This is a genomic window from Microbacterium sp. (genome assembly GCF_040394595.1).
Taxonomy (GTDB): Bacteria; Actinomycetota; Actinomycetes; order Actinomycetales; family Microbacteriaceae; genus Microbacterium.
On sequence record NZ_JBEBSA010000012.1, the window covers coordinates 1 to 57,671 of the forward strand.

At 70.6% G+C, this 57,671-nt stretch carries 45 protein-coding genes and 1 pseudogene (1 of these 46 running past the window's edge); 31 read left to right on the forward strand and 15 right to left on the reverse strand.

Translation table 11 applies throughout. From position 1 onward, the window contains the following. A partial coding sequence (locus ABWO84_RS11750) for an acyl-CoA dehydrogenase (RefSeq protein ID WP_353114765.1) occupies positions 1 to 978 on the forward strand: 978 nt, incomplete at its 5' end. 111 nt (positions 979 to 1,089) lie between these two features. Here the strand turns inward: ABWO84_RS11750 and ABWO84_RS11755 are convergent. Next, a complete protein-coding gene (locus tag ABWO84_RS11755; protein ID WP_353114766.1) occupies positions 1,090 to 3,210 on the reverse strand; it encodes an acyltransferase family protein in 2,121 nt (706 codons plus the stop codon). Positions 3,211 to 3,225: 15 nt separating this feature from the next. On the opposite strand from ABWO84_RS11755, the pseudogene ABWO84_RS15830 reads away from it, so the two are divergent. The 21 genes and pseudogenes from ABWO84_RS15830 to ABWO84_RS11855 all read left to right on the forward strand — a co-directional run. Further along, positions 3,226 to 3,405 (forward strand): annotated as a pseudogene (locus tag ABWO84_RS15830) (NucA/NucB deoxyribonuclease domain-containing protein); the annotation flags it as partial. A gap of 220 nt (positions 3,406 to 3,625) precedes the next feature. After that, a complete protein-coding gene (locus tag ABWO84_RS11760; protein ID WP_353114767.1) occupies positions 3,626 to 4,090 on the forward strand; it encodes a hypothetical protein in 465 nt (154 codons plus the stop codon). Between the two features lie 112 nt (positions 4,091 to 4,202). Beyond that, positions 4,203 to 4,391 (forward strand): hypothetical protein, encoded by a 189-nt coding sequence (locus tag ABWO84_RS11765; protein WP_353114768.1) that lies wholly within the window; start codon positions 4,203 to 4,205, stop codon positions 4,389 to 4,391. A gap of 947 nt (positions 4,392 to 5,338) precedes the next feature. Continuing rightward, positions 5,339 to 5,692: a hypothetical protein gene (locus tag ABWO84_RS11770; RefSeq protein ID WP_353114769.1), complete on the forward strand. Its 354-nt coding sequence runs from the start codon at positions 5,339 to 5,341 to the stop codon at positions 5,690 to 5,692. Between the two features lie 143 nt (positions 5,693 to 5,835). Further along, positions 5,836 to 6,408, forward strand: coding sequence for a DNA-3-methyladenine glycosylase I (locus tag ABWO84_RS11775; RefSeq protein WP_353114770.1), 573 nt, complete (start codon positions 5,836 to 5,838; stop codon positions 6,406 to 6,408). A gap of 24 nt (positions 6,409 to 6,432) precedes the next feature. Then, positions 6,433 to 7,479: an NAD(P)-dependent alcohol dehydrogenase gene (locus tag ABWO84_RS11780; RefSeq protein WP_353114771.1), complete on the forward strand. Its 1,047-nt coding sequence runs from the start codon at positions 6,433 to 6,435 to the stop codon at positions 7,477 to 7,479. 169 nt (positions 7,480 to 7,648) lie between these two features. Next, positions 7,649 to 13,711: an Ig-like domain-containing protein gene (locus tag ABWO84_RS11785; protein WP_353114772.1), complete on the forward strand. Its 6,063-nt coding sequence runs from the start codon at positions 7,649 to 7,651 to the stop codon at positions 13,709 to 13,711. Between the two features lie 58 nt (positions 13,712 to 13,769). Beyond that, the gene (locus tag ABWO84_RS11790) at positions 13,770 to 14,741 is read left to right on the forward strand and encodes an AAA family ATPase (RefSeq protein ID WP_353114773.1); all 972 of its coding nucleotides are present in this window, start codon (positions 13,770 to 13,772) and stop codon (positions 14,739 to 14,741) included. After that, positions 14,741 to 16,003, forward strand: a complete 1,263-nt coding sequence (locus ABWO84_RS11795; protein ID WP_353114774.1) for a DUF58 domain-containing protein — start codon at positions 14,741 to 14,743, stop codon at positions 16,001 to 16,003. The genes ABWO84_RS11790 and ABWO84_RS11795 overlap by 1 nt, the downstream gene beginning before the upstream one ends. Continuing rightward, entirely contained in the window at positions 16,000 to 18,375 is a 2,376-nt protein-coding gene (locus ABWO84_RS11800; protein ID WP_353114775.1) for a transglutaminase TgpA family protein, read from the forward strand. The genes ABWO84_RS11795 and ABWO84_RS11800 overlap by 4 nt, the downstream gene beginning before the upstream one ends. After that, entirely contained in the window at positions 18,372 to 19,544 is a 1,173-nt protein-coding gene (locus ABWO84_RS11805; protein WP_353114776.1) for an RDD family protein, read from the forward strand. The genes ABWO84_RS11800 and ABWO84_RS11805 overlap by 4 nt, the downstream gene beginning before the upstream one ends. Beyond that, positions 19,541 to 20,356 carry a PP2C family protein-serine/threonine phosphatase gene (locus tag ABWO84_RS11810; protein WP_353114777.1) on the forward strand — a complete coding sequence of 272 codons (816 nt, stop codon included), beginning with the start codon at positions 19,541 to 19,543 and terminating at the stop codon, positions 20,354 to 20,356. Before ABWO84_RS11805 ends, ABWO84_RS11810 begins: the two co-directional genes overlap by 4 nt. Further along, positions 20,356 to 21,816 carry an FHA domain-containing protein gene (locus ABWO84_RS11815; RefSeq protein ID WP_353114778.1) on the forward strand — a complete coding sequence of 487 codons (1,461 nt, stop codon included), beginning with the start codon at positions 20,356 to 20,358 and terminating at the stop codon, positions 21,814 to 21,816. Before ABWO84_RS11810 ends, ABWO84_RS11815 begins: the two co-directional genes overlap by 1 nt. Continuing rightward, positions 21,813 to 23,489 carry a serine/threonine-protein kinase gene (locus ABWO84_RS11820; RefSeq protein ID WP_353114779.1) on the forward strand — a complete coding sequence of 559 codons (1,677 nt, stop codon included), beginning with the start codon at positions 21,813 to 21,815 and terminating at the stop codon, positions 23,487 to 23,489. Before ABWO84_RS11815 ends, ABWO84_RS11820 begins: the two co-directional genes overlap by 4 nt. After that, complete coding sequence (locus ABWO84_RS11825) at positions 23,486 to 24,208, forward strand: FHA domain-containing protein (protein WP_502915414.1); 723 nt, start codon at positions 23,486 to 23,488, stop codon at positions 24,206 to 24,208. Before ABWO84_RS11820 ends, ABWO84_RS11825 begins: the two co-directional genes overlap by 4 nt. After that, entirely contained in the window at positions 24,205 to 28,680 is a 4,476-nt protein-coding gene (locus ABWO84_RS11830; protein ID WP_353114781.1) for a type VII secretion EssC family protein, read from the forward strand. Before ABWO84_RS11825 ends, ABWO84_RS11830 begins: the two co-directional genes overlap by 4 nt. 106 nt (positions 28,681 to 28,786) lie before the next feature. Beyond that, positions 28,787 to 29,083 carry a WXG100 family type VII secretion target gene (locus ABWO84_RS11835; RefSeq protein ID WP_353114782.1) on the forward strand — a complete coding sequence of 99 codons (297 nt, stop codon included), beginning with the start codon at positions 28,787 to 28,789 and terminating at the stop codon, positions 29,081 to 29,083. A gap of 85 nt (positions 29,084 to 29,168) precedes the next feature. Beyond that, positions 29,169 to 30,179: a WXG100 family type VII secretion target gene (locus ABWO84_RS11840; RefSeq protein ID WP_353114783.1), complete on the forward strand. Its 1,011-nt coding sequence runs from the start codon at positions 29,169 to 29,171 to the stop codon at positions 30,177 to 30,179. Between the two features lie 2 nt (positions 30,180 to 30,181). Next, positions 30,182 to 31,939, forward strand: a complete 1,758-nt coding sequence (locus ABWO84_RS11845) for a hypothetical protein (protein ID WP_353114784.1) — start codon at positions 30,182 to 30,184, stop codon at positions 31,937 to 31,939. A 62-nt stretch (positions 31,940 to 32,001) separates the two neighbouring features. Further along, positions 32,002 to 32,430, forward strand: a complete 429-nt coding sequence (locus ABWO84_RS11850) for a hypothetical protein (protein WP_353114785.1) — start codon at positions 32,002 to 32,004, stop codon at positions 32,428 to 32,430. Further along, on the forward strand, positions 32,423 to 33,136 hold the full coding sequence (locus ABWO84_RS11855) for a hypothetical protein (RefSeq protein ID WP_353114786.1): 714 nt from the start codon (positions 32,423 to 32,425) through the stop codon (positions 33,134 to 33,136). The genes ABWO84_RS11850 and ABWO84_RS11855 overlap by 8 nt, the downstream gene beginning before the upstream one ends. Before the next feature lie 21 nt (positions 33,137 to 33,157). On the opposite strand, the gene ABWO84_RS11860 is transcribed toward ABWO84_RS11855, so the two are convergent. The 5 genes from ABWO84_RS11860 to ABWO84_RS11880 form a co-directional block, all read right to left on the reverse strand. Beyond that, the gene (locus ABWO84_RS11860; RefSeq protein ID WP_353114787.1) at positions 33,158 to 33,628 is read right to left on the reverse strand and encodes a recombinase family protein; all 471 of its coding nucleotides are present in this window, start codon (positions 33,626 to 33,628) and stop codon (positions 33,158 to 33,160) included. Between the two features lie 47 nt (positions 33,629 to 33,675). Next, the gene (locus tag ABWO84_RS11865) at positions 33,676 to 33,951 is read right to left on the reverse strand and encodes a hypothetical protein (RefSeq protein WP_353114788.1); all 276 of its coding nucleotides are present in this window, start codon (positions 33,949 to 33,951) and stop codon (positions 33,676 to 33,678) included. Then, on the reverse strand, positions 33,951 to 34,550 hold the full coding sequence (locus tag ABWO84_RS11870) for a hypothetical protein (protein ID WP_353114789.1): 600 nt from the start codon (positions 34,548 to 34,550) through the stop codon (positions 33,951 to 33,953). Before ABWO84_RS11870 ends, ABWO84_RS11865 begins: the two co-directional genes overlap by 1 nt. An 11-nt stretch (positions 34,551 to 34,561) precedes the next feature. Next, the gene (locus tag ABWO84_RS11875) at positions 34,562 to 36,871 is read right to left on the reverse strand and encodes a hypothetical protein (RefSeq protein WP_353114790.1); all 2,310 of its coding nucleotides are present in this window, start codon (positions 36,869 to 36,871) and stop codon (positions 34,562 to 34,564) included. Between the two features lie 100 nt (positions 36,872 to 36,971). Then, positions 36,972 to 37,961: a malate dehydrogenase gene (locus tag ABWO84_RS11880; RefSeq protein WP_353114791.1), complete on the reverse strand. Its 990-nt coding sequence runs from the start codon at positions 37,959 to 37,961 to the stop codon at positions 36,972 to 36,974. A gap of 55 nt (positions 37,962 to 38,016) precedes the next feature. Here ABWO84_RS11880 and ypfJ point away from each other — a divergent pair, with 55 nt between their 5' ends. Continuing rightward, entirely contained in the window at positions 38,017 to 38,895 is an 879-nt protein-coding gene (gene ypfJ / locus ABWO84_RS11885) for a KPN_02809 family neutral zinc metallopeptidase (RefSeq protein ID WP_353114792.1), read from the forward strand. A 55-nt stretch (positions 38,896 to 38,950) separates the two neighbouring features. Further along, complete coding sequence (gene pip / locus ABWO84_RS11890; protein WP_353114793.1) at positions 38,951 to 39,916, forward strand: prolyl aminopeptidase; 966 nt, start codon at positions 38,951 to 38,953, stop codon at positions 39,914 to 39,916. 20 nt (positions 39,917 to 39,936) lie between these two features. Here the strand turns inward: pip and ABWO84_RS11895 are convergent, their stop codons facing one another. After that, a complete protein-coding gene (locus tag ABWO84_RS11895) occupies positions 39,937 to 41,712 on the reverse strand; it encodes an aldehyde dehydrogenase family protein (protein ID WP_353114794.1) in 1,776 nt (591 codons plus the stop codon). A gap of 48 nt (positions 41,713 to 41,760) precedes the next feature. After that, entirely contained in the window at positions 41,761 to 42,024 is a 264-nt protein-coding gene (locus tag ABWO84_RS11900; RefSeq protein WP_353114795.1) for a glutaredoxin family protein, read from the reverse strand. A gap of 162 nt (positions 42,025 to 42,186) precedes the next feature. Between ABWO84_RS11900 and ABWO84_RS11905 the strand changes: the two genes are divergently transcribed. From ABWO84_RS11905 to ABWO84_RS11915, 3 genes are all read left to right on the forward strand, one after another. Beyond that, on the forward strand, positions 42,187 to 43,641 hold the full coding sequence (locus ABWO84_RS11905; protein WP_353114796.1) for a glycosyltransferase family 39 protein: 1,455 nt from the start codon (positions 42,187 to 42,189) through the stop codon (positions 43,639 to 43,641). 80 nt (positions 43,642 to 43,721) lie between these two features. Then, complete coding sequence (locus ABWO84_RS11910) at positions 43,722 to 44,903, forward strand: glycosyltransferase (protein ID WP_353114797.1); 1,182 nt, start codon at positions 43,722 to 43,724, stop codon at positions 44,901 to 44,903. A 45-nt stretch (positions 44,904 to 44,948) separates the two neighbouring features. Continuing rightward, entirely contained in the window at positions 44,949 to 46,124 is a 1,176-nt protein-coding gene (locus ABWO84_RS11915; RefSeq protein WP_353114798.1) for a low temperature requirement protein A, read from the forward strand. Positions 46,125 to 46,130: 6 nt separating this feature from the next. Here the strand turns inward: ABWO84_RS11915 and ABWO84_RS11920 are convergent, their stop codons facing one another. Next, positions 46,131 to 46,580 (reverse strand): MarR family winged helix-turn-helix transcriptional regulator, encoded by a 450-nt coding sequence (locus ABWO84_RS11920; protein ID WP_353114799.1) that lies wholly within the window; start codon positions 46,578 to 46,580, stop codon positions 46,131 to 46,133. 103 nt (positions 46,581 to 46,683) lie between these two features. Here ABWO84_RS11920 and ABWO84_RS11925 point away from each other — a divergent pair, with 103 nt between their 5' ends. Further along, positions 46,684 to 47,892 (forward strand): MFS transporter, encoded by a 1,209-nt coding sequence (locus ABWO84_RS11925; protein ID WP_353114800.1) that lies wholly within the window; start codon positions 46,684 to 46,686, stop codon positions 47,890 to 47,892. 97 nt (positions 47,893 to 47,989) lie between these two features. Then, positions 47,990 to 48,823 carry an aldo/keto reductase gene (locus ABWO84_RS11930; protein ID WP_353114801.1) on the forward strand — a complete coding sequence of 278 codons (834 nt, stop codon included), beginning with the start codon at positions 47,990 to 47,992 and terminating at the stop codon, positions 48,821 to 48,823. Positions 48,824 to 48,873: 50 nt separating this feature from the next. Here the strand turns inward: ABWO84_RS11930 and ABWO84_RS11935 are convergent, their stop codons facing one another. Beyond that, a complete protein-coding gene (locus tag ABWO84_RS11935) occupies positions 48,874 to 49,695 on the reverse strand; it encodes a hypothetical protein (RefSeq protein ID WP_353114802.1) in 822 nt (273 codons plus the stop codon). A gap of 117 nt (positions 49,696 to 49,812) precedes the next feature. On the opposite strand from ABWO84_RS11935, the gene ABWO84_RS11940 reads away from it, so the two are divergent. Then, positions 49,813 to 50,991: a MalY/PatB family protein gene (locus ABWO84_RS11940; protein WP_353114803.1), complete on the forward strand. Its 1,179-nt coding sequence runs from the start codon at positions 49,813 to 49,815 to the stop codon at positions 50,989 to 50,991. A gap of 266 nt (positions 50,992 to 51,257) precedes the next feature. Further along, positions 51,258 to 51,704 (forward strand): VOC family protein, encoded by a 447-nt coding sequence (locus ABWO84_RS11945; protein ID WP_353114804.1) that lies wholly within the window; start codon positions 51,258 to 51,260, stop codon positions 51,702 to 51,704. Positions 51,705 to 51,980: 276 nt separating this feature from the next. On the opposite strand, the gene ABWO84_RS11950 is transcribed toward ABWO84_RS11945, so the two are convergent. The 5 genes in view from ABWO84_RS11950 to ABWO84_RS11970 are tightly spaced (at most 1 nt apart) and all read right to left on the reverse strand, a layout consistent with a single transcriptional unit that may run on beyond the window. Continuing rightward, positions 51,981 to 52,721 carry a FadR/GntR family transcriptional regulator gene (locus ABWO84_RS11950; RefSeq protein WP_353114805.1) on the reverse strand — a complete coding sequence of 247 codons (741 nt, stop codon included), beginning with the start codon at positions 52,719 to 52,721 and terminating at the stop codon, positions 51,981 to 51,983. Position 52,722: 1 nt separating this feature from the next. Beyond that, entirely contained in the window at positions 52,723 to 53,505 is a 783-nt protein-coding gene (locus tag ABWO84_RS11955; protein WP_353114806.1) for an SDR family NAD(P)-dependent oxidoreductase, read from the reverse strand. Further along, positions 53,495 to 54,712 (reverse strand): D-mannonate dehydratase ManD, encoded by a 1,218-nt coding sequence (gene manD / locus ABWO84_RS11960; RefSeq protein WP_353114807.1) that lies wholly within the window; start codon positions 54,710 to 54,712, stop codon positions 53,495 to 53,497. The genes ABWO84_RS11955 and manD overlap by 11 nt, the downstream gene beginning before the upstream one ends. After that, positions 54,709 to 55,638 (reverse strand): acetylxylan esterase, encoded by a 930-nt coding sequence (locus ABWO84_RS11965; protein ID WP_353114808.1) that lies wholly within the window; start codon positions 55,636 to 55,638, stop codon positions 54,709 to 54,711. The genes manD and ABWO84_RS11965 overlap by 4 nt, the downstream gene beginning before the upstream one ends. After that, positions 55,635 to 57,671 carry the 3' portion of an alpha-amylase family glycosyl hydrolase gene (locus ABWO84_RS11970; RefSeq protein WP_353114809.1) on the reverse strand. It continues 204 nt past the right edge of the window, so 2,037 of the gene's 2,241 nt are visible here — the last part of the coding sequence; its start codon lies off the right edge, out of view; the stop codon is at positions 55,635 to 55,637. Before ABWO84_RS11970 ends, ABWO84_RS11965 begins: the two co-directional genes overlap by 4 nt.

Sequence of the window (57,671 nt, forward strand, 5' to 3'; positions counted from 1 at the left end):
GACGAGTTCCTGCAGAAGTTCGACGGCGTGTTCTCCGGCCGCACCGACACCCCGGACGACCGCGAGGACCTCGAGACCCTCGCCGCCGCGCTCAAGCCGCTCTCCACCTGGCATGCGCTCGACACGCTGCAGGAGGCGCGCGAGGCGTGCGGCGGCGCCGGGTTCATGTTCGAGAACCGGCTGGTCGGCCTCCGGCAGGACCTCGACATCTACGTCACCTTCGAGGGCGACAACAACGTGCTGCTGCAGCTGGTCGGCAAGCGTCTGCTGACCGACTTCGCGAAGCAGTTCAAGGGCAAGGACGCGAAGGCGCTCGCCGCCTACGCCGTGGGTCAGACCGCGGGCAAGGTTTTCCACGGTGCCGGCCTGCGGGCCTTCGGGCAGGCGGTGGCAGACCTGGGCTCGACCGCCCGCGCCGTGGAGAACGGCCTGCGCGAGGACCAGCAGCACGCGCTGCTGACCGAGCGCGTGCAGCAGATGGTCGCCGACATCGCCGGACGCCTGCGTCCGGCGGGCAAGGACAAGGTGCTCGCCGAGAAGCTGTTCAACGAGAACCAGGCGGAGCTGATCGAGGCTGCGCGTGCTCACGGCGAGCTGCTGCAGTGGGAGGCGTTCACCGACGCCGTGCACCGCATCGACGACGAGGGGACCCGCCAGGTGCTGACTTGGTTGCGCGACCTGTTCGGCCTGCAGCTCATCGAGAAGCACCTCGCCTGGCACCTCATCAACGGCCGTCTGTCGACGCAGCGCGCGGCCGCGGTCTCGAGCTACATCGACCGCCTGTGCGCCCGCCTGCGTCCGCACGCCCTCGAGCTGGTCGACGCGTTCGGCTACGAGCCCGAGCACGTCCGCGCGCCGATCGCCTCCGGCGCCGAGCAGCAGCGTCAGGACGAGGCCCGTGCGCACTACGCGGAGCTCGCCGCCTCGGGGCGCGCCCCGATCTCGGAGAAGGCGCTGAAGAAGCAGCAGAAGCGCTGAGGACGGACCCGGCCGGCTCCTTCGTCGACGGCGACGGAGCCGATGTCCCCGACGACCGCTAGGCCGTGCCGCCCGTACGTTTCGATGCCGTGGAGCGCTTTGACCACACCGCTACTTCAAGGCGTCGATGAGCTCGCCCAGCGCCGGCCCGATCTTCGCCGCGTAGTCCTGGGTGAGGTGAGTGACGTCCGCACGGATGACGACTCCATCTGCCATCGCAGGGCACCTGCCGGAGACGCAGAACAGCTGATCCGTGTCCACCAGCTCGGCGAGCTTCGTACGTTCGACGTCCTCGATGAGTGAGCTCCGCGTCTTGATGTGCTCAGCGCTGACGTCGGCCGCGCAGGCTGCCGGCCCCGAGGTCGCCGAGTAGCAGTCCGCAAGGTTCTTGCCGGGTGGCGGCGGGGGAAGGACGATGACCCGACCGGAAACGTCGGCCGTTGCCTTCAGCGCGGCATCCATGCCTTCGCGCATCGTGGTGGAGCCGGACACCCGAGCCTCACTGTTCACCGCCTGCGACATGATCGTCAATTCCGGCTTGAGCTTTGCCAGCCGGTCAGCGACAGCGGCATGAAACGGATCGCAAGCACTGAACGCGGAACCGTCGCGCTTCTTGACGGTCACCGTGGCGAAGGGGCACTCAGCCATCGTCATGACGTGGATCTCAGCCTTCGGGTAAGCGACCTGAATCGCGGGAAGATAGCTGATCGCGATCGAGTCTCCGACGAGCGCTATCGGTGTGCCACCCTTGGGGCCGTAGACGCAACGATCGAGCGTCCCCAGGGGGTCCGTGCCTGCCTTGCCGTGGAGAGCGAGGCATCCGTCTTTGACCCAAGCATCCACCCATGAGTCGGGACCGAAGTCGTCGATGCTCGGTGTGAGCTCAGGCCAGGTGGTCAGCGAGAGAGACGTGCGCAGCGCCGCATCGATCTCCGCTACGGCGGGCATCGCCACAGCGCTGGGCGACGCCGATGGTTCGGGCGTCTCCGGCGCTGCTGAGATGGACGTGTCGACGGGCTGAGGCGATGGAACGAACGCGACGCCCACGACTGCCACGGACAGTGCGGCGAGCCCGCCCACGAGGCCGTACTGAATCGTGTGCGCCTGCTCGCTCCGCCAGGTCTTCCAGGCGCCGGGGCGGGCGTTCGTGCCGAGCGGTGACTTCCACAGGGGACGTTCGAGGGCGTAGTACTGGGCGGTGGCGAGAGCGAAGCCCGCGGCGAGGATGCCGAAGTACGCGAGCGAGCCGGCGTCGGGGTACAGGGCGTGGCCGAAGATGATCGCCGGGAAGTGCCACAGGTACAGGCTGTACGAGATGTCACCGATGTACACCGAGACGGGGTTCGTGAGCGGTTGGATGAACCTGGCCTCTTCGCCAACGCCGGACGCAATCACCACGCCGGTCGCGAGAACGGGCAGGAGAGCCCACGGAGCGGGCCAGGCGGCGGTCGTCGGGATCAGAATGCAGGACGCGATGATACCGACGAGACCGATGTAGGCGAGCACCGTGCGGAGCACACGAGGGATGTTGACCAGTAGCGGCGAAGCGACCGCGATAAGCGCGCCCACACCGAGCTCCCATGCCCGGGTGAATGTCGAGAAGTAGGCAACGGTCGGGTTCGCGGCGGCATCGTAGAACGCCCACGCGAACGATGCGATCGAGATGAGGCCGATCGTGCTCCCTGCGATCGTGCGCGCCAGGCGGTCATTCATTGGCATGAACCGCGCGAAGATGACCAGGAGGCCGAGCAGCAGCCATGGCCACACGAAGTAGAACTGTTCCTCGACGGACAGTGACCAATAGTGCTGAAGTGGTGAAACTGCGGAGTCTGCCTGGAAGTAGTCGGTGCCGGCAGCAGCGAAGTTCCAGTTGGCGCCGAACAGCAATGCCCACAGCGCATCCCACGTCACCGCGACTGCGCGGTTCTTGGTGAACAATGCCCAGGAGAAAGCGATGACGAACAGGAGGACGAGCGTCGCTGAGGGCACGATGCGCTTTAGGCGTCCGAGGTAGAACTTCCTCGCGGAGATGTGACCGGTGCGATCGTACTCACGCAGCAGAAGCCCGGTGATCAGGAACCCTGAAATAACAAAGAACACGTCGACGCCGGCGAAACCACCTGCTGGCCAGCCGACCATGTGGTTTGCGAAGACGAGGAGCACAGCAAGGGCGCGAAGACCCTGAACATCTCGACGGATTGTCTTCGTCTTCTGACGGCGGCTTCTTTGCACGCTACCCTCCGGTGTGTGGTTGCTTTCGCGATCCTATCGGCACGGCCGACCCGCCCGAGAAGGCGCGGTATCTTCCTGGGACACCTGCCGGGCAGAGCAGATCAACGGTCGTGTGCCGCACCCAAGGCGCAGACGGGTTACTCGTGCGACGAGTACCCGTTCGCTTCGACACAGCAAGGGGTAGCATCCACGGGGCGTGCTCGTGTCCTTCCCGGGTGTATCTATGCTCAGATCCGAGGCGCGGGCCCAAGGGCTTCAGCCGTTGCCAGGTCTCTACCACCCAGAACTCTAAGCAGGGCAGCGATCTGGGTGCCTTCTACAAGCAGAATCGGGTTCTCCCGAACGACAAATTCAGGTTGTTCTAATGAGCGAATCTATAACCGAAACCGTTCAGGTCAGCGTCCTTCAGCGTCTGGTGAAGATCTCCGGCGAGGGGGAAACGTCCACGGAAGAGTGGGCGCCAGCACTTGGTGGGCTGATCCTCCCGGTCACCGACCGACGCATGCTCTTCATCCTCACCGCCATCGACACGGCATCGGTCCACGTGACCTGCATTCAAGCGGACGAGGAGCCTCCTATCAACCTCGAGGACTGGGACGACGTCGCAGTCACCACCCTGCGCGCCGAGTTCGATAACACGCTCTACGTCGCCGGGCTCTTCGGAGGCGACGCCTCTGAAAGCCTGATCAGCGACACCGGCGACTATCGCATCCGCGTGTCCGGCGCGCGACGCGACGGTCAGCTCGACGACATCATCGAGGAAGAAGCCTCCGAGTATTACCTCGTCGAGATCTGGCCCGTCACAGACGGCACGATCTTCGACGAGGTCGTGAAGATGACCTCGAAGTCAGCGGCCTACCTCCAGGAGAACTTCGGCTAGGGCAGCGATCATGACGTAGGCACAGGCAACATCATGGGTTGATCGGAAGGTCGTCGTCCCCGTCGTCGTTCTGGCGGCTGGCGTTATCGCATCATTCGTGGTCGGGTGGGGTGTGCTGGCGCTCGTGGCCGCGATCGTCTTCGGTCTGTTCTGCATCAGGCGCGTGTCAGGGCGTGCACGGGCCGTTCTCGTCACGGTGCTGGTCATCGCTGCCATCGTTCTTGTGTGGAACCTGGCCGCGTCCGCGACCACCGCTCTCATGACGGACTCGTTTGCCCGTCGATCAACGGTGACGTTCTGACTCGCAGTGACCGTATCCATCCGACTGGATGCAGTCATGGCGACCTGGGGCCGACCGAGCCCTGTTCCTGATATCGAAGGCTGTGGAGGCGGATCCGTTGCGTGCGTTGTACGGCGTCGCGGTCATCTCACGTCGCAGTCTGCGTTCTTCACTCTCGCGCGGTGTACGAGGAGGGTGGTCGAGTTGACGTCGATAGCGGGCTGGCTGAGGCCCAGAAGACGATCGGATGGGCTGTTGCGCTCGCGTTCATCGGCGTGAGTCTCCTTAGCGGGCTCGTCGTCGATGGGAACAATTTCGACCGAAATGGGGCGGGTTTGCCTGTCCTTTCGAAAGAGAACAGCAATCAGCGACCCCTCCTGATATCCTTCTGAAAATTGCCTGAAGATTGGGATCAACTTGTCCTCAATTACGTGCTCGTCACATCGACGTAAAGCACTGTTGTTCACGATCTGTGTACTTTGCATTGGTGTCTTTACGATCGGTGCCGCCGAGGCTGCAAGCGCCGCGTCCTATCGATATGTCGTCATTAATAAGTCCTCCCGATCCAACTTAACAGGTAGTGTATTCGCGAGCTGCAAGATTACTTCCAGCGGAGGAACCTGCACGATCACGACGGGCAAATCTGTTACGAGAACCGTCCAGGTCAGCCTAGGTGCGAGCAGAAGCGACGTGTCCGCCGGCCTCCACATCAGTTCCGCGGAAAGCGTGACAACAACAGTGGCATGCGCATCTCCCGCACTGAAGGCGGGTCAGACTTGGAAGGCGCGGGCACTTGGAACCAAGTACACGTACAATGTTCGGGAACAGAAGCGTTCTCAACCTCGGATCGGAGGTCCCGCATCGTGGACTACAGTCCGAACCAGCGGACAACTTACTGCCTTCAACCCGTATAGCTCGTCGATTTCGTGCGGACTCTGAGTCGAGCTGTCCCCGGGGGCACTGTAGCCGTGGCTCTCTTGATCACCGCCGCAGGATGCTCGAGCAGACCATCGCTCCCGACCAGCGACGCCGTAGGCCAGACCCTTGGCGCAGTGTTCAGTAGTGCTCCTGAGGAAACCTCGTTTCTGATTCAAGACTCGTCCCCTCGCGTGGGCCAGGTTGCCTCGTTCGCGCTCTCAACTTCAGATCCGAAAGACTGGACGGTCGTGGCGATCTGCGCAGATGATGTGCAGTTGAACGACGCGAGCGCTGTGGAGATCTCTGTCGTGCCGACGGCGTCGTATTCGTCACAAGTGAAATCCGAGGTCAAAGAGGGCAAATTTCTTGATGCGGTGAACTGCGAAGATCTTCGTTTCCGTTGAAGCCCTCCGACAATATAGTGAGCTACTTCGCCACGCTGCGGCGCGCCGCTCATGCGGTCGTCGAGCAAGGCGCAGACGATCTCCGGGAGAGCAGAGCCGCCCGAGAATCCCGTTGGAAGAGCGACGTGCCGTAGCGTTGACCCATGCCATCGCTCACCACCGGTCCGGACGGGCGCGCACGCTGCGCCTGGGTCGGCGACGACGACGAGTACCGCCGTTATCACGACGAGGAGTGGGGCACGCCGTTGCACGGCGATCGCGCGCTGTTCGAGAAGATGTCGCTCGAGGGCTTCCAGGCGGGGTTGAGCTGGATCACGATCCTGCGCAAACGGCCGCGTTTCCGCGAGGTGTTCGCCGGTTTCGAGCCGGCTGCTGTCGCGCGCTTCGACGAGGCCGACGTCGAGCGGCTGCTCGGCGACGCGGGCATCGTCCGCAACCGTCAGAAGATCGTCGCGACGATCGAGAACGCCCGGCTGGTCGAGGCGATGCCGGAGGGCGGGCTCGACGAGCTGATGTGGTCGTTCGCCCCCGCCCCCGGCGCGCGGCCGCAGGAGTTCGCCGACGTGCCCGCGGTGACGCCGGAGTCCACCGCGCTGAGCAAGGCGCTGCGCAAGAGGGGCTTCCGCTTCGTCGGGCCCACCACGATGTACGCGCTCATGCAGTCCGCGGGGATGGTCGACGACCACCTCGCCGGATGCTGGCGCATCGCCGACTGAGTCGTCCGGACCGAGAGGAGAGCCATGTCGCTCGTCACCGCCTACGCCGCCCCCGCCGAGGGCGCCCCGCTGGAGAAGATCGAGATCGCGCGTCGCGAGCTCGGTCCGCACGATGTGCTGATCGACATCGCCTTCGCGGGCATCTGCCACTCCGACATCCACACCGTCCGCGGTGACTGGGGTCCGCAGCGCTACCCCCTCGCGCCGGGACACGAGATCGCCGGCACGGTCGCCGCCGTAGGCGCCGAGGTGACCCGTCACGCCGTCGGCGACCGCGTGGGGGTCGGCTGCCTGGTGGACTCGTGCGGCGAGTGCCGGGCCTGCGCGCGCGGCGCGCAGCAGTACTGCGAGCGGGGAGCGATCGGCACCTACGGTGCGATCGACCGCGACGGCACGGTCACCCAGGGCGGATACTCGCAGCAGGTGGTCGTCACCGAGGGCTTCGTGGTGCGGATCCCCGAGGCGCTGCCCCTCGACGCGGCCGCTCCGCTGCTGTGTGCGGGCATCACCACGTTCTCGCCGCTGCGGCACTGGAACGTCACCCGGGGCAGCCGGGTCGCCGTGGTCGGCCTCGGCGGCCTCGGGCACATGGCGGTGCAGATCGCGCACGCACTCGGCGCCGAGGTCACCGTGCTGTCCCAGTCGCTGCGGAAGAAGGACGACGGGCTGCGTCTCGGGGCCGACCACTACCTCGCGACCTCCGACCCCGCGACATTCCGCGACAACCGGCGCTCCTTCGATCTCATCCTCAACACCGTCAGCGCTCCCATCCCGCTGAACGACTACCTCTCGCTCCTCGACACCGACGGCACGCTGGTGTGCGTGGGAGCCCCGCCCGAGCCGCTCTCCTTCGACGTCTCGCGGGTGATCTCCGGTCGCCGATCGGTCGCCGGTTCGAACATCGGCGGCATTCCCGAGACGCAGGAGATGCTCGACTTCTGTGCCGAGCACGGGATCGCCGCACAGATCGAGGTGATCCCCGCGTCCGCGATCAACGAGGCCTACGAGCGCGTGCTCGCCGGCGACGTGCGCTTCCGCTTCGTGATCGACATCGCGACGCTCGCCGGCTGATCCGCCGTATCGATGGGGAGTTCTCCCCATCGATACGGAACCCTGGTCCCGCCTATGGTGAGAGAACAGACGATCGCGAGGTCAGGAGGACATTCGCCCGTCACGAGCCGTGACTATCATGGATGCTCGGGTCGGACCCGTCCGGCCTCGGTCAGGGGGGGCATCAGTCATGAAGGCACTGTCGTGGGTTCGGCGACGTCCGAAGGTGTTGGCGTCGACGGCCGGTGTGGTCGTGGGTGCCGTGGTGTTGACCGGGATGGCGTTCGCGTACGACGGATTCCCGACGGCGAAGGTGGATCTGAATGATGCCGGGGTGTGGCTGACGAAGACGTCGAGCCTGCTGGTGGGTCATTTCAACCATGAGTCGACGGTGATCGACGGAGGCACGCGCACGACGGGCGAAGACTACGACGTCCTGCAGGACGCCGGGACCGTGCTCGTCGTCGACAAGGGCAACTCCACGCTGAGCGCCGTCGATCCCGCCCAGGTGTCGCTGTCCGACAGCGCGACGATGCCCGGAGACGCGCAGGTCGCGCTCGGGCGGCTCACCGCCGCGATCCTCGACAAGTCCACCGGACAGCTGTGGGTCCACTCGGCGAAGGCCCTCTCCGGATTCGACGTCAAGTCGGCGGAGCCCACGGCGAAGCTGGGCAAGAACGCGGCGGTCACCGTCGCGCGCGACGGCACCGTCTACGCCGTCTCGGGCGAGCGCAGCGAGGTGGTCACGGTGGCCACGAGCCCGGAGGGCGTTCCCACCGGCACCTCGACGGCCTCGCTCGACGGGCTCGACAAGTCCGCGCGTCCCTCGATCACCGCGGTCGGGAAGACCCCGGTCGTGCTCGACGCCGCGTCCGGCGTGGTGACGACGCCCGGCGGGTTCCGCACCAAGATCGACGGCGCGGACACCGCCGTGCTGCAGCAGGCCTCCGACGCCGCTGCGGACGTGGCGCTGGCCACGACGTCGCAGCTGGTGCGCGTGCCGCTCGACGGCGGTGCCCCGGTCGAGATCTCCTCGAAGGGTCAGGGCCGCCCGGCGACGCCTGTGTCGCTGCGCGGCTGCACCTACGGTGCGTGGGCCGGGTCGGCGCGTTTCGTGCGCGACTGCGCCGGCGATTCCGCCGACCTCAATCAGCGCATCCCCGGTGCGGAGTCGTCGACGCAGCTCGCCTTCCGCGTGAACCGCGACGTGATCGTGCTGAACGACGTGATCTCCGGCTCGGCCTGGCTGGCGAACGAGAGCCTGCAGCAGGTGGACGACTGGAGCGTGCTCACGCCGCCGGAGGGCGAGTCGGAGGATCCGGACGACACCACGCAGGAGACCGTCGAGACCACGGTCCCCGACCGCAAGGAGGAGAACACCCCGCCGACGGCCGAGGACGACTCCTTCGGCGTGCGGCCCGGCGGGACGACCCTCCTGCCGGTGCTGGACAACGACAACGACCCCGACGGCGACGTCCTGGTCGCGAAGGTCACGTCGAAGCAGCCGTCGGTGGGCACCGTGCAGCCGATCCTCAACGGCGGGGCGCTGCAGATCCTCACCGACGAGAAGGCCTCCGGATCCTCGAGCTTCCAGTACGAGGCCTCGGACGGCAGGGGCGGGAAGGACACCGCGACGGTCACCGTCGAGGTGCACGACTGGAAGCAGAACGCCGCGCCCAAGGCGAAGCGCGTCACCAAGCTCGCGGTCGAGGCGGGCGGCACCGTGTCGTACAACGTCCTCCCGGACTGGATCGACCCGGACGGCGACGACCTCTATCTGCGCAACGTGACCCCGGCGGCGGGAGACGAGGCGACGTTCACCACCGACGGGCAGATCACCTATCGGGCGGTGGCGAGCACGCAGGGGCGTCAGAAGGTCGAGGTGAGCGTCTCGGATGCGCTCGGCGAGGCGACGACCAGCACGATCTACATCGACGTGAAGCCCGCAGGGAGCACGGCTCCGAAGACGAACGCCGACCACGTGGTGACCAGGGCGGGCGAGTCGATCACGATCTCCCCGCTCGCCAACGACACCAGCTCGGGCCGCGAGCAGCTCCGGCTCACCCGCGTCGTGGAGACGCCCGGCGCCGTTCTCGATCCCGACTTCGCGAACAAGCAGTTCTCGTTCCGTGCGGCCACGTCCGGCGTCTATTACGTGCAGTACCTCGCCTCGGCCGGTGGCAAGGACGCCATCGGGCTCGTGCGCGTCGACGTGCTCGACAAGAGGGAGACCGATCTGCCTCCGGTCGCCGTGCGCGATGTCGCCCTGCTCCCCGCGGGCGGCGAGGTGCTCGTCGGGGTGCTGGGCAACGACTCCGATCCGGCCGGCGGCGTGCTCGTGCTGCAGTCGGTCACCGTGCCGCCGCACAGCGGGATCTCCGTGTCGGTGCTCAACCACGAGACCCTCCGCATCGGCGACCAGGGCGGGCTCGCCGAGCCGGTGCGCATCAAGTACCGGATCTCCAACGGCGCCAAGTCCGCCGAGGCCGACGTCATCGTGGTGCCGATCCCGGCGCCTGCGAAGCTCCTTCCCCCCGTGGCCCACGACGATCAGGCCACCGTCCGCGCCGGCGATGTCGTGACGATCCCCGTGCTCGACAACGACTCGCACCCGAACGGGGACACGCTGCACGTCTCCCCGACGCTCGTCGAGCCGCTCCCCGAGCCCGGAGTGGGAGACGCGTTCGTCTCGCAGGACGTGGTGCGCTTCCGCGCCGGCTCCGAGCCGGGCACCGCGCACATCACCTACGAGGCCGTCGACTCGATGAACCAGAAGGCCGCGGGCTATGTGACCGTGCAGATCCTCCCGGTCGATGAGAAGAACAACTCTGCGCCGCGCCCTCGTGACCTGACCGCACGCACGCTCGCCGGCACCTCCGTGCAGATCGCCGTGCCGCTGGACGGCATCGACATCGACGGCGACTCGGTCGAGCTGCTGGGCCTGGCCTCGGCTCCCACGAAGGGGCAGATCTCCGAGGTCGGGCAGAACTTCCTGGTGTACAAGGCCTTCGACCGCTCCAGCGGCGTCGACACGTTCACCTACCGGGTGCGCGACCGCCTCGGCAAGGAGGGCACCGCCACGATCCGGGTGGGCATCGCGCCCCCCGAGGGCATCAACCAGGCGCCGTACGCGGTGAAGGACTCGGTGGTCGTGCGTCCCGGTCGCTCCGTCGCGGTCCCGGTGCTCGCGAACGACTCCGATCCCGACGGCGACAAGATCGCCCTGGTCTCGAAGGGCCTGACCCTGCCGAAGATCGACGGGCTGTCGGCCCGGGTGTCCGGCGACCGCGTCGTCATCGACGTCCCCGACCGCGAGCTGTCCACCGCGATCCAGTACACCGTCCGCGACGCGCGCGGGGCGGAGGCGACCGCGCCCGTGGCGATCACGGTCGACAAGAACGTGCCGCTGGCGCGCCCGATCGCGCGAGACGACCGCGTGCTCGTCTCCGACGTGAAGGACGGCCTGAGCGTCGACCTCGACATCCTCGCCAACGACGAGGACCCCGACGGCACCACCGAGGGGCTCAAGGTCTCCGTCGAGAAGGGCGGCACGCTGCTCGACAACCGCAAGGTGCGCGTGACGGTCGGCGAGGAGCGCCAGCTCGTGCGCTACACCGTGACCGATGCCGACGACCTCTCCGCCTCGGCCTTCATCTTCGTGCCGGCGCGCTCCGAGCTGCGTCCGACGACGATCGCCACGAAGCCCGTCGAGGTCAAGAGCGGCGAGACGAAGCAGCTGCCGCTCAGCGAGTACGTCGCCGTCGCCGGCGGCGGGACCGTGCGCATCACCGAGGCGGCGAAGGTCAGCGCGGTCAACGCCGACGGCTCCTCGCTCATCAAGGACGAGCACACGCTGGTCTACACCTCGAAGAAGGGGTTCTTCGGCGAGGACGCGATCACCTTCGAGGTGACGGACGGCACGTCGACCGAGGACCCGAAGGGGCGGAAGTCCACCCTGACGATCCCGATCCTCGTCCTTCCCCCCGACAACCAGCAGCCGGAGTTCGTCGACTCGGAGATCTCGGTGGCGCCGGGGGAGGACGCGACGTCGCTCGACCTCGCCTCCCTCTCGAGCGACCCCGACCCCGCCGACGCCGGGAAGCTGCGGTTCTCGATCGCCCAGCAGCCGGACGGCGGCGTGAGTGCCCGCATGGACGGCACCAAGCTCCTCGTCGAGGCGAGCAGCTCGGCGAAGAAGGGCACCGCGACCACCGTGCGCCTGAACGTCACCGACGGCACCACCGAACCGGTCGAGGGCACCGTGCGGGTGAAGGTCACCGCGTCGACGCGAGACCTGCCGGTGGCGAACACCGACACCGTCGAAGAGGCGGATCAGGGCAAGACCATCCGCATCCCGGTGCTCGACAACGACATCAACCCGTTCCCGGACAAGCCGTTGAAGGTGGTCTCGGCCGCGGGCGAGAGCGGTCAGGGCTCCGTGAAGCTGGTCGGCGACGAGGTCGAGATCTCGCTGGGGTCGAGCTTCGTGGGCGTGTTCGTCGCGCGCTACCGCATCCAGGACGCGACCAAGGACCCCGACCGCGAGGTCGACGGCAAGATCACCGTGAAGGTGCAGGGCGTGCCGGACGCGCCGGGGATGCCGTCGGTCTCGAACGTGCAGGACCGCACGGTGGTGCTGTCCTGGGGCGCTCCGCCGAACAACGGCGCGGAGATCACCGAGTACGTGGTGAAGTCGGCGCAGGGCGCGCCCTACACGAAGAGCTGCACGACGACCACCTGCACGCTCACGGGGCTGACCAACAACGTCGACTACACGTTCCAGGTGACGGCGAAGAACCGCGTGGGCGAGGGGCCGGCGTCGCCGGTGTCCGGCCCCGCGAGGCCCGACGCCCGCCCGGACACCCCGAACCCGCCGACGCTGAAGTTCGGCGACAAGAAGCTCTCCGTCGCCTGGCAGACGCCGTCGACCCCGGGGTCCCCGGTGGAGTCGTACACGCTGCGGATCGAGCCCGCGCCGCCGAGCGGTCCGGCCGAGCGCAGCGCGACCGGAAACTCCCTGGTCTGGGAGGGGCTCGAGAACGGCGCGAACTATCGTGTGCAGGTCCAGGCGCACAACCGCGCCCCCGAGCCTTCCAGCTGGAGCGCCTGGTCGGTGCCCGAGGTGCCCGCCGGGCCACCGAAGGCGGCCGCCGCGCCGACGACCAAGGAGCTGGCGCCGGTCGGCAGCGAGGCGCAGATGGAGGTCGCGTGGACGCCGCCGGACAACAACGGCGACGCGATCAGCGAGTACCGGCTCGAGGTGATGCAGGGATCGTCCGTCGTGCGCACCGTTCCGGTGTCCGCCGGAGCGACCAGCCAGGCGGTCCTGGTCACCCCGTCCGAGACCGGGTACACGTTCCGCATCACGGCGAAGAACAAGGCGGGCTGGGGGCAGCCGAGCCCGTCCTCGGCGGAGCGCCGGGGCGTGCTCCTGCCCGGTGCGCCCGGCGCCGTGACCGCGACGGCCAAGGACCGCGCGATCGTGATGAAGTTCACGCACGGCGCCCGTAACGGCGCCCGCGCGGACGAGATCGTCACGCAGTACCGGCTGAACGGCGGCGGCTGGCAGAGCAACTGGGACGGGACGACCATCACCGGGCTCACCAACGGCACCACCTACCAGGTGACGCTGCGCGAGGTCGCGAAGGTCGGCGGCGGCACGTACGCGGGGCCGTCGTCCGGGGCCGCCAGCGCGATCCCCTTCGGCAGCCCGCACGCCCCCGCGGCCTCGGCGGTGAACCTGGGCACCCAGGTGCAGCTGAGCTGGAACGCCGAGGGCTCGGCCAACGGGCGGAGCATCCAGACGGTGCAGGTCAGCATCGACGGCGGTGGGTGGCAGAACGTCGCGATCAAGGGCACGGTCAATGTCGGCAACGGGTATCAGCAGAACCACTCGATCTCGGTGAAGGCGGTCGACGCCGCGAACCAGACCACCCCGACCGCGAGCGCGTCGGCCCGGACGAACGACCCGCCGAAGCCGCGGGCCTGGACGAGCCAGGGGCCGGATTCTGGTAAATGCGGCACCACGGACACCTGCTATCTCCTGCGACTGAACACGAGCAACTTCCCGGTGGGGAAGTACACCCTCTACTGCCTGGAGAACGGCGTGCGGTTCGGCGGCGGGTATGCCTTCAACGTGCCGGAGAACGGGTACGTGGACACCGGATGCTGGCACGGCGGCTTCCACAACCAGTACTCGCTCAGCGTGGAGATCGTCGGCTGGGGCAACGCCGAGCCGACCACGTGGGACTAGGAGGCCCCGTACGGGGCGCTCCCGACGACGAATCACCGCAAGGACAGGACACAACGAGATGACAATGACCCCTGAGCAGGCCGCCTGGTTCCAGGGCACCTTCCAGCGCCTGGTGGAGAACATCGACAAGGCGGTGCAGGGCAAGAGCGACGTCGTCGGCCTGGTGCTCTCGGCCATGCTCGCCGAGGGACACGTGCTGCTGGAGGACGCCCCCGGCACCGGCAAGACGAGCCTGGCGAAGGCGCTGGCCGCGACCGTGCAGGGCACGAGCGCGCGCATCCAGTTCACCCCCGACCTGCTGCCCTCCGACGTCACCGGCGTGACGATCTACGACCAGCAGTCGCACAAGTTCGAGTTCCACCGCGGACCGATCTTCGCGTCGATCGTGCTCGCCGACGAGATCAACCGCGCCTCGCCGAAGACCCAGTCGGCTCTGCTCGAGGTCATGGAGGAGTCCCGGGTCACCGTCGACGGCGTCACCCACGAGACGGGCCGTCCGTTCCTCGTGATCGCGACCCAGAACCCCGTCGAGCAGGCGGGCACGTACAAGCTCCCCGAGGCGCAGCTCGACCGGTTCCTCATCAAGACGTCGATCGGCTATCCCGACCTCGCCGTCACCGAGAGCATCCTCGCGGGCGCGGCCGACCGCAACCCCGCGGCGCGCCTCGCCGCGATCATCACCACCGGCGCGGTGGCCGACATGGCCGATCTCGCCGCCACCGTGCACGTCGAGCCCGCCGTGCTGCGGTACGTCGCCGAACTCGCGGAGGCGACCCGCAGCGACGCCGCGACGAAGCTCGGCGTGTCGGTGCGCGGCGCACTGGCGATGATCCGCATCGCGAAGGTGCGCGCCGCCGCCCACGGCCGCCACTACGTGCTGCCGGACGACGTCAAGGCCCTCGTCCGGCCCGTCTGGCAGCACCGCATCATGCTCGACGCCGAGGCGGAGTTCGCCGGCACCACCGCCGAGACCGTCATCGCGCGGGTGCTCGACGCGGTCGCCGCGCCGCAGGCGCGAACGGCGGCGTGATGACGTCGGACACGCTCGCGCCCGCGCGCACGACGACGCCCGCCGAGGCGGGGTGGCGCGACGTCGCCGCCCTCATCGGCGCGCGCATCGCCGGTCGTCTGCGCGTCGTCGCGAGCGTCGTCCGACCTCTCGGCTGGATTCTCATCGCCCTCGCCGTCGGACTCTGGATCGCCGGCCAGCTGATGGGGTGGATCGAGTTCACGGTCACCGCGCTGGTGCTCGTGCTGGTGATCGTGCTGTGCGCGCTGTTCCTGATCGGCCGCACCCAGTACGACGTCGCCCTGGATCTCGCGCGCACCCGTGTGGTGGTGGGCGAGCGCGCCGTGGGCGCCCTCACGCTCTCGAACACCGGCCCGCGGGCCATCCTCCCGTCCCGCGTCGTTCTCCCCGTCGGATCGGGCCGCGGCGAGTTCGGCATCCAGCGCCTCTCGCCCGGTCAGCAGTCGGAGGAGCTCTTCGCCATCCCGACGCAGCGTCGTGGCGTGGTGAAGGTCGGCCCCGTGAGCGTCGTCCGCGGCGATCCGCTCGGGCTCTTCGAGCGCGCCCACCGCCGCGACGACCCGGTCGACCTCTACGTGCACCCCCGGACCACCCTGTTCGGCGGGCAGTCGCTCGGCTTCCTGCGCGACCTCGAGGGGATGCCGGCCGCCGACCTCTCCCGGGACGACGTGTCGTTCCACGCCCTACTCGAGTACCAGCCCGGCGACGATCTGCGGCACGTGCACTGGCGGTCCACGGCGCGCACCGGGGTGATGATGGTGCGGCAGTTCGAGGAGACCCGGCGCTCGCACTTCGTGATCGGGCTGTCCCGTTCGTCGGCCGACTACTCCGCCGACGCCGACTTCGAGCTCGGCATCTCCGTCGCCGGCTCGATCGGCCTGCGGGCGCTGCGGGACTCCCAGCGCGTCGACGTGCGCGTGCAGGGTCGTGAGCTCGCCTCCGGGACGGGCAAGCAGCTGCTCGACTCGCTGTCGACGGTCGAGCAGAGCCGTCCGCGCGAGGGCGGTCTGCCCGAACTCGCCGGGGTGCTCTCGGCGACGATGCCGCTCGCCAGCGTGGTCGTGCTCGTGTGCGGTGCCGGGGTGTCGAACGAGGACCTGCGGCTGGCCTGCTCCCGCCTCCCCTTCGGCGCCCGTGCGATCGCGGTCGTGGTGGACGAGCGCATCGAGCGTCCTCGCCTGCGCCGCATCGGCGAGGCCGACGTCATGAGCATCGGCGCGCTCGACCAGCTGCCGCTCGCCCTGCAGAAGGTGCTGTCATGAACGAACGGGCGCCGCTCCGCCGCTGGGTGATCGACCTCGTCGCGATGGCGCTCCTCGTCGCCGTCGCCGCGGCCGGGTTCTGGCCCACCTTCGGCGGTCCGTCGTACCTCGGTGCCGCGATCGGCGGCATCCTCCTCGGCCTCGCGATCGCCGCGGTGTGCGCGTGGCGGCGCTGGGGCATCCTGCTCGTCGCCGGTCTCACGGTCGTCGGCTATTTCCTGTTCGGCGGCGCCCTCGCGCTCCCGGCGACCACCGTCGCGGGGTTCGTGCCGACCATCGACACCCTGACGGGCCTCGCCGTCGGGGTGGTGACGAGCTGGAAGCAGCTGCTCACCACGGTCGCCCCCGTGGCGGTGGCGGACGGGCACGCCCTCGTCCCGTTCCTGGTCACGCTGCTCGCGGCGGTGACGGCCGGATCGCTCGCGCTGCGGCTGCGGCGCCCGGCGTGGGCGCTGATCCCCGCCGGGACCGCGCTGATGCTCGCGATCGTGCTCGGGGTGCCGCAGCCCGCGTTCCCGCTGGTGCAGGGCATCGTCTTCGCGGTGGTCGCCGTCGCCTGGCTCTCGCTGCGCACCTGGTGGGCGCCGGAGGAGTCCGCCGTCGAGGCGGCGGCGGTGGATGCCGGGCGCTCGAGCCAGATGCGCATCCGCCGGCTGGTCGGCGCCGCGGCGGTGCTCGCGATCGCCTCCGGGGCGGGAGTGGCGGCCAGCGCGATCGCCGCCCCCGCACAGCCGCGCCACGTGTTCCGCGACGTGATCATCCCGCCGTTCGACGTGCGGGACTACGCGAGCCCGCTCCAGGCGTTCCGGAAGAACGTGCGCGACGACCGAGAGAAGACCCTGTTCACGGTGACCGGGATGCCCGAGGGGGCGCGCATCCGCATCGGGGCGATGGACCAGTACGACGGCGTCGTGTACAACGTCACCGACGGCGGACCGGGCTCCTCCAGCGCCTTCACGCCGCTGCGCACCGACATGTCGCCCGATGCGCAGGGCGCGCCCACGACCGTGCACGTGGAGATCGGCGACTACCGGGGCGTGTGGGTGCCGGACACCGGCGCGGTGTCGGAGATCCGCTACTCCGGCGGGCGCGCCGAGGATCTGCGCCGCAACACGTACTACAACACGTCGACCGGTACCGCGGTGGCCGTGCCCGGGCTGCGCAAGGGCGACGCCTACACGCTGCAGACGATCATCCAGGGCGACGTCGACGACAAGGAGCTCACCGACGCGAAGTTCGGATCGGTGCGGCTTCCGAAGCAGTCGGACGTGCCGGACGAGATCAGCTCGCTCGCGGCGGACACCGTCGCCGACGCCGAGACCCCGATCGAGCAGGTGCGCGCGCTGGAGAGCTTCCTCGCCGACGGCGGCTACTTCAGCCACGGCCTGGAGAACGAGGCGGTCTCGCGGGCCGGGCACGGCGCCGAGCGGATCTCGACCCTGCTCGGCGGTCAGCAGATGATCGGCGACGACGAGCAGTACGCCGCCGCGATGGCGCTGATGGCCCGCGCCGTCGACATCCCCGCGCGGGTCGTGATGGGCTACTACCCCGACGAGGACCGCGCCAAGAACGCCGTGTTCGCGGCGACCGGCGACGACGTCCACGCGTGGGTCGAGGTCAACTTCGCCGGCTACGGCTGGCTGCCCTTCGACCCGACGCCGCCGAAGGACAAGGTCCCCAACCAGCAGAACACGAAGCCGAAGGTCGACCCGAAGCCGCAGGTGCTGCAGCCGCCGCCCCCGCCGCAGGAGCCGGTCGACCTGCCCCCGACGCTGCCGGACGACCGGGAGCCCGAGGACGACACCCCCAACCTTCTCGGCATCATCGCCACGATCCTCGCGATCGGCGGCGTCGTGCTCGCGGTGCTGGCGATCCTGGCCTCGCCGTTCATCGTGATCGGGGCGTGGAAGGCGGCGCGCCGCCGCGGACGCCGCTCCGCGAAGAGCACCGCCGACCGGATCAGCGGCGGCTGGGACGAGCTGACCGATCGTGCCGTCGACTACGGCGCACGGGTCGCACCCGGTGCGACGCGCGTGGAAGATGCCGCGACGGTCTCCGAGGCGCTGTCCGCACCGGCCGTGACGACGCTCGCCGATCGGGCGGACGCCCAGGTGTTCGGTCCCTCGGAGCCGTCGGCCGAAGAGGTCGACGCGTTCTGGAAGGAGGTCGACGAGATCGTGGGCGGCATGGGCGCGGAGGCCGGCTTCTGGCGACGGATGCGGGCGCGGCTGAGCGTCCGCTCCCTCCTCGGCGGCGGGAGGATCGCCGGAGGCCTCCGCAACCTCAAGGATGCCGCGGCCGCGCGCGTGCGCCGCGAACCTGGCACGATCGACACCAGCACCACACCGGCACCCGAGAGCGAGACGACATGACGATGCTTCCCTTCGGCCAGGTGGCCCCGGTGAAGCGCCGGGCGATCGCCTATCTGATCGACGCCGTGATCAACGGCGTCGTCGCGATCGTCCCTGCGGGCGTGGTCGCGGGCGTGGCGATGGCGGCGGGTCGTGACGGGATGATCCCGGTGCTGCTGTTCGGTGGCATCGCGGTCTGGCTGGTCGTGATGGCCTGGCTCGTCGTCTACACGCTGATGCAGAGCCGTTCCGGGTCGATCGGGATGCGCGCGCAGGGCCTCCGTCTCGTGCGCGCCGATGAGGGCTCCCCGCTCGGCTTCTGGCGCGCGCTGCTGCGCAACGTCGTCTTCGGGCTGCTGTCGGCGATCGTCGTCGGGCTGTTCACACCGCTCTTCGACGGTTCGGGACGCTTCCAGGGCTGGCACGACAAGGCCGCGGGTGCGCTCATGATGGACGCGCGGGTGGCCGCCCCCGAGCCCGAGGTCGTCGAGGCCCCTCCCGCGCCGCCGGCCCCGCCGCTGCTCCCCGCGCCGTCCTTCGACCGCCTCCCCCCGGCGCCGATGCCCGGCTTCGAGCCCGCGCCGCAGGCCGCTCCCACGGCCGATGTCTCCGCCCCGCAGCACGCGGCCCCGGCGGCGCCGCCGCGCCCCGCGGCCCCTCCGCTCCCGGTCGCCGAGGCCGGAGGGATGATCGCGTTCGTGCCCGGCGTCACGCAGGACGCCCCGCCGCAGCGCGCGGCGGCGCCGGCCGCTCCTGCCGCTCCGATCCCGCCCGTGCCGCCGCTCCCGGCGGTCGCACCGGCGCCCGCCGTCCCGGTTCCGGCGACCGAGGACGACGACGTCGAGGACACCCGCATCAGCATCCCGGGGCACCGTCTCGTCTTCACCTGGGACGACGGCACCCGGGTCTCGGTCTCCCGGCGCACGATCTTCGGACGGAACCCCGCGCCGGAGGCCGACGCCGTCGTGGTTCCGGTGCGGGACGAGACCCTCTCGCTCTCGAAGACTCACTTCGAAGCGGCCGCCGAGGCCTCCGGGGGATGGATCCTCGACCGGCATTCGACCAACGGCACCGTGCTGGTGCGCGACGGGCAGCGCTTCGCCTGCCCGCCGGGGGAGCGGATGCGCGTGCGCCTCGGTGACGTCATCGAGATCGGCGACCGCGTCGTGACGATCGGCGGCTACGTGTGAGGCCCGCGCTGATCGTCTCAGCCGGATCTGCGACGCACCCGGGGCGCCGCCGCACGCTGAACGAGGACGCCCACCTGGCCAGCGCACCCGTGTTCCTGGTCGCCGACGGCATGGGCGGGCACGAGGCGGGGGAGCGCGCGAGCGCCACCGTCGTCGCGGAGTTCTCCCGCCTGATCGGGCTCCCCGCGGTGCAGCTCGACGACATCCGCGTCGCCCTGTCCCGCGCCCGCGTCGCGGTGGAGAACCTCTCGACCGCGGGCACCGGGCGGGCGGGGACCACCCTGAGCGGCGTCGCGATCGCCTCGGTCGACGGCACCGGATACTGGCTCGCCCTCAACATCGGCGACTCGCGCACCTACCGTCTCGCCGGTGGCGAGCTGGAGCAGATCAGCGTGGACCACTCCGTGGTGCAGGAGCTGATCGAGTCCGGCGAGCTCTCGCCCGAGCAGGCGGTGCACGACCGGCGGCGCAACATCATCACGCGTGCGATCGGGGCGAGCAGCACCGGCGACGCCGACTACTGGCTGTTCCCGGCGGAGCTCGGAGACCGGATGCTGGTGTGCTCGGACGGGCTGCCGGTCGAGGTGCCCGAGCAGCGGATCTTCGAGGTGCTGATGACCGAGCCCGACCCCCAGACGGCAGCGGACGTGCTGGTCGAGGAGGCCGTGGCCGCCGGCGGCCGGGACAACATCACGGTGGTCGTCGTCGACGCGGTCTCGGTCGCCTCTCGGCCGGGCACGCCGACGACGTCCGATGAGGAGATCGACGCGGACACCCGTCCGCGCGAGGCGGCAGCGGGAGGGATGCGCTGATGCAGACGAACTACCGACCGGGTGACTGGTTCCTGATCGCACGACGGGGTGCGCTGGTCGCGCTCGAGCCGGGCACGTCCGACGACGTCGTCGCGGCGCTCTGGGACCGCCTGGATGCGGACCCCGCGCTGGCCGCCGTCGTCGACGTGCTCACCCGGGCCGGATCGTCCTTCGCGTCGATGCCGTCCTTCGTCGCCGCGGTCGTCGAGGGCGCGGACGCCCGGGTCGCCGTGCGCGGACGCGTCGTCGCCCGGGTGACGGGCGCCGGCGACGCCGCGGAGACGATCTCCGGCGCCGAGGTGACCACCTGGACCGAGCGGTTCATCGCGGGTGCGACGCGCATCGAGCTGACCGTGCAGAGCACCGAGTCGGGCACCGCGCTGCCGGTCGCGGAGGGCATCGTGCTCGCCTCGGCCGCCTCGCGCACGCTGGACGGCGCCGAGGAGCGCGTTCCCGGCGGAACGGCCGCGGCGCCTGCGCCCTCCGTGGCACCCGAGGCCGAGCCGTCTCCGGCGTCCCCGCCCGCTTCCCCGGCCGAGGCCGCGTCGGCGCCGGAGGAGCCCGTGCTGCGGCCCGCGCCGGGGTTCACCGACGCGGACACCGCGTCGGCGTTCATCCCGGTGATCCCTGCGGCGCCCGTCGCGCCGCCCGCGCCGCTCGTCGCCCCGACCCCGCCGGTCGACGCGCCGTCCGCAGGCGCCGCTCCCGGCGCGCCGGACGCGCCGACCGAGGCCATCCCCGAGGTGCCGCAGCCCGAGACCGACCCGGAGCCCGTTCCCGCGGACGCCCCCGCCGGGCCGGCGGATCCGCAGCCGGAGCCCGAGCCGGTCATCGGCGACACGCTGATGCCCACCGAGGGCACGTTCGCCCCGGTGGCGGACGAGTTCGACCACCTCTGGGGCGCCACCGTGCACACCCCGATCGAGGCCGCGGCCGTGCGCCCGGTCGCCGAGGAGGAGGGCGCCTCCGCCGACGTCGCGCCGTCCGCGATCGAGGGCGACCATGACGGTGCGACCATCTCGGCCGGTGAGGCTCGCGCCCTCCGCGGAGCCGGGTCCCCGGTGTCGCCTGACGCGCCCACCGAGGTGCTGTCGGCGGTGGCGCCACCTCCTCCCGCCTTCGCCGGGAGTGTCCGGGTTTCGACCGGGCAGGTCGTCGCCCTCGACCGCACCGTGATCATCGGGCGCCGTCCGCGGTCGACCCGCGCGAGCGGCGCAGACCTGCCCCACCTCATCGCGGTGGAGAGTCCGCAGCAGGACATCTCGCGCAACCACCTCGAGATCCGGCCCGAGGGCGACACCGTGGTGGTCATCGACCTGCACACCACGAACGGCTCCACGCTGCTGCGCGCGGGGGCCGACCCGATGCGGCTGCATCCGGGCGAGCACACGCTGGTCCTCGACGGCGACGCCGTCGATCTCGGCGACGGGGTGACGGTGACGTTCGAAGGGCTCTCATGAGCCGGCGTCCGTCTCCGCCGCCCGAGCTCCCGGGCTTCCACTACGTCGAGGCGCTCGGCGCGGGCGGCTTCGCCGACGTGTTCCTGTACGAGCAGCAGATGCCGCGGCGGCGCGTCGCGGTGAAGGTGCTGCTCGCCGACCGGGTGACGAGCTCCGCCGCGCAGGAGTTCACCGACGAGGCGAACGTGATGGCGATGCTGTCGACGCACCCCGCGATCGTCACCATCTATCAGGCGGGGGTCGCCGCCGACGGCCGCCCCTACCTGGTGATGGAGTACTGCCCTCGGCCGAACCTGCAGGCGCGCTCCCGCAAGGAGGCGTTCCCCGTCGCGGAGGCGCTGCGCGTCGGCATCCAGGTGTCCGGAGCGGTGGAGACGGCGCATCGCGCCGGCGTGCTGCACCGTGACATCAAGCCGGCGAACATCCTCGTCACCGAGTACAACCGGCCCGCGCTCACCGACTTCGGCATCGCCTCCACGACGGGCGCACTGACCGAGGCCGCGGGGATGTCGATCCCGTGGTCGCCGCCGGAGTCGTTCGGCGATCCGCCGACCAGCGGTCCGCGCACGGACGTGTACGCGCTGGGGGCCACCGTCTACACCCTGCTCGCCGGGCGCTCGCCGTTCGAGCGTGCGGGGGAGCGCAATACGAGCGCCGACCTCATCGAGCGCATCGAGCGCGCGCCGCTGCCCGCGCTGACCCGCCCGGACGTGCCGCAGAGCCTGCAGCAGACCCTCGCGCGGGCGATGGCGAAGAACCCGGCGGATCGCTATCCCAGCGCCGTCGCCTTCGGACGGGCGCTGCAGAAGGTGCAGATCGAGCTCTCGCACTCGGTCACGCCGATCGACATCGTCGACGAGCATCCGGCCGAGGACGAGATCGAGGACGACGGCGACGGGCTGACCCGCGTGCGCGAGGTCGTCAGCATCGATCCGACCCGCCCCTCGGCGACCACCGAGCCGCGGAGCGTCGCACCCTCGATCGCTCCCGCCGCGGTGCCACCGGGCACCCCGTCGTTCGTGTCGCCGCCCCGCAACGATCCGGCCGAGGAGCGCACCCAGCGGCGCGTCCCGACGTCGATCCCGCCTGCGGCGTCCGCGCCCGCCGTTCCCGTCCCCTCCGCGCCTGCGACCGCGGGAGCCGGAGACGGGGATCGCACGGTGCTCCGCGGACCGGTCGTCGTCGCGCCGGACGCGGCGGCCCCCGTCGCGGAGCCCGCCCCCGAAGCGGCCGAGCCCGTCGCGGAGCCGCCCGCGTCGCGCAGCCGTCGCGGCTTGTGGATCGGTCTGGCCGTCGGAATCGCGGCCCTGATCGTCGTCGGCGTGATCGTCGTGGTCAACCTCGTCTCCGGCGGACCGGCTCCGAAGCCCTCGCCGTCGGCCTCCGCCGACCCCAAGGACCCCGTCTCGGCCGTGGTGCCGCAGGTGACCGATCTCGCCGGCACCCGATCCGGCGACACGGTGACGTTCACCTGGAAGAACCCGGACCCGAAGGACGGCGACAGCTACATCTGGGCCGAGATCACGCTCGACGGCTCGAGCCGCGCGGCCAACATCGAGACGGAGACCGTCACCCTCGACGCGAACCCCGACGGGCAGACCTGCATCGACGTGTCGCTGCGGCGGGCCGCGGGCGGCCGGTCGTCCGATCCGCTCCGGGGGTGCGTCAAGTGAGCACGCTCAGCGGGGTGACCGTGGAGTTCGCGGGAGAGTTCTTCGTCGTGCGTCCCGGGTCCTCCTTCGAAGTGGGCCGCGAAGGCGACCTGGCCCTCGATGACAACCTCTTCCTGCACCGGCGCTTCCTCGAGGTGTCCGACTCCGACGGGCTGTGGTGGCTGTCGAACGTCGGCAGCCGCCTGACCGCCACGGTCACCGACTCCTCAGGCGGGATGCAGGCGTGGCTCGCCCCCGGTGCGCGGCTGCCGATCGTCTTCCCCCGCACGACGGTGGTGTTCACCGCCGGGCCGACGACCTATGAGCTCACGATCCACGCGGCGGAGCCGGCGTTCCGCGACACCCGCCGCGACGACGACGGCGACGGGGTCTCGACCATCGGCGAGGTGCCGTTGACGCTCAGCCAGAAGCTGCTGATCCTCGCGCTCGCCGAGCCGCAGCTGCGACGCGACGGCACCGGGATGAGCGAGATCCCCACGTCGGCCAAGGCGGCGGAACGGCTGGGATGGACCGTGACGCGCTTCAACCGCAAGCTCGACAACGTCTGCGACAAGTTCGACCGGATCGGCGTGCCCGGGATGCGCGGCGGTCAGCGCACGCTCGCCACCAACCGCCGTGCGCGGCTCGTCGAGCACGTGCTCGCCTCGCGCCTGGTGACCAAAGAGGATCTGCCGCTGCTGGATGCCCCGCAGGACGGCGACGAAGGAGACGCCGAGTGAAGGTACGACTGACGCTGCTGCGCCAGAACGCTGCGCCCGGGGACATCGAGGTCACCGCGGAGGGCACGGCGACGATCGGCGAGATCGCCGAGATGATCGTCCGCGCCGATCCGCTCGGCTCCTTCGCCACGGCCGATCCGCGGGCGGTCACCCTGGAGGCCTACAGCTCGATCGTGTCGGGGCCCGGCGACCTGCTCGCCCCGGAGTCGACCTTCGCCCACGTCGGCCTCGCGCACGGCGCGACCGTACGCGTGGTCCCCGCCTCCTACGAGCAGCGCCCCGTGATCGGGCGGATGCAGGTGGGAGCGGGCGACCACGCCCGGTCGATCCCGCTCACCCGGGGCACGATCGTGATCGGTCGCGACGAGTCCTGCGACGTGGTGATCGACGACCCGCTCGTGTCGAAGCGTCACGCCCGGCTGGAGATCGGCGACCGGGTCGAGATGATCGACCTGAACTCGGCGAACGGGATCCTCATCGACGGCGCATCGGTGGTGCGTCTCGTCGCCGCAGAGGGCACCCTGTCGGTCGTGCTCGGCGACACCCCCGTGCAGGTCCGCGTCGAGCAGACCGCCGAGCCCGTGGCGCAGGTGGCCTCGATCCGGCAGGTCGAGTTCGTGCGCTCGCCGCGCGTGGAGGAGCGCTATCTCGGCGAGGAGCTGGACGGCACCGACCTGCCGATCCCGCCGAAGCGCTCGCCGTTCCCCCTCCTCGCGCTGGTCGCCCCGCTGATCATGGGCGCGGGCATGTTCGCGATGACGCGGAACCCGTTGTCGCTGATGTTCGTCGCGCTCTCCCCGCTGCTCATGATCGGCACGTTCGTCACCGCCCGGATACAGGGCAAGCGCGAGCTCGAGGACGACAAGGCGCGGTTCGAGGAGCAGCTCGCGCGACTCTCGGCCCGTATCGAGACCGAGCACGAGCGCGAGCTCGACGTGCGGCGCCGCGAGGTGCCCGCGCTGCGCGAGATCAGCGACGCCGCCCTCGACGCGGGTCCGACGGTCTGGACGCGCCGCGGCGAGCACTGGTCGTTCCTGCACGTGCGGCTGGGCGTGGGGGACACCTCCTCGCGCTCGCAGGTGAAGGAGTCCAACGGCCGCGACCGCGCGATCCCGGAGTACGTCGAACGGCTCGACGAGGTCGTCGCCGCGACGACCACCGTGGAGCAGGTGCCCATCCTCGAAGACCTCGTCGACGTGGGCGCGCTCGGCGTCGCGGGCGGAGGGGGCCGGGGCGCCGGATACACCCGCGCGCTCCTCGCCCAGATCACGGGCCTGCACGCTCCGAGCGACGTCGGCGTCGTGGGGCTGTGGGGATCGCGCTGGGGAGCGGAGCTCGCCGACACGAAGTGGCTGCCGCACACCTGGGCGGCGGGCGAGCTGCTCGGCGTCGCGCCCATCGGCGACGGGCCGGCCACGGCCGGACAGATCGTCGCCCGGCTGGAGGAGCTGATCTCGAGCCGGTCCCGGGGCGACGAAGCGGCCGAGCTGGGCGCGCTCAACGTCGACGCCGCGGCCACCCGCAGCGGCGCGAAGGTCGGCGACGAGCGCCGCCAGGAGTCGGCGCCGAAGCCCGCCGTTGTCGTGCTGATCGCCCCGGACGCCCCCGTCGACCGCGGACGCCTCATCCAGCTGTCCGAGAGGGCGGCCACCCACGGCGTCTACCCGGTGTGGCTCACCGAGGCGCCGGCCGCGTTGCCCGCGTCGTGCCGCACGTTCGTCGAGCTCGGACCCGTGGCGGGGGAAGGCGCCGACCGTGCGCACTTCGTGCGCCTCGGCGAGACGATCGACGCGCTGCAGGTCGACGAGCTCACCCGGGAGCAGTACGCGGTGTTCGCGCGCGCCCTCGCCCGGTTGACGGATGCCGGTGAGGTCGCGCTCGACCGCAGCGACGTGCCGCGCACGATCTCGATGCTGCACCTGCTCGGGCGTGACATGGCGACCCAGCCGGAGGCGGTCGTCGACCGGTGGACGCAGAACGACACCCTGTCCGCACGGCGCACCGCCGGATCGTCGAAGCGCTACCAGCCGAAGCTGCGCGCCCTCGTCGGGCAGGCGGCCGAAGGCGCGATGCACCTCGACCTGCGTCAGCAGGGACCGCACGCCCTCGTCGGCGGCACCACCGGCTCGGGCAAGAGCGAGTTCCTGCAGGCCTGGGTGCTGGGCATGGCGACGGAGTACAGCCCCGAGCGGCTCACCTTCCTGTTCGTGGACTACAAGGGCGGCTCGGCGTTCGCCGACTGCACGAGCCTGCCGCATTGCGTGGGCATCGTGACCGACCTCAACCCGCACCTCGTGCGCCGGGTGCTGGTCAGCCTCCGCGCCGAGCTGCACTACCGAGAGCACCTGTTCAACCGCAAGAAGGCCAAGGACATCCTCGAGCTCGAGCGGGCCGGCGACCCTCAGGCGCCGCCCGCGCTGGTGCTGGTGATCGACGAGTTCGCGGCGCTCGCGAAAGAGGTCCCCGAGTTCGTCGACGGTGTGATCGACATCGCCCAGCGGGGTCGCTCGCTCGGCATCCACCTCATCATGGCCACACAGCGTCCCGCCGGCGTGATCAAGGACAACCTCCGCGCGAACACCAACCTCCGCGTCGCGTTGCGCATGGCCGACGAGACCGACTCGACCGACGTCATCGGCTCCAAGGACGCCGCGCTCTTCGATCCGGGCCTCCCGGGTCGGGGCATCGCCAAGACCGGACCGGGCCGCATGTCCCTGTTCCAGTCGGCCTATGCCGGCGGCTGGAGCCTGGCGCAGGGCGACGGCGTGGACGTCATGGTCGAGAACTTCGGCTCCGCGGACCTCGGTGAGTGGGAGCTTCCCGTCGACGAGAGCGCGGCGCAGGAGGTCGACGACCTCGGCCCCAACGACCAGCAGCGGCTGGTCAGCACGATGGTGCTCGCCGCGCAGGCCGCCCAGGTGCATCCGCCCCGCCGGCCGTGGCTCGACGAGCTCGCCCCGACCTTCGACCAGACCAAGCTCCCGCAGCGCACCGACGCGGCGCTGCTGCTCGGTGTGATCGATGAGCCGGATCGTCAGGACCAGGTGCCGTTCCACTTCTCCCCCGACACCGAGGGGCACATGGTGGTCTACGGCACCAGCGGCGCGGGGAAGAGCGCGGCGCTGCGCACGCTCGCGGTGTCGGCGGGTATCACCCCGCGCGGCGGTCCCGTGCACGTGTACGGCCTGGACTTCGGATCCGGGGCGCTGCGGATGCTCGAGCCGCTGCCGCACGTGGGCTCGGTGATCTCCGGCGACGACGCGGAGCGGGTCGCGCGCCTCTTCGCCACGCTGCGCGCCGAGCTCGACCGCCGCGGCGACGCCTACTCCGCGGTGGGGGCGTCGACGCTCACCGAGTACCGCGCGCTGTCCGGCAACCGCGACGAGCCCCGCATCCTGGTGCTGCTCGACGGCTTCGGCGCCTTCCGCAACGACTACGAGGCGGTGATCGGACGCGCTGACACGTACAACGCCCTGCAGGAGGTGCTTTCCGACGGCCGTGCGGTCGGCATCCACGTCGTGCTCAGTGCCGATCGGTTCCAGACGATCCCGAGCGCGCTGAACGCGATGCTGCAGCGCCGCGTCGTGCTGCGGATGGCCGATGTCGACGCCTACAACATCCTGAACGTCCCCCGGGACATCCTCTCACCCGACTCGGTCCCCGGCCGGGCGATCATCGGCGAGAACGAGGCGCAGATCGCGATCATCGGCGGCACGCGGAGCATGAAGGAGCAGTCGCTCGCGATCGAGCGGATGGCCGCGTCCATGTCGCGGCGCGGCATGTCCGAGGCGCCGCCGGTGCGCGCGCTGCCGCTGACCTATGCGATCGATCAGCTGCCGCCGATGCAGGACGACCGGCTCGTGGTCGGCCTCTCGGACGCCGATCTCGGTCCGTTCGGCATCGAGCCCGTCGGGAGCTTCATCATCGCGGGCCCTCCGGCGAGCGGCAAGAGCAATGCGCTCGCCGCCGTGGTGCAGCAGGCGCTGCGGGCCGCACCGGCCACTCCGACGCTCTATCTCGGCTCCCCCCGGTCGCCCGCCTTCGCCGCGGTGCCCTGGGGCGACACGGCGGCGGACGGGATGACGGCGACCGCCGCGATGGCCCGGGTGGTCGAGGCGATCGAGGCGGGCTCGCGTCCGGTGGTGGCGGTCGAGGGCGTGGCGGAGTTCGCGTCCTCCCTCGCGGAGATGCCGCTGGGCGATCTGGTCAAGCGCGCGGCGCGGGGCGAGCTGCTGCTCGTCTTCACCGGCGACACGAGCGAGTGGACCAGCAACTTCGGCCTGCTCGGCGAGATCAAGCAGGCTCGCCGCGGCGTGGTGCTGCAGCCCGAGACCATCGACGGCGAGATGGTGCTGAAGGCCCCGCTGCCCCGCGTCGGGCGGGGCGAGTTCCCGGTGGGGCGCGGCGTGCTCGCGCAGCGGGGGAAGATCGTGCGCGTACAGTTCCCGCTGGTGATCCCGGAGAACCTGTGACCGGGTATGGGGAGTTCTCCCCATTGGACGGGCCCGCGGGCGCGGTTACGCTCGAGACATCAAGAACCTCTCCGGCACCCGCCGGGGCGACCGGAAGGTAGTAATCATGGCAAACCTCAACGTCACCTACGCCGACATGAAGGACGCTGCGACCCGTCTCCGTTCGGGTCAGCAGGACATCGAGACCCAGCTGAAGAACCTGCGCGCGTACATCTCGCAGCTCGTCAGCAGCGGCTTCGTCACCACTTCGGCATCGGGTGCATTCGACGCATCGTACGAGCAGTTCAACTCGGGTGCCACGGCGACCATCGCCGGCATCGAGGGCATGGCCCGCTTCCTCGACGTCGCGGCCCAGTCGCTGCAGTCGACGGACGAGCAGCTCGCCGCGCAGATCCGCTCCTGACCACGGCGCCGTTCTTCTGAACGAGGGGGCGTCGGTCTCGGCGCCCCCTCGTCTCGTATCCGCATTCCGATCACAGGGGGGAATCATGGGCGACCTCGGACTCGAGAGCGCACGCTTCCGCGACGCGAGCACCTCGCTGTCGCAGGCCATCACCACGTTCCAGATCGCCGACCGGGTGGGCGACGACCTGGCGGGGCTCACCGGGCACGGCGGTCTCGCCGGCAAGGTGCATGATTTCGCCGACAACTGGGACCGCAAGCGCGGCCAGCTGCAGAAGAGCCTCGAAGGCATCCGCGACGTGCTGCAGGCCATGGCGGAGACGTTCGAGGAGGTCGACCGTGCGCTGGGCAAGAGCCTGACCGACGGGCAGGGACAGGCCCCCGGGATCCCCGGTGGCTCGGTCGGGGGAGGAGTCTCCGCTCCCGGCGGCCACTCCCGCGGCGACGGCGTCCCCTCGCCGGGCGGCTCCGGAGGCGTCCCGGTTCCGGGTGGTTCCGGCGGTGACCCGGTTCCGGGTGGTTCCGGCGGCGGCGAGGGTGCCGACGACGGCGGTCGCCACCCCGGCGTGCTCTCGGGCGGTCCCGCACCGGCGCAGATCGACCCCGATGCGGGTCCAGGGGGGCATCGGGTCGACACGATCCAGGGTGGTCCCGCGCCCGTGCGCTTCGACGAGGGTCAAGGGCTGCCGGAGGGTCCGTTCGAGGGCGGTCCGGCGATGCATGAGGGGACGTTCGTGACCGGTGGTCCGGGGTATGTGCCTTATGGTGAGGGTCCTGTTCTGCCGGAGGGTCCGTTCGAGGGCGGTCCGGCGATGCATGAGGGGACGTTCGTGACCGGTGGTCCGGGGTATGTGCCTTATGGCGACGGCCCGGTGCTGTCGTCCGGTCCGCACTCGCTTCCGGATCTTCCGGACGGCGAGCTGCCGGTGCGCTTCGTGACCGGCGGTCCTGCCCCGGTTCCCACGGGCGAGGCTCCGACCCTCGTTCCCGGATCCGTCACGGGAGGTCCGGCGCTGCCGCCCCCGGGGCTGCCGCGACTCGAAGTGCTTCCGCTGCCCGCCGACTTCACCCCCGACGACGAGACCGAAGGGAACTGACTGTGTTCGGATTCGGTGAGGACTTCTCACAGCTGCGCGACGGAGATCCGTCGACGCTCGTCGATCGCTCGGCGCAGCTCAGCAGGCAGGCGCAGGCGATCGCCGACGCCGCCAAGGTGCTGAACGACATCGCCGCGGGGCAGATCGCCAAGTCGGCGACCGAGCTGCGCGAGAAGGCGGCCGACGTGCAGACCGCCATGTCGCAGGCGCACCTCCGATATGAGCAGACCGCGGTCGCGCTGCGCACCTACGGCGTGAAGCTCGGCCCCATCAAGAGTCAGGCCGAGCGCGACATCCCCGCCCTCGAAGAGGCCCGGGGCCGTGTCGGCACGGCGAACTACGCCGCGGGAGATGCCGAGCGGCGCCAGCTGTTCGAGGGGCTCACGAATTCGCCGGAGGACGTGCGGCAGGACACCGCCGACGATCTGGCCCGCGCTCGCCGCCAGGCGGAGTCCGCGCAGGCCGACGTGGAGGCGATCCTCGCCCGGCTGCGCGCCGCGCGCGAGGAGAAGGAGCGCATCGCCCAGGAGGCGATCAACGCCATCGAGACGGTGATCAGCAAGGGCAAGGACTCCCTGCTCGACAACATCGCCCAGTTCTTCGAGGGCGTCGGGGACTTCTTCGCGGCGATCGGCAAATGGATCGCCGACGTGGTGAAGAAGGTCGTCGATGCCGTGATCGACATCGTGCAGCGGCTCGTGTCGATCCTGGTGATGGCGGCGCTCGCGGTCGCCGCGATCGCGCTGATCCTCGGCGCGCTCGCGCTCATCGCGATGATCCCCGTCGTCGGCCCGATCCTCGCCGGTCTCATCGGAGCGACTCTGCTGGCTGCGCCGTTCATCATCGGCGGCCTGCTGCTCAGCATCGCCATCGGCGAGTCGATGGCACCCGACCCCAAGCCGATCAACGCCAAGTACGGCGACAGCTCCGTGCCCGACGAGAACGGCGTGTACCCTCCGGAAGCCGAGACCTACGGCGATCTGTTCAAGGACGTCGGCGCGCAGGACCACGACGGGGGCGAGGACGCCACCGAGATCAAGATCGTGAAGATCTACGACGCCGACGGCAACCTCGTCGGAGTGCGGGTGCAGTTGCCGAGCACGCAGTCGTGGAGCCCGTTCGCCGACCACGGGGCGTTGAACGACCTCCGCGCCGACGCGATGATCGCGCTGATGCCCGGGGTGCGCACACAGTACGAGCGGGCCGTGATCGACGCGATGAACCGTGCCGGTCTCGCCGACACGAAGGTGCCGATCCAGCTGACCGGGTGGAGCCTCGGGGGGATGATGGCGGGACACCTCGCCGCCTCGCCGGACTTCCCCTACGCCGACCGGGTGACCTCGATCGTCACGGCCGGCTCCGCGGTGGACAAGTACCGCAGCGACCTCAACCCGAACATCCGCGTCACGCAGTTCAACAATCTGCTCGACCCGGTGCACCGGCTCGAGATGGTGGGCCTCGGACCGGGCGACGCCGGGTACAACCCCAAGTGGACCACCTACCACCCGTTCTTCGGCGGCGACGACGGCAACATCCACAACGCCGACAAGTACGGTGACGCGGCCGACCAGTTCGCGCCGACGGTGCATCCCGACGACTCGATGTTCTTCGCCGGCGACGGCGGGCACGAGGAGAGCGTGCAGTACCGCTACACGCGCAACCAGCCCGAAGGCGACCCGGCGGCCGTGGACGCGGCGACGCGGCAGGCGCAGCACGACGGAACGGCCCCCTCGGGCGCGCTCCCGATCGGCGCCCGCTAGGGTCGAGGAGGAGGTCCGCACAGACGATGGCAACACGCATGGGAAAGGTGGCCGCTGTGGGCGTGCTCTCAGCAATCCTGGGCCTGGTCGGATGCTCGGCCTCGGTCGACACGGGCTCCTTCGAGAAGGAGCTCGACGGCATCCAGGGGGTCAACGGCTCGCTGGTGGAGGTGCAGCATCCGGGCCTGCCGACGAACACGGATGTGGTCGTCTGGCTGTTCGTCGACTCCACCGATGTCGCGTCGGTCTCCGCGACCGCCCGCGAGGTGGCGGAGATCGTCAAGGTCGACGATTCCGTCCGCACACATCAGGTGAGCCTCGCGGTCGTCCAGGGCGAGCCGGCGCAGTATCCGACCCGCAGCGACGTCTCGTCGCATTCCGCGCAGGTCATGCACAAGGTGGCCGAGGAGCTCGGGCTCCCGCGATCGGCCGGCGGATTCCTCCGGCTGGACACGCAGGCCGTCTCGCAGCTCACGGGTTCGAATGGCTGACCAGGAGCAGGAGCAGGCCGCCGCGGCTGAGGCTCCTGCGACTCCGGAGCATTTCCCGACGATCAATTTCCGGCTCCCCGGGGTCTGGGTCGTGCTCGACCCGCGGGAGGACGAGGAGTCCCGCGCCGCGATCGAGGAGACCGTTCTGGCGGCGGTCGGCAAGGCCGACGACGCCGTGCTCCTGCGCCGCACCATGCAGGGATCGCTCGTCGACGCTCTGGAGGGTGCGCAGCAGGCCGGTGCCGAGATGCTCTACCTCTGTCAGGAGGTCGGCGGCATGCCCATGCCGATCGCGCTCTCGGTGCATTTCCCGAAGGACCTGCGGATGAGCCCCGCGATCGGCACGTCACCGGCCTCGGTGATCGCGGTGCTGAAGCGCAGCTTCGAAGAACTGAAGGTCGACGGCATCGATGAGGCGGTGGAGATCGAGATCGAGGAATCGCGCGTGCTCCGCACGGTGACGATCGACGAGCAGACGATCGAGACCGAGGAGGCGAGCCGAGAACAGCGCCGCATCTCGGCGGATTACTGGTACACGGTGCCGGGCACCAAGCACGTGCTGCTGGTGAACCTCGCCACGCCTCTCGGCGACATCCCGCACGTCATGCTGGGCTTCTTCGACAGCATCATCGCGGCGTCGTTCTTCGCCCCCGCCGAGGAGACGGAGAGTTCGGCGGAAGAGGCCGCGCCGATCGCTGCCGGCTGAGGCCGGGACGGATGCCGCGGCTCAGCGGCCCGCGTCCGCCAGGTGCCGGGCGTGGTGGCTGAGGACCTTGACCATGATGCCGCGGCGGCGCAGCTCGGCGACCGTGCGCCCCTCCTCGTCGATGTCGCGACCGAGCGCATGGATGTTGGCGACCACGAGCACGTCCCCGGGGTGCAGGGTCTCGATCAGCCGCGCCAGGCGATCGCCCCAGCTCTCCAGGATCTCGGGCGCCGGGTGGCGGAAGCCCTCGATCGGCACGCCGAAGCGGGTGAGGTCGTCACGCTGCTGCACGACCGACGGCATCCCCTCGCGGGAGACGACCAGCCCCACCAGACGGGCTCCGTCGGGGCGGGCCAGCCACCAGTCGCGGTTGTCCTGCAGCTGGGTGAAGCACTTCGGGCACTCCGCCGCCGCGTGCGGCAGGTGCAACGGGCTCGTGAGCGCATCACCGGCCGCGCCCTGATCGGCCGGCAGCTCCCTCGCGTCGCTCATCGTCGCACCTCCGGCATCCATTCTGCCCGACACCGGGGACATCCGCGTCAGGGAGTGGTCGCGCCGGCGGCGAGGGCCTTCTCCTGCGTCTCGTGGGTGCCCGCGGCCTCCACGGCGCTCTGCCCGGCGTCGGTCGCCCCCGTCTGGAGCATCAGCAGGCTCGCCTTCGCCCACATCGCCCAGTCGTCGGCGGCGGAGGACACGGTGGGCGCGCCGCACGCGCCCATGACGAGGTCGGTGTCGGTGGTCAGCGCCCATCCGGCGGTGTTCAGCGCGCTGCCGGCGGAGCGCACGGCATCGGTGTCGATCAGCAGGTCGGCCATCAGGGACCCTTCACGTCGGAGGGCGAGTAGCCCTTGCTCACATCGGGCTGCGGGTCGAATCGGCCCACGGCGACATCGCCGAGATCGCACGCGGAGTCGGTGTGCGGGATCGACATGTCCAGGCGGATCCTGTCGTTGATTGTGCCCACCAGCCGGTATTCGACGGTGCGTCCCTCGAGCGTCGTCGGCGCGGTGGTCTGCTTCCCCGACTCCAGGTACCAGTCACCGGCCTCGCACACCAGGACGGTGGCGTGGTTGTGATCGGTCTCCTCCACCGAGAGAACGGTCATGGGGGTCGGGCCGGGGTAGGCGTAGAAGTCGTCCTCCTTCGCCGCACGCCGCTGCGCTTCGGCGGCACGTCTCATCGCGGGTACGGTCGTCGTCCTCCCGAGCTCCGCCGCGGTGTAGTCACGGGTGACCGATGCGATCGCCAGCGCGGTGTCGGAGGCGCGCAACGCCTTCACCCACGGGCTGTCCTCATGCTCCCCCGATGGCGGCCCCGGCGACCAGGAGACCGACGGCGGGGTGGGTGCGGGGGTCGGCGGAGTGCATCCCGTCGCGCCGAGCATCACGGCGGTCACGGCGGTCAGGAGGAGCACGCGTCGCATCCTCATCCCTTCTCCGCCCACGAGGAGTTGGCCTCGACGGCGCGGGCGTAGTCGGCGGCCAGCTCCTTGAGGTAGCTGTCGGCGGCCGCATCGGAACCGAGCGCCGCCCGGATCCCCAACTGGTCCATCATCTTCTCGATGGCGTCCATCGTAGCGATCTCACGCCCGTTCGCGTCGTGGGCGTACTGCTGCGCGAGCGCCTCGTGGGTGTTGCCCCAGAGGGAGACCGCGCCGCCCTTGATCTGGTCTTTGACCTCGCCGATCGCGATGTCCTGCAGCTTGTCGATCAGCTGGACGCCGCCTTCGGCGATGAGGTGGCTCGCGTTCGGGATCTTGATCGGCAGCATGTCGATCACGCCCGCGACGCCGTCGATCGCCTCCTGCACAGCGGCGTCGTGCCGGCTCGCCGCGCCTAGAGCGGAGCCCATCGGCGAGCCGTCGATCCAGCCCTGCAGCTCCACGACGCGCTCCAGGGCGTCCGATGTGTAGGCGCTCCCGGGCGGGGTCGTCGACGCGATGCCGAGGAGAGTGTTCTGATACTCCCTGATGGCGGTGGCGAGGTAGGTGGCACCGGCCGATGGTCCGTCGCCGTCGGACCAGGTCGCGGTGCCGAGCAGCTTCGCGAGATCGGACTGGCTGAGGTTCGGGATCGGCCGCAGCTCGTCCGACCCGATGAGGGCGTCCCGGAGGAACGGGTCGTCCCTGTGCCGGGGGTCCGTCTCGCTGACGTTCTCCGCCAGATAGGGGAGGGCGTGCGTGATGCCCTCTGCGAGCCGCACCTGGCCCATCTCGGACAGGTGCTCGGGCAGGAAGTCCTCGTTGCCGAGCAGCGCCTGGACGACGTGCGTGGTCATGGACGACACGCGCTCCCATTTGCTCGGGTCGTACATCGTCGGGTCCGTCGGACCTCCCGCGACCTGCTGCGCACCTGACCACAGTGCCGCCGGTCCCTCGAAGCCGTCGCCGGTCTCCTCGGCGCCCCAGGGGCGCTCACCGAACCAGTACTTGATGCGGGCGTCGCTGAGCGAGGCGTGCTTCTCCCCGTCGCGGTAGTGTCCGACGTCGTCCGGGGAACCGTCCATGAGCCAGTCCAGCGCGGCGTCCGGGTAGTGGCCGAGCGTGGAGAAGACCCGGCCTGCGAGGTCGTCGACGCGGTTGCCGTCGAGTCCGGTCTTCTCGCCCTCCAGGAATGCGAGGGTGCGGCCTCCGCCCATCGGCGAGGTGTCGATCCAGGCGCCGCGGCCGAACTCCCGCTCGATGCGGTCGATGCGGTTCGCCATCTCGACCGTGAGGGTCTGCCCCAGCGGGGCGCCGTCCGCGTCGGAGAACAGGAAGCCGATCGCCGAGACCTTGCCGCCGACCGTGCTCGACGCGCCGGTGAGCATCTCGTCGGCGAACTGCGACGCGGTCGCGGGGCTCCAGCGCGACGAGCCGAGGGAGAGCCCTCCGCGGATCATCGTCGCGAGGGCGAGAGCGAGGCCCGGGTCGAAGTTGCGGGTCACCACCTCGTCGCCGAGGTGGTCGATGAGATCGACGGTCTTCTCCCCGCCGAGGTTGAGGGAGAACTGCGCCATCACCGAGCGGTCGTTCCCCCACAGCTGGAAGAAGCGCTTGAGCGCCTCTGCGTCGGACGCGGACAGGTCGCCCTTGGTCATCTTCGACGCCAGCTCGGCGTAGCCCTTGGCGATCGCAGTGCTGCTCAGGTCGTCGAGCTTTTCGATGTGGATCGCCGTGAGGGCCTTCTTCATGTCGTCCCAGCCGGCCGGCGGGGCGAGCGCGGCGATGACGGCGTCGTCCGCCTTCTTCCGGTCGGCGGCGAGCGTGCGGAGCTTCGCGACGCAGGCCCGCATGGTGTCATAGGTGTGGTGGCCGCCGTGGGGGACGCCCCAGGTCAGCGCGAGCGAGATGACGGCCGGCGGGGACGCAGGCTGGACCAGCAGGCCCGGGTTCTCCTCGTCCTGACGCTGGGCCCAGATCCGCCATTCCCGATAGGCGGTGTCGTAGCCGCCCTCCGCCTGCTGCTGCGAGGCGCGGATGGCGTCGACCGCGGACGCATACGTCTCGAGCGCCTTCTTGGCCTCGGCCATCTCGGTGGAGATGGTGCCGACGGCGGCTTTCGGGCGCTGCAGCGACGTGCGGAACGCGTCTCCCGATCCCGGCCCCCACACCTCCGGACCCACGCCGGCGGCGGCCGAATCGATCGCGCCGCCGAGCGTGGTCACGGAGCTGCTCAGACCGCCGATCTTCTGGGCCGCACTCGTCGCGGCGCTCCGGTCGCCTGCTCCAGGATCGGCTTCTGTCCAATTGCTCATCGCATCCCCCCTGCGGTCTCCAGGCTAGGCGGTCCGTCGGATCCGCACGATGGGGAGAACTGCCCATGCGCGTCTGCGGAGGGCGATGCGGGGTACCGGCTCAGAGCATCCCGAGCGCGCGCACGGCGTCACGCTCGTCGGAGAGCTCGGCGACCGACGCGTCGATGCGGGCGCGGGACCAGTCGTCGACGTCGAGACCCTCGACCACCTGCCAGTGCCCGTCGACGCTGCGCACGGGGAAGGAGCAGACCAGTCCCTCGGGCACGCCGTACTCGCCCCGGGAGACGATCGCCGCGCTGGTCCAGTCGTCGGTGCCGCGTGCCCAGTCGCGCACGTGGTCGATCGTCGCGCTCGCGGCGGAGGCCACCGACGACGAGCCGCGCACCTCGATGATCTCCGCCCCGCGCGTGGCCACGCGCGGGATGAAGGTGTCCGCCAGCCAGGTGCGGACGTCGCCCACCCGTTCGGCGAGCTCCGCGGCCACCGGCCGACCGTCGACCGTCGCGTGCGCGATGTCGGGGAACTGCGAGGCCGAGTGGTTGCCCCAGATCGGCACCCGCCGGATGTCCGCGACCGGGGCGCCGAGGGTCGCGGCGAGCTGTGCGCGCGCCCGGTTCTCGTCGAGGCGCGTGAGGGCGCTGAAGCGGTCGGAGGGCACGCCGTCGGCGGACGCGGAGGCGATCAGGGCGTTCGTGTTCGCAGGGTTGCCGACCACCGAGACGCGCACGTCGTTCGCGGCGCTCGCGGCGATCGCCGCCCCCTGCGGCCCGAAGATGCCGGCGTTGGCGGCGAGGAGGTCGGCGCGCTCCATGCCCGGCCCGCGCGGTCGGGCGCCGACGAGCAGGGCGTGGTTCGCCCCGGAGAAGCCGACCGCGGCGTCGTCGGTCACCTCCACGTCGTCGAGGAGGGGGAACGCGGCGTCCTGCAGCTCGAGGGCGGCACCCTCCGCCCCCTTCAGGCCCTGCGGGATCTCGAGCAGGCGCAGCCGCACGTGCTCCTCGGGTCCGAACAGGTCTCCTGCCGCGATGCGGAACAGCAGCGCATAGCCGATCTGTCCGCCGGCTCCGGTGAGGGTGATCGTGGTCGCCATGACTCGAGCCTATGCCCGCCTCCGACGCGGTGCGGCGCTGGAGTACCTTTCTCTCATGACGTTCAATCCCGATGCCGACATCTCCGGCAACACGACCCGCCGTCGCGGCCGGACCGCCGCGATCGCCGGAGCCGGCGGCGTCGGCGTGCTGGGGATCATCGCGCTGCTGGTCGGGCCCCTGCTGGGCATCGACCTCACCGGATTCCTCGGCGGCGGGGACCAGGGCCCCGCGCCCGCGTCCACCTCGCAGGGGGAGCTGCTCGACTGCAACTCCGGGCAGGACGCCAACACGCGCGATGAGTGCCGCATCGCCGGCGCGGAGGTGCTGCTGAACGCGTACTGGAAGAAGCAGTTCAAGAGCGGGTACGTCAATCCCGGCTCGATCGTGGTCGACGGGCAGACGCCGACGGCGTGCGGCACGGCGTCCAACGCGGTCGGCCCGTTCTACTGCCCCGGCGACGAGACGGTGTACATCGACCCCACCTTCTTCGACCTCATGCGCCAGCAGTTCGGGGCGTCGGCGGGATCGCTCGCGCAGCTGTACATCGTGGGCCACGAGTGGGGGCATCACGTGCAGAACCTCACCGGCATCATGCGCGACCACCCGAACAACGGCACCGGTCCCGACAGCAACAGCGTGCGCACCGAGCTGCAGGCGGACTGCTACGCGGGCGCCTGGATCGGCGACGTGGCGACGCTGAAGGACAAGAACGGCGTCGCCTACCTGAAGAAGCCGACCGACGCGCAGCTGCAGGACGCCCTCAACGCGGCGTTCACGGTCGGTGACGACCACATCCAGGAGCAGTCCGGCTTCGTCAACCCGGAGAGCTTCACGCACGGCACCAGCGAGCAGCGGCAGTACTGGTTCGCCAACGGCTACAAGAACGGGCTCGGCGTCTGCGACACGTTCGCGGTCGCGGCCGGCGACCTGTGACCCGCCGCGCGGCCCGCTACGGTGGAGGGACCGCGCAACATCTCGGGGGCAGAACATGAAGACGGATGCGCTCTATCCGCCGATCGAACCGTACGACACCGGCGAACTGCTGGTCGGCGACGGGAACCGCGTCTACTGGGAGCAGAGCGGGAACCCCGACGGGAAGCCCGTCGTGTTCCTGCACGGCGGCCCGGGAGGCGCGACGGCGCCGTGGCACCGGAGGTTCTTCGACCCGGAGGCCTACCGCATCGTGCTGCTAGACCAGCGGGGCTGCGGCAGGAGCACCCCGCATGCGAGCGACCCGTCGGCCGACCTGCGTTTCAACACCACCTGGCACCTCGTCGCCGACCTCGAACTGCTGCGCCGCAACCTCGGCATCGAGAAGTGGCAGGTGTTCGGCGGGTCCTGGGGGAGCGCCCTCGCCCTCGCGTATGCGCAGACGCACCCGGAGGCGGTCAGCGAGCTGGTGCTCCGCGGCGTCTTCACGCTGCGCCGGCACGAGCTGGAGTGGTTCTACGAGGGCGGGGCGTCGGCGCTGTTCCCCGACCTCTGGGAGGACTATGTCGCTCCGATCCCGGTGCTCGAGCGCAACCGGATGATCGAGGCGTACCACCGCAGGCTCTTCGACCCCGACCCCGCCGTGCACGTCCCCGCCGCGATCGCGTGGACGCGGTGGGAGGCTTCCACGGTCACGCTGCACCCCGACCCCGTGCTCGTCGAGAAGATGACCTCGGATGCGCACGCCACGGCGTTCGCGCGCATCGAGAACCACTTCTTCACGCACAGCGGCTGGTTGCGCGAAGGGCAGCTGATCGACGACGTCGACGCCATCCGGCACATCCCCGCCGTGATCGTGCAGGGGCGCTACGACGTGTGCACGCCGATGATGACGGCCTGGGACCTGCACCGGGCGTGGCCGGAGTCGGAGCTGGTGATCGTCGACGACGCCGGACACTCCGCGAGCGAGCCGGGCACGGCGGCGGCGCTGCGGGCCGCGACGGACCGTTTCGCCGGACGCTAGTCGCGCCGGTCGCGCCGAGGTCAGGCGCGCAGTGCGGCCAGGAGCGTCGTCACCAGCCCCGGGAGCCCGCCCTTCGCGCGGAATCGGGTGAGGCCCTCGCTCACCGTCGCCGCGGTGCGCGCCGACACGAACCACGGCGGCTTCGGAAGGATCGTGAGGCGTCCGCCGCCGTTCGCACCGGGCAGCGAGCGCGGGAACGGGCGGAAGGGGCCGCGGACCACCGAGCGCTCGACGCCGTCGAGCAGCAGCGCGTTGTGCACCACGCCCAGCCCGCTGCCCACGTCGCGGAGTGTGTTGCCCGGGAACGCGCCCCAGGTCATCGTCGGGGTGATGAAGCCGAACGCGGTCCAGGTGTTGATCGCGATCGAGCCGTAGAGCAGCTCCGAGATCGCGCGGTCGAAGCCGGTGCCCAGTGCCTTCTCCGTGGCCGGATGGATGATGACGTTCGCGCCGAGGGTGCCTTGCAGCCGGTCGTTCGCGTGCGCGATGGCGGCGTCGAGGAAGGCCTGCCCGGTGCCGGGCAGCTCCTCCACGCCCAGCACCGGGGCGAAGTACTCGGTGCGCTCCAGTGCGGTGGGGTCATCTCCTGCGCCGATCTCGACGAGCAGACGGTCCGCCAGGACGAGGGCATCGGGGTAGTCGCCGGACGCCTGTTCCATGCGGGCGTCCGAGTTCGGATACCAGATCGGGCGCTCCGGCGCTGCGGCGTAGGCACGGCGGAGGGCCGCCGTGAACTTCTCGCGCTGCGGCCAGTCGCTCGACAGGATGACCACCTGGCCCGCGATGCAGTTGTGCCCGCAGTTCTGCAGGCGCATGGTCGCGACGTGCTCGGCCTGGAAGGCGATGTCCGCGTCGGTCCACTCGCCGGGGACGACGATGATCGGCGACACCCCGCCCAGCTCCGCCGTGATCGGCTTCTTCAGCTGCGGCCTGTCCTCGCGCTTGCGACGGGTGGCCGTGCCGCCCGTCCCCCAGACGATGGCGTCGAACGTCGCCGCGGAGCCCGTGATGTGCACGTGCACGAGATCGGGATGCCCCGTGAGGTAGGCGCCGGCCGCGGGGCCGCCGTGCACGATGCGCAGGAACCCCGGCTCGATGAGCGGGGCGAGGGCCCGCTCATACACCGGGACCAGCGGATCCTGGGTCGGGTTGACCTTGAGCAGGGCCACCCTGTTGTGCGCGAGCAGCTCGTAGAGCACGTCGAGCACCGGGATCGAGGTGATGTTCCCGGCGCCGAGCACCAGTCCCACCCCGCCGCTCTCCCCGGGGGTGAGCTGCGCGAGCCCGGCGTCGCGGCGTGCAGCGGCAGGGGTGATGCCGGGCTCGAGCCACACCTGGCCGGTGAACCCCTGGAGCAGGAAGCGATCCATCCCGGTGAGGGGGAAGGCGTCGACGGCCACGCGTCCGCCGGGCGCTCTGCCCAGAGCCACGCCGTCGATCGCGCTCCGGCCCTCGGCGAGGCGCGTGAGGGTGTCGACGTAGGCGTCGAGGGCGCCGAGCACGCTGTACGGCCCGCTCAGCCACTCCTCCCCGCGGAGGGGGTGGTTCGCGACGAGGCCCTTCGACTCGACGGCCGTCTGCGCCCACTCGTCGATGCTCGCCGCGACGCTCGTGCGCACCGCGCGGAGCAGGGTCGCCCGCTGCCCGACGGAGAGGTTCGTCCAGGTGCGCGAGCCCGCCTGGAGATCGCGGATCGCGGCGTCGAGGTGCCGGGTCTCGCGCTCGTCCGGGCCGGGAGCCGCGCCCTTCTTCGCGGGGGCTTTCTTCCTCTTCGCGGCGGGCGCGGACTGAGTCATCGTCGTCTCCTTCGGGCGTGCTGACAGCCTACGCCCCGGTGGCGCGCGTCAGATCAGGGAGAGCTCGCGCAGCTTCGACTCCACGTCGGCGTTCGAGGGCTCGACGTGGTGCGAGGCGTCCGGGTACACGACCACGGGGATGTTCGTGCGCCCCGAGATCTCCTTCGCGACATCGGCCGCGGCGGGGTCGGCGACGAGGTCGACGTAGGTGTACTCGATGCCGAGCTCGTCGAGCTGCTTCTTGGTGCGGCGGCAGTCGCTGCACCACTCGGCGCCGAACATGGTGATGGTGTCGGATGCGGGAGTCGTCATGCTTCCAGGGTACGTCCGCGGAGAGCCTCCGGCTCCGTGCCCGGGCGCTCGGGGATCGTGTGGGATGCTGACGGGTGGGGGCCGTCACGGAGCGGTCGCCGAGCGAGCGAAGCGGACGGGGAGCCCGGGACCTCCGCCGCGGCGGAGCACATGAGGAGCACTATGTCGGCGGATGCCCCCGCGATCGCGCCCGCGGCGACGGGTGCCGGCCGGTCGGACCGCCGCCTGTTCTGGATGATCGCCGCGTCCGCCCTCCTCCTCTTCGTCATCGGCTCGTGGATCCCCTCCTTCTGGTACGACGAGGCGGCCACGCTGCGGCTGGCGCGGCTGCCGCTGCCGGACCTGCTCGCGTTCGCCGGGCACCGGGACGCGGTGCACGTCGTGTATGCGCTCTTCATGCACGGATGGATCGCCCTGACCGGCGAGTCGGAGCTCATGGTCCGCCTGCCTTCGGCGCTCGCCTCGGCGCTGGCGTCCGGCGGTGTCTTCGTGCTCACCCGGAGGCTCGGCGGCGACCGCGGGGCGGCAGTGCTGGCCGCCGCGCTCTTCGCCTTCCTCCCGCGCACGCTGCTGCAGACGGGGGAGGCCCGTTCCTACGCGATCGCGGTGGCCCTGCTCGTGGCCGCGGCGCTGCTGGCGCTGCGCGCATCCGCCTCGGGACGCACGCGGGACTGGCTCTGGTACGGGCTGGTCGCCGCCCTCGCGGTGTGGTGCTTCGCCTACGCGGCGCTCGTGCTGCCGGCGTTCGGGATGCTCGTCGCGCGTGGCGCCGGCGATCGCCGGCGGCGTGCGGTGCGCGGCCTGCTCGCCGCCGTGGTCCCCGCGCTGCCCGCGATTCCGCTCGTGCTGCTGATGCGGGGCCAGCGGGGGCAGGTCGCCTGGCTGGAGACGCAGGCCGTCAACCCCTACACGGTGATCGTCGAGCCGTTCTTCGGGTGGGCCGCGTGGCTCGCGGCGGGGGCGATCGCGCTGCTCGTAGTCGGCATCGTGCGGGGGCGGCTGCGCATGACCGGTGTCGTCCTCGCGCTCGTGATCTGGACCGTGCTCCCCGCCGTCGTGCTCCTCGCCGCGGGGCTGGTCACCCAGCCGCTGTTCACACCCCGGTACCTCGCCGTCTCCGCACCGGCGCTCGTCGTGCTGTGCGGGCTGGCGGTCAGCGGGCTGCGCACGCGGACGCTCCTCATCATCGGGCTGTCCTGGTCCGTCGCCGCGGCACCCTTCGCGGTGGCGAGCAGGACGATCGACGCGAAGCCCGGGGGACTCGACCTCCGGTCCGTCGCCGCGGTGATCCACGACGGGGCGCAGCCGGGCGACGCGTTCCTGCTCGGGACGGACGGCACCGGCGCCCTCCGCCCCCGCACCGCGCTCGCCGCCTATCCCGCCGCGTTCGCGGGGCTCCGGGACCTGGCACTGGTCCGTCCCTATGCCGAGACCGGAACGTACTGGGACGAGGTGCGCCGCCCCTCTGCGGTCGACCTCACGGGGACGACACGGGTGTGGGTGGCGACCCGGGGAGGCGATCCGTTCGCCGCATCGCTCGACGACGCCGGGTTCCGGAGCGTGCGCAGCACCACGGTGACCGGTGTCCGTGTCGCGCTCTGGGAGCGTGCGGACTGATTCCACGGAGGCGCGAAGAGGAAGCGGATCCACAGCGTGGCATGTCAGGATGGATGCTTCAGGAGGGGTCTGTTCACGAGATGGGGGAGCCCGTGGGGGAGAAGGTCACGATCATCGTGCCCACCTTCAACGAACGCGACAACGTCGCGGAGCTCGTCGCACGCACCGCGGCGGCGCTGGACGGGCGCGACGGTGAGATCCTGTTCGTCGACGACAGCAGCGACGACACCCCCGAGGAGATCGCCCGGGTCGCGGCGGAGGCGCCGGTTCCGGTGCGCCTCATCCACCGCGAGCTCAACACCGGGGGACTTGGCGGCGCGGTGGTCGTCGGGCTCGACGCGGCCGCGTACGACGTCTGCATCGTGATGGACGGCGACCTCCAGCATCCCCCCGAGCTGATTCCGGCGCTGCTCGAGCGCCACGAGCGCGGCGACGCCGACGTGGTCGCCGCATCGCGCTACATCGGCGGCGGCGACTCCGGCGGTCTCGGCACCGCGATGCGCTTCGGCGTCTCGCGCGGCGCGACCTGGCTGACGAAGGCGATGTTCCCCCGCAAGCTGTGGCGCAGCACCGACCCGATGACCGGGTACTTCCTGGTCGACCGGCGACACGTCGACGCGGGGCAGTTGCAGCCGCAGGGCTTCAAGATCCTCCTGGAGATCCTGGTGCGGTCCGACGTGCGGATCGCCGAGGTCCCGATGTCGTTCGGCGAGCGGCGGCACGGCACCTCCAAGGCGTCGATGCGGCAGGGCGTCACCTTCCTCGCCCACCTCGCCCGCCTGCGCTTCGGCAAGATGAGCCTGTTCGCGCTGATCGGCCTGGTCGGGGCCGTGGCGAACATCGGCATCATGTGGCTGCTCACCAAGGCGGGCATGGACTACGTGTGGGCGGCGATCATCGGCGCCGAGGCGACCATCATCGGCAATTTCGTGCTGCAGGAGCGGTTCGTCTTCGGCGACGTGCGCGATGACGCCAGGTCGTTGTGGGTGCGCTTCGCGGCCTCCTTCGCGTTCAACAACGTGGAGGCGGCCCTGCGCATCCCCCTCATGGCGTTGATGGTCGAGAACTGGCACATCTCGAGCGTGCTCGCGACCGCCGTCTCGCTGGTCGTGGCGTTCTTCGCCCGCTTCCTGTTCCATGCCCTGGTGGTCTACGCGCCGCGTCGTCGCAAGGACGCTGCCGAGGAGCCGCCGGTCGACACCGCGGCGCTGAAGGTGATCCGGGCGGCCGACGCTGAGGCGATGCGCCCGGGCGAGCTGTAGCGCGCGTTCCGCGACGTGGCGCCGCGCGGCCGGTAATCTGTCGCCGTGAGTGACACTGCAGCGCTGGGGCGCTTCCGTCTGACCAGGATGATGCCGCGGGATCCGGCCCAGCCGTTCCGCGCGGCCAGCTCTCTGGAGCTCTTCTTCGACCTCGTGTTCGTCGTGGCGGTGAGCATCGCGTCCTCACAGCTGCACCATGCCCTCGCCGAGGGGCACCTGAACGGCATCATGAGCTACGTCATGGTGTTCTTCGGCATCTGGTGGGCCTGGATGAACTTCACCTGGTTCGCCACGTCGTTCGACACCGACGACTGGCTGTACCGGGTCATGACGATCGTGCAGATGAGCGGGGTGCTCGTCCTCGCGGCCGGCATCGGCCCGGCGTTCAAGGGCGACCTGCGCATCCTCGTGCTCGCCTACGTGGTGATGCGCGTCGCGATGATCGCGCAGTGGCTGCGCGCGGCGTTCTCCGACGAGCAGTACCGCGGCACTGCGCTGCGCTATGCGATCGGCATCGCGATCGTGCAGGTGCTGTGGCTGCTGTACCTCCTCGTCCCCGCGTCGCTGCAGGTACCGCTGTTCTTCGTCGGCGTCGCAGCGGAGCTGGCGGTGCCGATCCTCTCCGAGATGCGCAACACCACGCCCTGGCATCCGCACCACATCACCGAGAGGTACTCGCTGTTCACCCTGATCGTGCTCGGCGAGACGATCCTCGCATCGGCGAACGCGGTGATCGGCGCGCTCAACGAGGTCGACTCCCTCTGGCCGCTCATCTCGATCGCGATCCTGACCCTCGTCGCCGCCGCGTCGATGTGGTGGATCTACTTCTGGCCGCCGCACCACAGGTCGATCAGCACGCTCTGGCGCTCGATCCGCTACGGCTACGCGCACTACTTCGTGCTCGCGTCCGCCGCTGCGTTCTCGGTGGGGATCGAGCTGGAGATCGACGTGCTCACGGGCGGCGAGCACGTCACGCAGCTGTTCGCCTCGTTCGCCGTCGCCATCCCGATCGCCGTGTTCCTGCTCGGGATCTGGTTCGTCGCCATCAAGGACAGCGCCGACGCCATCGTCAACTCCACGATCCTCGTGGGGGTGCTGCTGGTGCTGATCGATCCGCTGCTGCCGTTCGCCGTCGCGATCACCTCTGCGGTGCTCGTCGCGGTCGTCGTGGTCCTGGTGGTGCGCGCGCCGATCACGCGGAACGGCGCGGACGAGGCCTGACCAGCGTCAGGCCACGGCCTCGACGCCCTGCAGCGCGTGCACGACCGGGGCGAGCTCCGGTCGGTCGGCCGCCTCGCCCAGCACCCGCTCGAGAATCTCGTCGTGGATCGGGTGGGCCTTCTCGTAGAGGTCGAGCCCGGCGGGGGTGAGCTCGGTGTAGATGCCGCGCCGGTCATCGGCGCAGAGGACGCGGGTGAGGAGCCCGCGATCCTCGAGGCGGGTGACCAGGCGCGTGGTGGCGCTGGGGCTCAGCGCGGCGGCACGGGCGAGCTGCTGCATCCGCATGTGCCAGCCGTCCTGTCGGTTCAGTGCGTCGAGCACGGTGTACTCGACCACGGAGAGGCCCGCCGTCGCGCCGAGCTCGCGCTCGAGCTCGGTCTCGATGAGTGCGTGCAGGGCGGCCAGGGTGCGCCAGCCTCGGGCGCGGATCTCGACGGCGTCGTCTGCGATTCCCATGCTCACTCCAGATAGTTGTTTGCGCTGATTAATTGCGTATGCAATGATTGTGTTCATCGACGCAATATCCCGCGTCTGCAAACATCTTAGCAGGAGGCATCCGATGCCGCTCGGACTTCTCGCGCTCTCCATCGGCGCGTTCGGAATCGGACTCACGGAGTTCGTGATCATGGGGCTGCTGCCCGAAGTGGCAACGGACTTCGGTGTCGCCGAGTCGACCGCCGGCTGGCTGATCTCCGGATATGCGCTCGCGGTGGTCGTCGGCGCCCTCGGGATCACGGCCGCCACCACCAGGCTGCCCCGCAAACCGGTACTGCTCGGACTGATGGTCCTCTTCATCCTCGGCAACGCCCTCACGGCCGTCGCACCGTCGTACGGCGCCGCCATGGCCGGTCGCATCCTCGCCGCGCTGTGCCACGGGGCGTTCTTCGGCATCGGGTCCGTCGTCGCCACCGGCCTCGTCGCGCCGGAGAAGAAGGCCCGCGCCATCGCGATCATGTTCACCGGCCTCACCACGGCGAACGTGCTCGGCGTCCCCTTCGGCACCTTCCTCGGCCAGCAGCTGGGCTGGCGATCGACGTTCTGGGCGATCTCGATCATCGGTGTCATCGCCTTCCTCGGCGTCGTCGCGCTCGTTCCCACAGGGCGGGACGCCGAGGCGAAGGTCAGCCTGCGCCGTGAGCTCGGAGCGTTCCGTTCCGGTCAGGTGTGGTTGTCGCTGGTGGTCACCGTGCTCGGCTTCGGCGGCATGTTCGGCGCCTTCACCTACATCGCCTACACGCTCACGGGCGTCTCCGGCTTCGCGGCATCCGCCGTGCCGTGGCTGCTCGTGCTCTTCGGCGCGGGTCTCGTGGTGGGCAACTGGGCCGGAGGGCGCCTGGCCGATCGATCGATCGACGGCACGACCGTCGCCTTCATCGCCGCGCTCGCGGTCGTGCTCGCACTCTTCGGGCTGCTGGCGGGATCGCAGATCGCGACGGCGATCATCCTGCCGCTGATGGGCGGTTTCGGATTCGGCACCGTCCCCGGGCTGCAGAGCCGCATCATGCACTACGCGGGCGGGGCGCCGACTCTCGCCTCGGGTGCGAACATCGCCGCCTTCAACGTCGGCAACGCTCTCGGCGCCTGGGCCGGCGGTGTCGGCATCGCCGCGGGCCTCGGCTACACCGCCCCGATCTGGATCGGGCTCGTGCTGACCGCCGCCGCCCTGATCGTGATGGTCATCGCCGCGTTGCGGGCGCGGGCCGCGCGGAACGCCGCCTCCGAGCCGTCGGAATGCTCCGAGACGTCGGAGGAATCCGTCGTCGCCTGAACCGATCGCCTCAACACCTGCCCCCTCCGACGACCGGATACCCCACGAGGATCCGATCCACCACGAGGATCCGATCCGCCACGAAGAAAGAGAAGAGATGACGAAGATCCAGATCCCCGAGGTCACCTTGAACAACGGGGTCACCATGCCGCAGCTCGGCTTCGGAGTGTTCCAGGTGGCCGACGACGAGACGACCTCCGCGGTCCTCTCCGCGCTGGACGCCGGATACCGCAGCATCGACACCGCCGCCGTCTACGGCAATGAGGCCGGCGTCGGGCGGGCGATCGCGGAGTCGGGCATCGCACGCTCCGGGCTGTTCGTCACGTCGAAGGTCTGGGTGAGCGATCACGGCTTCGACAGCACGCTGCGCGCCTATGACGCCACGCTGCAGCGGTTGGGCCTCGACCGGCTCGACCTCTATCTGGTGCACTGGCCGACGCCGGCGAGCGACCTCTACCCCGAGACCTGGCGGGCGCTCGAACGGCTTTACGCCGAGGGGCGGGTGCGTGCGATCGGCGTTTCGAACTTCGAGCCCGAGCACCTCGACCGCATCGCCTCGGAGAACGGGATCGTGCCCGTCGTGAATCAGGTTGAGCTGCACCCTGCCCTGCAGAACCGCGCCGTGGTGGCGGCGGACGAGGCTCGCGGCATCGTGACCGAGGCGTGGAGCCCGCTCGCGCAGGGTGCTGTGCTGCGCGATGACGTGATCACCGGCATCGCGAACCGGCACGGTCGAACCCCCGCGCAGGTCGTGCTGCGCTGGCACCTGCAGCAGGGACGCGTGGTGATCCCCAAGTCGGTGACACCGACCCGTATCGCGGAGAACCTCGACGTGTTCGGCTTCGACCTCGGCGCCGCCGAGCTCGCGGCGATCGATGGTCTGGAGCGCGACGGGCGCACCGGACCGCACCCGCTGACGTTCAACGGCTGAGGCGAGCCCCCCCCGGAGAGGGCCCGCTCCGGTCCGCGCCCGGTGCCCGTTCAGAGCACAGGGCGGATCCGGCCGATCGGGGGCGCGCCCGAGGGCGGCTCGGCGGAGACGAGGACGTACTCGATCATCGAGCGGTCGAAGGCCCGTTCGTCGCGGTCGGCGAGGCGCAGCAGCGCCTCCGTTCGCAGCCCCTCCGCGGCGACGGGATCGTCGCGCTGCAGACGTTCGAGGCTCTTCCGGAACTCCGGCCACAGCTCGCGCCGCACGCGCAGGGTGTAGGCGTCCCGTACGGCGGAGGCGATCAGCAGGATCAGGCCGACGGGCGGGAGGAGCACGAGGAGCCCCTGGCCGAGGACGTGCCCGGCCGGGAGGGATCCGAAGTAGTCGAAGCGGTCCTCTCGCGTGGTGCCGCTGCGGCTCCGGCGTTCCGCCGCTCCCGAGAGCGCGGCGACCACCGACACCGCGGCGAGCAGCAGGACCAGCCAGACGGCGGGCCAAGCGGAGCCGTGGGCCTCCATCAGAACGAGAACGAGGGCCACCGTGGCCGGACGGTAGAGGAGGTCGTAGCGGGCGTGCGTGCTCTGCAGGAGCAGGAGGAAGGCGAGCGCGAACAGCGGCCAGAGGAGGACGGCGCGCGAGACGTGCAGCCAGTCGGTGAAGCCGATGAGCCAGCCGGGGGCCTCCACGCCGATCGGCTGGAGCATGGTGACGAGCCCGCTGAGCGGCATCGGCTGACCGCCGGCGGGATCGAGCCACTGCAGCAGCCAGACGGTGGCGACGATGTCGACGACGATCCCGACGCCGACGGTCCACTTGACACCGGTCGCGTCGGCGTAGATCCCCCGGGCGTCCGATCCCGATGCAGGTGACATGATGCGTCCTCTCGATCTCGGAGGCAGTATCGCGGAGGGCACCGACATCGCGACGGGACGGACGTCAGCGGGCGGCCATAGTCTGGATGTCCACATGAGCTGCAGGAAGGGCGGGACATGGCCGGGATCGACCTGACGGAGAGGTTCGACGCGATCACCGAGGAGGGACTGAGGGCGATCGGCGGGCTCAAGTGGAGCGCCTACCCCGAGGCGACGGGTGCGTTCGTCGCGGAGATGGACTTCGGGGCCGCGGAGCCGGTGCTCGATGCGGTGCGGTCGGCGGTGGACGTCGCGCTCTTCGGCTACCCGCCGGCGAGACTGGCCGAGCGGATGCAGCAGGCGACGGCGGCATGGCAGCGCGACCGCTACGGGTGGGACGTGCCGGCGGAGCGGGTGCGGCCGATGCCGGACGTGCTGCAGGCTCTCGTCGCGACCATCGAGCTGTTCACGGCGCCCGGCAGTGCGGTGGTGCTCCCGACCCCTGCGTACATGCCGTTCCTCACGGTGCCGGCGATGCTCGGTCGGGAGGTCGTCCAGGTGCCGATGCGCGAGGACGCGTCGGGCTGGCACCTCGACCTCGCCGGCATCGACCGTGCGCTCGCCGCCGGCGGGGGTCTGCTCGTCTTCTGCAATCCGCACAATCCGATCGGCAAGGTCTACTCGCCGGAGGAGATGCGGGCGGTGGCGGAGGTCGTCGAGCGGCACGGCGCCCGGGTGTTCTCCGACGAGATCCACTCGCCGCTCGTCTACGCCGGGCACCGCCACACGCCGTATGCGACCGTGTCCGAGGCGGCGGCGCGGCACACCGTGACCGCCACCGCAGCGTCGAAGGCGTGGAACCTGCCCGGGCTCAAGTGCGCGCAGCTGATCTTCTCCCAGGACGAGGACGCCGCGCTGTGGGACGCCTCCGCGTCGGGTCCGTTCGCGCAGCACGGCGCCACGAACCTCGGCCTCATCGCTACGGCCGCGGCCTACGACGAGGCGCGGGACTGGCTCGACGGCGTGGTCGACTACCTCGACGGCAACCGGCGTCTGCTCGCCGAGCTCGTCGCGGAGAGGCTCCCCGGCGTGCGGTTCCGCCAGCCCGACGGCACGTATCTCGCCTGGCTCGACTTCCGCGGCACGGGGGTCGACGATCCCGCGGCGTTCTTCCTCGCGCACGCCGGGGTCGCCGCGACCGACGGGGGCCTGTGCGGCGAGGTCGGTGCCGGATGCCTGCGGTTCAACTTCGCCACCTCGCGCCCCATCCTGCGCGATGCCCTCGACCGCATGGGCCGGGCCTTCGCGGCGCGCTGACCCGCGTCGGGATCTGGTTCCGGCGGCCTCGGGTCGGGGTTTCGGGCGCGGAGCGTCGAGGTGGGTGCGGAGTGTGTCTCCCGGGCGCGGTCGAGGTCGGGCCGGAAGGACGTCGCGGCGAACGCGGGTCGAGAGGTTCGGGTGGGCGACGGATCGCACTCCCGATGACGTTCTGCACCAGCATCCGCACTGTTTCGTACGCCGTTCGTCGTGACGGATGCGGAACGTTCCTGGTCCGGACCTCATCAGACGCCTACACTGCCGGCATGACGGTGCATCGGATGGATCATGTCGGATTCGTGGTGGAGGATCTTCCGGCTGCGATCGCGTTCTTCCTCGAGCTCGGACTCGAGCTCGAGGGCGAGGCGGAGGTCGGCGGGGAATGGGCCGACCGTCTGCTCGGCCTGCGTGATGTGCGGACGGACATCGCCGTGGTGCGGGGGCCGGACGGAGCGAGAATCGAACTGTCGACGTTTCGCTCGCCCGGGCTCGCGGGCTCGCCACCCGCTGCCGCGGTCAATGTGCCCGGCATCCCGCGGCTCACGTTCGTTGTCGACGCGGTCGATGACACCTTCGATCGGCTGCACGAGCTCGGCGCCGAGCTCGTGGGCGAGGTCGCCCAGTACGAGGACGTGTACCGGTACTGCTATGTGCGGGGGCCGGCCGGCGTGATCATCGGGCTCGTCGAGGAGCTCCGGGCCGAGGGCCGCTGACCCCGGAGCACATCGCCCACCCGACGAATGGCACTCACTGTGACGTTCTGCACCCGGATCCGGTCTGTTCGGGATGCCGAACGTCATGACGGATGCAGATCGTCCGATGATGCTGGGGGCCGAGGCATCCGGCTCCGGGACGTTCTGCACTCACTGTGACGTTCTGCATCCGGATCCGGTCTGTTTGGGATGCCGAACGTCATGACGGATGCAGATCGACCAGGACGCCAGGACGCCGGATCCCACCCGTCCGCAGAGCGTCTCGGATGCAGGACGTCAGTCGACGGGCAGGTGGAGGCGGCCGCGGCCGCCGAGCACGTCTTCGAGGCTCTTGTCGATGTCGGCGCCGTAGAGGTCGAGGGCCAGGGTGATGTGGCGGCGCATGAGCTCGCGGGCGCGATCCGCGTCGCCGGCGCGGATCGCGTCGACGATGAGGGCGTGCTGCGGCTCGCCCGCATGGCGCACGTCCGCATCGTCCTGGGAGCGGAGCATCATGCCCTGCGTGAACGGGTAGATCGCCTGATACATCATCGCGAGCACCGGGTTCTCGGCGGCGGCGACGATCGTCGCGTGGAAGTCGTAGTCGGTCTGCGCCCGCGACTCGGTGGTCTCGGCGGCCTCGTGCGCGGCGAGGGCGCGCTCCAGCTCGGCCAGGCGCTCCGGGCTGCGGAGCTCGGCGGCCGTCTCGACGGCGGTGCACTCGATCGCGGTGCGCGCGGTGACGATGTTGCGCGGCGTGGCGCCCGCGCGCCGGGCGAGACGGGTGAGGGGCGCGGCCAGGTCGTCGCCGCTCTCCTCGCGCACGAAGGAGCCGCGTCCCGGGTGCACCGAGATGAGCCCGCGTTCGGCGAGCCCGCGGAGTGCTTCGCGGATCACCGGTCGTGACACCGAGAACTGCTCGGCGAGGGTGCGCTCCGACGGCAGACGGTCCCCGACGGTGATCTCACCGTCGACGATGGCCTGTTCGAGCCTGCCGAGGATCTCGGTCGGCGTCATGAACTCGGAACGGTTGCGCATGTCAATCGAAGGCAAAAAGCGAGCTCCCTCCATCGATTGTGAGTGTAGTGCCGGTCATGTACGAGGCCTGCGGGGAGCAGAGGTACACCACCGCGTCGGCCACCGACTCCGCGGTCTGCAGCCGGCCGAGCGGAACCACGCGGGAGGCGCGGGCGGCGTAATCGGGCTCGGTGTCGAGCTGATGCTGCGCCATGCCCGCGGCGACGATCCCCGGGGCGATGGCGTTGGCCCGGATGCCGCGCGGGCCCAGCTCGCGGGCGAACTGCTTCATCAGCATCTCGATGCCGGCCTTCGTGGCCGCATAGGCCGTCATCTCCGGCCACGGGATCTGCGCGATCCACGAGCTCGTGAACAACAGCAGCCCCTCCGTCCCCTCCGCGGCCATGCGGCGCGCGGCCGCCTGGCCGGTGAGGAACGCGCCGGTGAGGTTGGCGTCGAGGTGGGCCTGCCACTCCTCGTGCGTGAGGTCGAGGATCGGCGCCGACCGGCCGATCGCCGCGTTCGCGATTGCGACGTCGATCCGGGGCATCCCGGCGACGAGCGCCGCGACGGCATCGGGATCGCGGACGTCGGCGGGGGAGTAGGAGACCTCGGCGCCGGCGACCGCGTCGCGGAGGGCTGCGGCCGCCGCGTCTCCCTGCTCCTGCGGTCGCTGATCGCTGAGGGTGACGGCGTACCCCGCGCGGAGCAGCGCAGCGGCGATCACGCGGCCGATCCCGCCGCATCCGCCGGTCAGCAGCACGTGCCGGCGCTCGTCTCGCGGTCGTCGAGGCTCACCAGTCATGAAGGGTCCCGTCTGTCAGTCGGTTCACCGGCAGGTAGGCCGGCGTGTAGGCGAACTCCTCGGCGAAGTCCTCGTCCAGGCTCGCACCGTGCCCGGGCGCGTCGCCCGGGTGCAGGTGCCCGTCCTCGAAGCGGAAGGCGTTCGGGAACGCGTCGAGGGTCACGGGATCGCGCGGCATGAACTCCTGGATCCCGAAGCCGTGCACCGCCAGGTCGATGTGCAGGGTGGCGGCGAGCCCGATCGGCGAGATGTCGGTCGGGCCGTGCGGAGCCAGTCGCACCCCGTACAGCTCGCCGAACTCCGCGAGCCTCTTCAGCGCGCTCACGCCGCCGACGTGGGTGACCGCCGACCGGGAGTAGTCGATGAGCTGCTCTCCGATGAGCTGCCGGTAGTCGTGGATGGAGTTGAAGACCTCGCCGGTCGCGAGCGGAGCGGTGGTGTGGGCGCGCACCACCCGGAAGCCCTCGGGGTTCTCGGCGGGCGTCGCATCCTCGATCCAGAACGGCCGGTGCGGCTCGAGCGCGCGCCCCAGCTGCGCCGCCTCGATCGGGGTGAGACGGTGATGCACGTCGTGGAGCAGGTCGAGGTCCTCCCCGAAGCGCTCGCGGATCTCGGCGAACACCCGCGGCATGTGCCGCAGATAGGCCGGTGTGTCCCAGGCCTCCTCGACCGGCCGTGATCCCGCGGAGGCGGGCTCGTACCGTCCGTCGCCGTCCGGCACCCCGTAGGCGGTGTCGACCCCGGGCACCCCGGTCTGGATGCGCACCGCCGTGAAGCCCGCGTCGACGAGCGCCTGCACGGAGCCCGCGAGTTCGTCCACCGTGCGGCCCATCGCATGGCCGTAGGTGCGGATGCGGTCGCGGCTGGCTCCGCCGAGCAGCTGGTAGAGCGGCACCCCGGCGGCCTTCGCGGCGATGTCCCAGAGGGCCATGTCGATCGCGGAGATCGCGGCCATCGTCACCGGGCCCCGGCGCCAGTACCCGCCGACGGCGAAGTACTGCCAGGTGTCCTCGATGCGCTGGGCGTCGCGGCCGATGAGGAGCGGCGCGATGTGGTCGCTGAGGTAGCTCGCGACCGCGAGCTCCCGGCCGTTCAGCGTGGCGTCGCCCCAGCCGATCAGCCCGTCGTCGGTCGTGATCTTCAGCGTCACGAAGTTGCGCCCCGGTGCGCAGACGATGACCTCCGCCGATGTGATGCGCCTCGTCATGCGGCCTTCCCCTCCCCGTCGAGGGCCAGGAGCCACTCGATCGCGCGCAGCTGATGCAGGCTTCCGCCGCCTTCGTGTCCGTTGAACGGGTACTCGTGCACCTCGGTCGTCCCGCCGTAGGCGTCGATCGCCGCGCGGATGCTGAGCGGGGGTACGAGGACGTCCCGCCCGCCGAGCGAGAACAGGGCGGGGGCCGTCGCGGCCGGGCCGAGGACGGTCGTGTCGAAGAAGCCGAGCACCCGCATGACCGTGTCGACCTCGTCGCGGTGCACGGCGAGATAGCGGGCGATCTGCTCGTAGGGCCCCTCCTCGGCGAGCTCGATCGCGAGGGGGAAGGCGCCGAACGCCGGGACGTCGGCGATCGTCGCGCGCACGTCTCCGCGCAGTGATGCGACCGCGACGGCGACCCCACCGCCCTGACTGGTGCCCATCACGGCGACCCGGGAGGCGTCGACGTCGGGGTGCTCGCGGATCGCGTCGACGGCGAGCACCCCGTCGGCGAACATCCGCCGGTAGAAGTAGTCGTGCTCGTCGGTGATCCCGCGGGTGAAGAAGGCGTCGCTTCCGGGCGGGAGGGGACCGGAATCGGGGGTGACCCCGAGGCGCCATCCGCTCCCCTGGCCGCGCGGGTCCATCACCAGGTGGGCGAATCCGCATCCCGCCCATGCGAGATGCTCGTGCGGGTAGCCGCGGCCGCCGCCGTGCCCGACGTACTCGACCACCGCGGGATGCGGCCCCGGCCCTTCCGGGAGGATCAGCCAGGCGGCGATCCGCTCGCCCGCGAAGCCGCTGAAGCGCACGTCGTACACCCGGACGCCGCGCAGCGGAGTCTCCTGCGGAAGGAACGACGCCGGTGCGCCGGCTGCGCGGGAGGCCGCGAGCGTCCGCGTCCAGAAGGCCTCGACCTCGGCGGGGAGCCTCGTCATGCGGGGCTCCCCTCGCCGGTCCGCGCGATGCCCAGGACGACCGTGCCGTAGGGGGAGATGCGGACCTCGCCATCGCTCTCCGCGCCCTCGCCGGGGAGGACGTCCGACGTCCCGGTGACGCGGAACGCTCCGCGCGGGCGGACGAGGGCGGCGCGATCGGCGAGGTTCACGAGCACGAGGAAGGCCTCGCCGGCGTGTTCGCGCACCACCGCGAAGACATGCGGGTCGTCGGTGCGCGCCGTCCGGAAGTCCGCGCGGCCGACGGCGAACGCGGGCAGGCGGCGGAGAGCGTGGATCGCGTGCAGATGCTCCTCGATTCCCGCCTCACCGCCGACGAAGGTCATGTACGGCCCGCCGGACAGGGCGAAGATCGAGGCCAGCGCACGGGTGGGCGCGATACCGAACTGCTCGCGCCGCCACTTCTGTCCGGGCTGCGGCCACCAGAACGTGTCGTGCGAGTCGATGTGGTGGGCGGTCACGGAGCCGGCGGGAAGCACGGCGTTGCGCTCGTCGAACCACGCGGCGAGGTCCTCGGCGGTGCGGACGCCGTCGTGCGAGGCGCCTCCGCCGCCGCCGAGCGCGACCCCCGTGAAGCCCATCACGTCTTCGAGCTGGGCGTGCTCGTCGTAGTTGTAGACGAGGTCCATCGACTCGCGCAGCAGCACTCCGGACGGCTCGGTGTAGAACATCAGGTCGGGATGCGCGGGCCGCAGGTCCTCGCGCAGCCGCCGGAAGAGGGCGAGGCAGGCCAGCTCGGAGGCGCTCGCCTGCGCCCTGGTGCGCTCCGACCAGTTGGGGAACGCGTTGTAGGTGGGGGCGTCGAAGCGGAAGCCGTCGATCCCGAGTCGGTCGATGAGGTTGCGGAGCGCCGCGAGGAAGTAGTCCTGCCAGCCGGGATCCGAGAGCTCGAAGGCCTTGGTGTACACGCCGGTGATCGCCCCCGCGGAGTCGCGGTAGAACCACTCCGGATGCGACCCCGTCAGCGGATGCACCTCCGCCGACCCGTCGTGCCAGTCGCGTGCGAAGTCGAGGATGTGCCGGCTCCAGGGGATCTGCTCGGCGTGGGGGAGGCGGGCGGTGTCCGCCGGGCCGTAGAAGGGCGTGGTGCGCAGGAACTCGCCGTGCGGCCCGTTCCGCACCGCATCCACGGCGATCTCGAGGAACTCGCGGTCGAGCACGCCGTGCATCAGCACGTCGAGGATCACGCGCAGCCCGTGGTCGTGCGCCTTCCGCACGAGCTCGACGAGATCGCTCTCCGGGCCGTAGCTGGTCCCGATGTCGAACCAGTCGACGACGTTGTAGCTGGGGAAGGGCTGCCGAGGCATGATCTGCAGGGTGTCGAACCCGATCGCGCGGATGCGGATCAGGTCGTCGATGAGCGCGCGGACGGTCGGGTAGGGGGAGTAGTCCGCGGCGCCGCCGAAGCGGGAGACCCCCAGCTGCACCTCGAACATGGAGGCGTGCGAGGTCCACTCCGGGGAGTCCTCGGGCAGGCGGATGCCGAGAGCCGGGTACCAGCCCGGGATCTCGTCGCGGAGCAGGGTCCACGGCCGCGATGCCGGATCGATCAGCAGGGCGTCGTATCGGGTGACGCCGCCCTGCGGCACCGCGGCCGCGAGTCCTGTGCGCACGGTCACGCGCAGCCCGCCGGGGGCGGGGGCGATCGTGGTCGCGCCGACCGCGTCCCGGGAGAGCGGCCACACCACCTGGGATCCCGCCTCGTCCGAGAGGGCGACGAGCCCGGTCGACCCGGGAGTGCCTCCGGCGGTGTTCACCGGCACCGGACCGCTCAGCTCCGAGAGCCCCAGCCCCGCCCGCAGCCGGTTGCCGGGGGCGTGCACGGTCGCGCCTGCGGAGGCGACGAGGTCGACCTCCACGGTCAGGTCGCGGACCAGCAGCTCGCCGTCCTCGCCGTTGCGGATCGCGATGCCGATCGAGAGGCGCGGCCCCTCGGCGCGGAAGGCATAGGTCCACTCGACGACCTGGCCGCCGAGCCTCGTGGTCGCCGTCGCGGCATCCGTCCCGTCGGCCGC

What these genes read in the sequence shown, in the direction of transcription:
- ABWO84_RS11775 (WP_353114770.1), top strand. Translation starts at nt 5,836, where the DNA reads ATGCCATCGCTCACCACCGGTCCGGACGGGCGCGCACGCTGCGCCTGG.
- ABWO84_RS11780 (WP_353114771.1), top strand. Translation starts at nt 6,433, where the DNA reads ATGTCGCTCGTCACCGCCTACGCCGCCCCCGCCGAGGGCGCCCCGCTG.
- ABWO84_RS11785 (WP_353114772.1), top strand. Translation starts at nt 7,649, where the DNA reads ATGAAGGCACTGTCGTGGGTTCGGCGACGTCCGAAGGTGTTGGCGTCG.
- ABWO84_RS11790 (WP_353114773.1), top strand. Translation starts at nt 13,770, where the DNA reads ATGACAATGACCCCTGAGCAGGCCGCCTGGTTCCAGGGCACCTTCCAG.
- ABWO84_RS11795 (WP_353114774.1), top strand. Translation starts at nt 14,741, where the DNA reads ATGACGTCGGACACGCTCGCGCCCGCGCGCACGACGACGCCCGCCGAG.
- ABWO84_RS11800 (WP_353114775.1), top strand. Translation starts at nt 16,000, where the DNA reads ATGAACGAACGGGCGCCGCTCCGCCGCTGGGTGATCGACCTCGTCGCG.
- ABWO84_RS11805 (WP_353114776.1), top strand. Translation starts at nt 18,372, where the DNA reads ATGACGATGCTTCCCTTCGGCCAGGTGGCCCCGGTGAAGCGCCGGGCG.
- ABWO84_RS11815 (WP_353114778.1), top strand. Translation starts at nt 20,356, where the DNA reads ATGCAGACGAACTACCGACCGGGTGACTGGTTCCTGATCGCACGACGG.
- ABWO84_RS11820 (WP_353114779.1), top strand. Translation starts at nt 21,813, where the DNA reads ATGAGCCGGCGTCCGTCTCCGCCGCCCGAGCTCCCGGGCTTCCACTAC.
- ABWO84_RS11835 (WP_353114782.1), top strand. Translation starts at nt 28,787, where the DNA reads ATGGCAAACCTCAACGTCACCTACGCCGACATGAAGGACGCTGCGACC.
- ABWO84_RS11840 (WP_353114783.1), top strand. Translation starts at nt 29,169, where the DNA reads ATGGGCGACCTCGGACTCGAGAGCGCACGCTTCCGCGACGCGAGCACC.
- ABWO84_RS11855 (WP_353114786.1), top strand. Translation starts at nt 32,423, where the DNA reads ATGGCTGACCAGGAGCAGGAGCAGGCCGCCGCGGCTGAGGCTCCTGCG.
- ABWO84_RS11860 (WP_353114787.1), bottom strand. Translation starts at nt 33,628, where the DNA reads ATGAGCGACGCGAGGGAGCTGCCGGCCGATCAGGGCGCGGCCGGTGAT.
- ABWO84_RS11865 (WP_353114788.1), bottom strand. Translation starts at nt 33,951, where the DNA reads ATGGCCGACCTGCTGATCGACACCGATGCCGTGCGCTCCGCCGGCAGC.
- ABWO84_RS11875 (WP_353114790.1), bottom strand. Translation starts at nt 36,871, where the DNA reads ATGAGCAATTGGACAGAAGCCGATCCTGGAGCAGGCGACCGGAGCGCC.
- ABWO84_RS11880 (WP_353114791.1), bottom strand. Translation starts at nt 37,961, where the DNA reads ATGGCGACCACGATCACCCTCACCGGAGCCGGCGGACAGATCGGCTAT.
- ypfJ (WP_353114792.1), top strand. Translation starts at nt 38,017, where the DNA reads ATGACGTTCAATCCCGATGCCGACATCTCCGGCAACACGACCCGCCGT.
- pip (WP_353114793.1), top strand. Translation starts at nt 38,951, where the DNA reads ATGAAGACGGATGCGCTCTATCCGCCGATCGAACCGTACGACACCGGC.
- ABWO84_RS11895 (WP_353114794.1), bottom strand. Translation starts at nt 41,712, where the DNA reads ATGACTCAGTCCGCGCCCGCCGCGAAGAGGAAGAAAGCCCCCGCGAAG.
- ABWO84_RS11900 (WP_353114795.1), bottom strand. Translation starts at nt 42,024, where the DNA reads ATGACGACTCCCGCATCCGACACCATCACCATGTTCGGCGCCGAGTGG.
- ABWO84_RS11905 (WP_353114796.1), top strand. Translation starts at nt 42,187, where the DNA reads ATGTCGGCGGATGCCCCCGCGATCGCGCCCGCGGCGACGGGTGCCGGC.
- ABWO84_RS11910 (WP_353114797.1), top strand. Translation starts at nt 43,722, where the DNA reads ATGGGGGAGCCCGTGGGGGAGAAGGTCACGATCATCGTGCCCACCTTC.
- ABWO84_RS11920 (WP_353114799.1), bottom strand. Translation starts at nt 46,580, where the DNA reads ATGGGAATCGCAGACGACGCCGTCGAGATCCGCGCCCGAGGCTGGCGC.
- ABWO84_RS11925 (WP_353114800.1), top strand. Translation starts at nt 46,684, where the DNA reads ATGCCGCTCGGACTTCTCGCGCTCTCCATCGGCGCGTTCGGAATCGGA.
- ABWO84_RS11930 (WP_353114801.1), top strand. Translation starts at nt 47,990, where the DNA reads ATGACGAAGATCCAGATCCCCGAGGTCACCTTGAACAACGGGGTCACC.
- ABWO84_RS11935 (WP_353114802.1), bottom strand. Translation starts at nt 49,695, where the DNA reads ATGTCACCTGCATCGGGATCGGACGCCCGGGGGATCTACGCCGACGCG.
- ABWO84_RS11940 (WP_353114803.1), top strand. Translation starts at nt 49,813, where the DNA reads ATGGCCGGGATCGACCTGACGGAGAGGTTCGACGCGATCACCGAGGAG.
- ABWO84_RS11945 (WP_353114804.1), top strand. Translation starts at nt 51,258, where the DNA reads ATGACGGTGCATCGGATGGATCATGTCGGATTCGTGGTGGAGGATCTT.
- ABWO84_RS11950 (WP_353114805.1), bottom strand. Translation starts at nt 52,721, where the DNA reads ATGCGCAACCGTTCCGAGTTCATGACGCCGACCGAGATCCTCGGCAGG.
- ABWO84_RS11955 (WP_353114806.1), bottom strand. Translation starts at nt 53,505, where the DNA reads ATGACTGGTGAGCCTCGACGACCGCGAGACGAGCGCCGGCACGTGCTG.
- manD (WP_353114807.1), bottom strand. Translation starts at nt 54,712, where the DNA reads ATGACGAGGCGCATCACATCGGCGGAGGTCATCGTCTGCGCACCGGGG.
- ABWO84_RS11965 (WP_353114808.1), bottom strand. Translation starts at nt 55,638, where the DNA reads ATGACGAGGCTCCCCGCCGAGGTCGAGGCCTTCTGGACGCGGACGCTC.